Source organism: Stenotrophomonas sepilia (assembly GCF_003244875.1).
Classification (GTDB): domain Bacteria; phylum Pseudomonadota; class Gammaproteobacteria; order Xanthomonadales; family Xanthomonadaceae; genus Stenotrophomonas; species Stenotrophomonas sepilia.
The window spans coordinates 1-43,048 of the sequence record NZ_LXXZ01000067.1 but is presented as its reverse complement, the minus strand read 5'-3'; the positions used below and the strand labels follow the sequence as shown (position 1 = coordinate 43,048).

38 protein-coding genes are annotated in these 43,048 nt (G+C 65.4%); 16 read left to right on the top strand and 22 right to left on the bottom strand.

Annotated elements, in window-relative coordinates; all coding sequences use genetic code 11:
* Positions 1-252 precede the first annotated feature (252 nt).
* The gene (locus tag A7X97_RS14255) at positions 253-1,245 is read left to right on the top strand and encodes a patatin-like phospholipase family protein (RefSeq protein WP_088497219.1); all 993 of its coding nucleotides are present in this window, start codon (positions 253-255) and stop codon (positions 1,243-1,245) included.
* Positions 1,246-1,284: 39 nt separating this feature from the next.
* Here the strand turns inward: A7X97_RS14255 and A7X97_RS14250 are convergent, their stop codons facing one another.
* A complete protein-coding gene (locus A7X97_RS14250) occupies positions 1,285-1,770 on the bottom strand; it encodes an Lrp/AsnC family transcriptional regulator (RefSeq protein WP_005411782.1) in 486 nt (161 codons plus the stop codon).
* 125 nt (positions 1,771-1,895) lie between these two features.
* On the opposite strand from A7X97_RS14250, the gene phhA reads away from it, so the two are divergent.
* On the top strand, positions 1,896-2,789 hold the full coding sequence (gene phhA / locus A7X97_RS14245; protein ID WP_053496712.1) for a phenylalanine 4-monooxygenase: 894 nt from the start codon (positions 1,896-1,898) through the stop codon (positions 2,787-2,789).
* A gap of 105 nt (positions 2,790-2,894) precedes the next feature.
* On the opposite strand, the gene A7X97_RS14240 is transcribed toward phhA, so the two are convergent.
* On the bottom strand, positions 2,895-3,950 hold the full coding sequence (locus A7X97_RS14240; protein WP_072168783.1) for a LacI family DNA-binding transcriptional regulator: 1,056 nt from the start codon (positions 3,948-3,950) through the stop codon (positions 2,895-2,897).
* A gap of 239 nt (positions 3,951-4,189) precedes the next feature.
* Between A7X97_RS14240 and A7X97_RS14235 the strand changes: the two genes are divergently transcribed.
* The 4 genes from A7X97_RS14235 to A7X97_RS14220 all read left to right on the top strand — a co-directional run bounded on the left by A7X97_RS14235 (position 4,190) and on the right by A7X97_RS14220 (position 7,175).
* The gene (locus A7X97_RS14235) at positions 4,190-4,780 is read left to right on the top strand and encodes a cysteine dioxygenase family protein (protein ID WP_061480460.1); all 591 of its coding nucleotides are present in this window, start codon (positions 4,190-4,192) and stop codon (positions 4,778-4,780) included.
* Between the two features lie 111 nt (positions 4,781-4,891).
* On the top strand, positions 4,892-5,530 hold the full coding sequence (gene eda / locus A7X97_RS14230) for a bifunctional 4-hydroxy-2-oxoglutarate aldolase/2-dehydro-3-deoxy-phosphogluconate aldolase (protein ID WP_065186797.1): 639 nt from the start codon (positions 4,892-4,894) through the stop codon (positions 5,528-5,530).
* Between the two features lie 96 nt (positions 5,531-5,626).
* Positions 5,627-6,655, top strand: coding sequence for an alcohol dehydrogenase AdhP (gene adhP / locus A7X97_RS14225; RefSeq protein ID WP_072168782.1), 1,029 nt, complete (start codon positions 5,627-5,629; stop codon positions 6,653-6,655).
* Between the two features lie 127 nt (positions 6,656-6,782).
* On the top strand, positions 6,783-7,175 hold the full coding sequence (locus A7X97_RS14220; protein WP_072168781.1) for a hypothetical protein: 393 nt from the start codon (positions 6,783-6,785) through the stop codon (positions 7,173-7,175).
* Positions 7,176-7,250: 75 nt separating this feature from the next.
* Here the strand turns inward: A7X97_RS14220 and ligD are convergent, their stop codons facing one another.
* From ligD to A7X97_RS14205, 3 genes are all read right to left on the bottom strand, one after another.
* Complete coding sequence (gene ligD / locus A7X97_RS14215; RefSeq protein WP_072168780.1) at positions 7,251-9,737, bottom strand: DNA ligase D; 2,487 nt, start codon at positions 9,735-9,737, stop codon at positions 7,251-7,253.
* 3 nt (positions 9,738-9,740) lie between these two features.
* Positions 9,741-10,661 (bottom strand): non-homologous end joining protein Ku, encoded by a 921-nt coding sequence (gene ku, locus A7X97_RS14210; RefSeq protein WP_072168779.1) that lies wholly within the window; start codon positions 10,659-10,661, stop codon positions 9,741-9,743.
* A 163-nt stretch (positions 10,662-10,824) separates the two neighbouring features.
* Entirely contained in the window at positions 10,825-11,223 is a 399-nt protein-coding gene (locus tag A7X97_RS14205) for a hypothetical protein (RefSeq protein ID WP_032954739.1), read from the bottom strand.
* 146 nt (positions 11,224-11,369) lie between these two features.
* Between A7X97_RS14205 and A7X97_RS14200 the strand changes: the two genes are divergently transcribed.
* A complete protein-coding gene (locus A7X97_RS14200) occupies positions 11,370-11,714 on the top strand; it encodes a hypothetical protein (RefSeq protein WP_053496719.1) in 345 nt (114 codons plus the stop codon).
* Positions 11,715-11,869: 155 nt separating this feature from the next.
* Here the strand turns inward: A7X97_RS14200 and A7X97_RS14195 are convergent, their stop codons facing one another.
* Positions 11,870-13,963 (bottom strand): TonB-dependent receptor family protein, encoded by a 2,094-nt coding sequence (locus A7X97_RS14195; RefSeq protein ID WP_111008083.1) that lies wholly within the window; start codon positions 13,961-13,963, stop codon positions 11,870-11,872.
* A gap of 171 nt (positions 13,964-14,134) precedes the next feature.
* On the opposite strand from A7X97_RS14195, the gene A7X97_RS14190 reads away from it, so the two are divergent.
* The 3 genes from A7X97_RS14190 (at position 14,135) to A7X97_RS14180 (ending at position 17,515) form a co-directional block, all read left to right on the top strand.
* Positions 14,135-15,337: an amino acid aminotransferase gene (locus A7X97_RS14190; protein ID WP_053496721.1), complete on the top strand. Its 1,203-nt coding sequence runs from the start codon at positions 14,135-14,137 to the stop codon at positions 15,335-15,337.
* Between the two features lie 345 nt (positions 15,338-15,682).
* A complete protein-coding gene (locus A7X97_RS14185) occupies positions 15,683-16,699 on the top strand; it encodes a class 1 fructose-bisphosphatase (RefSeq protein WP_061480468.1) in 1,017 nt (338 codons plus the stop codon).
* A gap of 108 nt (positions 16,700-16,807) precedes the next feature.
* Positions 16,808-17,515 carry a 2OG-Fe(II) oxygenase gene (locus tag A7X97_RS14180; protein WP_032957940.1) on the top strand — a complete coding sequence of 236 codons (708 nt, stop codon included), beginning with the start codon at positions 16,808-16,810 and terminating at the stop codon, positions 17,513-17,515.
* A gap of 55 nt (positions 17,516-17,570) precedes the next feature.
* Here A7X97_RS14180 and A7X97_RS14175 read toward each other — a convergent pair whose 3' ends face one another.
* The 15 genes from A7X97_RS14175 to dnaA all read right to left on the bottom strand — a co-directional run bounded on the left by A7X97_RS14175 (position 17,571) and on the right by dnaA (position 34,423).
* Complete coding sequence (locus A7X97_RS14175; protein ID WP_072168776.1) at positions 17,571-18,662, bottom strand: PA0069 family radical SAM protein; 1,092 nt, start codon at positions 18,660-18,662, stop codon at positions 17,571-17,573.
* A gap of 122 nt (positions 18,663-18,784) precedes the next feature.
* Positions 18,785-19,528, bottom strand: coding sequence for a pyridoxine 5'-phosphate synthase (locus tag A7X97_RS14170; protein WP_111008082.1), 744 nt, complete (start codon positions 19,526-19,528; stop codon positions 18,785-18,787).
* A gap of 9 nt (positions 19,529-19,537) precedes the next feature.
* Complete coding sequence (locus tag A7X97_RS14165; RefSeq protein WP_049438866.1) at positions 19,538-19,807, bottom strand: hypothetical protein; 270 nt, start codon at positions 19,805-19,807, stop codon at positions 19,538-19,540.
* A gap of 40 nt (positions 19,808-19,847) precedes the next feature.
* The gene (gene cls / locus A7X97_RS14160; RefSeq protein WP_072168774.1) at positions 19,848-21,308 is read right to left on the bottom strand and encodes a cardiolipin synthase; all 1,461 of its coding nucleotides are present in this window, start codon (positions 21,306-21,308) and stop codon (positions 19,848-19,850) included.
* Between the two features lie 157 nt (positions 21,309-21,465).
* On the bottom strand, positions 21,466-21,879 hold the full coding sequence (locus tag A7X97_RS14155) for an ExbD/TolR family protein (RefSeq protein WP_005411740.1): 414 nt from the start codon (positions 21,877-21,879) through the stop codon (positions 21,466-21,468).
* 3 nt (positions 21,880-21,882) lie between these two features.
* Entirely contained in the window at positions 21,883-22,308 is a 426-nt protein-coding gene (locus A7X97_RS14150; RefSeq protein ID WP_111008081.1) for an ExbD/TolR family protein, read from the bottom strand.
* Between the two features lie 61 nt (positions 22,309-22,369).
* Positions 22,370-23,131: a TonB-system energizer ExbB gene (gene exbB / locus A7X97_RS14145; RefSeq protein WP_005411738.1), complete on the bottom strand. Its 762-nt coding sequence runs from the start codon at positions 23,129-23,131 to the stop codon at positions 22,370-22,372.
* Between the two features lie 94 nt (positions 23,132-23,225).
* The gene (locus A7X97_RS14140; protein WP_095378857.1) at positions 23,226-23,795 is read right to left on the bottom strand and encodes an energy transducer TonB; all 570 of its coding nucleotides are present in this window, start codon (positions 23,793-23,795) and stop codon (positions 23,226-23,228) included.
* 143 nt (positions 23,796-23,938) lie between these two features.
* Positions 23,939-25,132 carry a tetratricopeptide repeat protein gene (locus A7X97_RS14135; RefSeq protein WP_061480436.1) on the bottom strand — a complete coding sequence of 398 codons (1,194 nt, stop codon included), beginning with the start codon at positions 25,130-25,132 and terminating at the stop codon, positions 23,939-23,941.
* 132 nt (positions 25,133-25,264) lie between these two features.
* Positions 25,265-26,071 (bottom strand): M48 family metallopeptidase, encoded by an 807-nt coding sequence (locus A7X97_RS14130; protein ID WP_061480435.1) that lies wholly within the window; start codon positions 26,069-26,071, stop codon positions 25,265-25,267.
* Between the two features lie 71 nt (positions 26,072-26,142).
* A complete protein-coding gene (locus A7X97_RS14125) occupies positions 26,143-26,991 on the bottom strand; it encodes a CPBP family intramembrane glutamic endopeptidase (protein WP_049417132.1) in 849 nt (282 codons plus the stop codon).
* Positions 26,992-27,058: 67 nt separating this feature from the next.
* Complete coding sequence (gyrB, locus tag A7X97_RS14120) at positions 27,059-29,518, bottom strand: DNA topoisomerase (ATP-hydrolyzing) subunit B (RefSeq protein WP_061480434.1); 2,460 nt, start codon at positions 29,516-29,518, stop codon at positions 27,059-27,061.
* A gap of 112 nt (positions 29,519-29,630) precedes the next feature.
* Positions 29,631-30,725 carry a DNA replication/repair protein RecF gene (gene recF, locus A7X97_RS14115; RefSeq protein WP_072168771.1) on the bottom strand — a complete coding sequence of 365 codons (1,095 nt, stop codon included), beginning with the start codon at positions 30,723-30,725 and terminating at the stop codon, positions 29,631-29,633.
* A 990-nt stretch (positions 30,726-31,715) separates the two neighbouring features.
* Positions 31,716-32,816: a DNA polymerase III subunit beta gene (dnaN, locus tag A7X97_RS14110; protein ID WP_005411731.1), complete on the bottom strand. Its 1,101-nt coding sequence runs from the start codon at positions 32,814-32,816 to the stop codon at positions 31,716-31,718.
* A 275-nt stretch (positions 32,817-33,091) separates the two neighbouring features.
* Entirely contained in the window at positions 33,092-34,423 is a 1,332-nt protein-coding gene (gene dnaA, locus A7X97_RS14105) for a chromosomal replication initiator protein DnaA (RefSeq protein WP_049417185.1), read from the bottom strand.
* Positions 34,424-34,679: 256 nt separating this feature from the next.
* On the opposite strand from dnaA, the gene rpmH reads away from it, so the two are divergent.
* The 6 genes from rpmH to A7X97_RS14075 all read left to right on the top strand — a co-directional run bounded on the left by rpmH (position 34,680) and on the right by A7X97_RS14075 (position 41,865).
* Entirely contained in the window at positions 34,680-34,820 is a 141-nt protein-coding gene (gene rpmH, locus A7X97_RS14100) for a 50S ribosomal protein L34 (protein ID WP_005411729.1), read from the top strand.
* 5 nt (positions 34,821-34,825) lie between these two features.
* On the top strand, positions 34,826-35,320 hold the full coding sequence (gene rnpA / locus A7X97_RS14095) for a ribonuclease P protein component (RefSeq protein ID WP_072168770.1): 495 nt from the start codon (positions 34,826-34,828) through the stop codon (positions 35,318-35,320).
* Complete coding sequence (gene yidC, locus A7X97_RS14090; protein ID WP_072168769.1) at positions 35,320-37,035, top strand: membrane protein insertase YidC; 1,716 nt, start codon at positions 35,320-35,322, stop codon at positions 37,033-37,035. The genes rnpA and yidC overlap by 1 nt, the downstream gene beginning before the upstream one ends.
* 115 nt (positions 37,036-37,150) lie before the next feature.
* Complete coding sequence (locus A7X97_RS14085) at positions 37,151-39,820, top strand: polysaccharide deacetylase family protein (protein WP_072168768.1); 2,670 nt, start codon at positions 37,151-37,153, stop codon at positions 39,818-39,820.
* Between the two features lie 3 nt (positions 39,821-39,823).
* Positions 39,824-41,173, top strand: a complete 1,350-nt coding sequence (mnmE, locus tag A7X97_RS14080) for a tRNA uridine-5-carboxymethylaminomethyl(34) synthesis GTPase MnmE (RefSeq protein WP_072168767.1) — start codon at positions 39,824-39,826, stop codon at positions 41,171-41,173.
* Between the two features lie 104 nt (positions 41,174-41,277).
* Positions 41,278-41,865, top strand: coding sequence for a sce7726 family protein (locus A7X97_RS14075; protein ID WP_072168766.1), 588 nt, complete (start codon positions 41,278-41,280; stop codon positions 41,863-41,865).
* On the opposite strand, the gene A7X97_RS14070 is transcribed toward A7X97_RS14075, so the two are convergent.
* A complete protein-coding gene (locus A7X97_RS14070) occupies positions 41,813-42,895 on the bottom strand; it encodes a beta family protein (protein ID WP_072168765.1) in 1,083 nt (360 codons plus the stop codon). The two genes, A7X97_RS14075 and A7X97_RS14070, sit on opposite strands and share 53 nt — an antisense overlap.
* Positions 42,896-43,048: the final 153 nt, after the last annotated feature.

Genomic DNA, 43,048 nt, shown 5'->3' with positions numbered 1-43,048 from the left:
CTCATGGACCTTGGCGCGCATCCCGGTAGTGCCGGCCGCTGGCCGGCAGCCTCATGGACCTTGGCGCGCATCCCGGTAGTGCCGGCCGCGGGCCGGCAGCCCCATGGACCGTTGCCAGGTTTCCCCTATGGTTGCCGGCCAACGGCCGGCACTACCTTTATGAATGGGCGATATTTCCCACCCTGCCCGCCCCGCCGCAGCTTCGGTATGCTGGCGCCCTTTCCTGAATCCGGCGCCGTGCGCGCACTGCCGATGAGCCTGTTCCGCCCCCGCATGCTGCTGTCTGTCGCCCTGATCGGCCTGCTGGCCGGCTGCGGTGGCGACCCGGTCCGCCCCACGCCGCCGCCGGCGCCGACCGTGGTCCCACAGGCCAAGCCGGTGAAGATCGGCATCGCCCTGGGCGGCGGCGCGGCCAAAGGCTTTGCCCATATCGGCGTGATCAAGATGCTGGAGGCCAACGGCTTCGAGCCGGCCGTGGTCGCCGGCACCAGCGCCGGCAGCGTGGTCGGCGCCCTGTATGCCAGCGGCATGGATGCCTTCCAGATGCAGAGCAGGGCCGTGGCGCTTGATGAAGCCAGCATCCGCGACGTTCGCCTGTTCTCCGGTGGCCTGGTGCAGGGCCAGAAGCTGCAGGACTACGTCAACGAACAGGTTGCCAACCGTCCTGCCGAGCGCCTGAAAAAGCCGTTCGCCGCCGTCGCCACCCAGCTGGAAACCGGCGAGCGCGCAATCTTCGTGCGCGGCAATGTCGGCCAGGCCGTGCGCGCGTCGAGCAGCATTCCCGGTGTGTTCGAGCCGGTGAAGATCGGCGGCCGCAGCTACATCGACGGTGGCGTGGTCAGCCCGGTACCGGTGGACGCTGCCCGCCAGCTCGGCGCCGACTTCGTGATCGCCGTCGACATCTCCAGCAAGGCCAGCGGCAAGGCGCCGACCGACATGCTGGGCATCGTCAACCAGTCCATCTCGATCATGGGCCAGCGCCTGGGCGAGCAGGAACTGGCGCGCGCCGACATCGTCATCCGCCCGAAGGTGCTGGACATCGGTGCCGCCGATTTCAGCCAGCGTGGCACCGCGATCCTGGAAGGCGAAAAGGCCGCGATGGCAGCGATGCCGCAGATCCGCGCGAAGATCCAGCAGCTGCAGCGCGCGCGCGCCGCAGCAGCCGCACCGGCACCGGTGGCCGCGCCGAAGTGCGAGGAAGCCTCGCGCCTGGGCAAGCTGATGGGCCGCAAGGACAAGTGCTGATCCATTGAAGCCAGGCCACCGGGCCCGCCCGGTGGTCGCTCAGGACTCCAGCTGCGACAGCGGCAACGCCTGGAAGCCCTTCACCGTGCGCAGCACGAAGCTGGAATTGGCATCGGCCACGCCACCGGCATTGAGCAGCCGGTCCAGCAGGAAGCGCGAGAAGTGCTCCAGGTCGCGCACGTACACGTGCAGCAGGTAGTCCATGTCGCCGGTCAGCGCGTGGCAGGCCACCACCTCGTCCCACGCCTGCACGCTGTCCACGAAGTGGCCGATGGCGGCCTGGTCGTGCTTTTCCAGCTGCACGCGCACGAAGGCCTGCAGGCCCAGCCGCAGCTGCCGTGGCTCCAGCCGCGCGCCATAGCCGACGATTACGCCCTCGCTTTCCAGCCGCTGCAACCGCCGCAGGCAGGCCGAAGGCGAGAGATTCACCCGCGCCGCCAGTTCGGCGTTGGTGGCGCGCCCATCCCGCTGGATTTCGGCCAGCAGGCGTATATCCGTGCGATCGAACTGGACTTCTCCGGCCATTGTTGCCCCGCAACATGGTGAGTACGCAAGGATATTGCGCCAACAAGGCCAATCGGCGCAACTTTTGCAACCCTGTTGCGCGTCCCCTGCCCTAGCATCGTGGGTATCCCATCCAGGAGTGCCGCATGGACCTCGCCCAGCCCCGCCGCGTCGAACACCAGCAGACCGACAAGGGCTACGTGCCGGTGTATACCACCGCGCTCGTCGAGCAGCCATGGGACACCTACAGCGCCGACGACCACGCAACCTGGAGCACGCTGTACCAGCGCCAGCGCGAGCTGCTGGTCGGCCGTGCCTGCCAGGAGTTCCTGGATGCGCAGGACGAAATGGGCATGAGCGCACACATGATTCCGCGCTTCGACCAACTCAACGAAGTGCTCGGCGCGGCCACCGGCTGGACCCTGGTCGGGGTTGAAGGCCTGTTGCCGGAACTGGATTTCTTCGACCATCTGGCCAACCGCCGTTTTCCGGTGACCTGGTGGATCCGCCGCCCGGACCAGATCGACTACATCGCCGAACCGGACCTGTTCCACGATCTGTTCGGCCACGTGCCGCTGCTGATGAACCCGGTGTTCGCCGACTACATGGAGGCGTACGGCCGCGGCGGCGTCAAAGCGCATGCGATCGGTCCGGATGCGCTGCAGAACCTGACCCGCCTGTACTGGTACACCGTGGAGTTCGGCCTGATCGACACGCCCGAGGGCCTGCGCATCTACGGTGCCGGCATTGTGTCGTCGAAGGGCGAGTCGCTGTACTCGCTGGAATCGGCCGCGCCCAACCGCATCGGCTTCGACCTGCAGCGGATCATGCGCACGAAGTACCGCATCGACACCTTCCAGAAGACCTACTTCGTCATCGACAGCTTCGAACAGCTCATGCAGGCGACCTCGCCGGACTTCACCCCGATCTACGCGGCACTGGCCAACCAGGCGCATCTGCCGGCCGGTGAAGTGCAGGGCGACGACCGCGTGTTCCAGAAGGGCACCGGCGAAGGCTGGGCCGACGGCGGCGACGTGTAAGCACACAACGCGCACGGCTTTGCACTGAAAACGGCGCACCTGGGTGCGCCGCTTTCGTTGTTGCCTGCCTGCGCCACTGCAGCGGCGCAGGCGAGGGCAGGACACTCAGCCATCCACGGCCCGGCAGGAACCGCGCACCATCAACTGCGGATGCACGCTGGCCGCGGTCGGTGCGTCGGGCACGTCGGCCTGGACCAGCATGGCGGCGGCGGTGCGGCCGATGTCGGAAACGTGGCGCCGCACCGACGTCAGCGGCGGCCACAGCCGCGATGCCAACGGGCTGTCGTCGTAGCTGACGATCGACAACTGCTGCGGCACCGCGATGCCTGCACGCAATGCCACCTGGTACACGCCTGCGGCGATTTCGTCGTTGCCGGCGAAAATCGCACTGGGGCGTTGCTCGCCCATCAGCAGCCGTTCGGCGGCATGCACGCCGGACTCGAAGGTGTCGCCCGCTTCCAGCACGCGCTCGCCGGGCAGGGTCAGGCCGACCTGCGCCAGCCGATCAAGGAAACCATGCGTCCGTTCGCGCGCGGCACGCCGGTCACCCGGTCCGGCGATCACCGCAATGTCGCGGTGGCCAAGCGAAAGCAGGTAGCCCGCCGCAGCGGCAGCACCATCGCGGTCATGGGTGACCACGGCATGGTTCTCATCCTCCGAGGCATGCGCGTTGATGCGCACGTAGCGACAGTCGATGTCATCGAGCATCTGCGCCAGCGCAGCCGATTCGGACGCACGCGGCCCCAGGATCACGCCGTGCAGCTTCTGCTGCTGCACGAAACGGCGCACGCCCTGCGGGCATTCCGGATCCTGGCTGTCGCAGGGGTGCACCACCAGCTCATAGCCAGTGCCGCGCAGCGCGTCCAGCGCGCCGTGCTGCAGGTCGACAATGCATTGGGCACCCGGGTCGTCATACACCAGGCCGATCAGGAAGGAGCGGCGGAATGCCAGCCCGCGCGCGAGAGGATCGGGCACGTAACCGACCTCGCGCATCAACGCCTCGACCTTGTCGCGGGTGTCCTTGCGCACCAGCGGCGAGTTGTTGATGATTCTTGAAACCGTTTTCTTGGAAACTCCCGACAGTCGTGCGATGTCGTTGATCGTGGCAGCCTTGCCCTTCGATGCCGGCACCGCGGCATCGCTAATAGTTCGCACTGACATGTATAGAACCAGGTAAGTCGGAGAATTCTAGCCTTGCGCCCGTCGGGCGCGAAGTTGCGGAATGTCGCAGCGGATCTGAATCGTGTCGTGTTCGACAGGTTCTGCTGCGCAAGGTTCCATTGTGATCGCTCTACTGCGTCTGCATCTGAATCGTTCTTCCGCGCGTATTCACCTTGAATGCGGACGCGCCGCGCGCGAACGCCAACATTCCCTTAACCATGCTCCGCTACATTCGAGGCATGGACCTGCAGACTTCTCCGTTTCCGCCATTCCGCGGCCGCGACCGGTTGATCGCCGCAGTCGACGCGGCGATGAGCTCCGGTGATCCCGAGCGCATCACGACCGACCTGCAGCTGGCGCTGCAGGAAGCCATAACCGACAGCCGCATCGAGTTGCCCGAATGCGTGCATCGGCCGGTCAGCGATCACTACGCGCGACGTCCGCTGTACCACAGCCGCGAACACGGCTACAGCGTGATTGCCATGAGCTGGGGCCCAGGGCAGGGCACGCCGCTGCACGACCACGATGCCATGTGGTGTGTGGAGGGCGTGTGGTTGGGCGAGCTGGAGATCACCCGCTACGAGCTGCTGGAGTGCGCCGGCGAGCGCTGGCGCTTCCGCCGCCACGCCGCGCTGCGCGGGGGCTGCGGCAGTGCCGGCAGCCTGATCCCCCCGCATGAGTACCACACCCTGCGCAATGCCAGCGATGAGGCACTGGCGATCTCGGTACACGTGTACGAGGCGCAGATGGAGCGCTCGGCGGTGTTCGATCCGCTCGGTGGCGACTGGTACCAGCGCCGCATCCAGGCGCTGCAGGCCGACCCGGCCTGAATCCGGCGCGGTGCGGAGCAGGGCACCGTCGCGGTCCGCATGGCATCATGCGCCGCTGCGCTGCCGGCACCGGCAGCATCCGCGATGCCCTGGCGGGCAAGGAGCAAGACGATGTCCAGCGCTGATCCGCGCCTGCGCGCGCTGTTGAAGCTGGCACCGGTGATCCCGGTGTACACCCCCGAAGATGTGAATGAAGCGGTCGAAGTGGCCCAGGCGCTGTTCCGTGGCGGGCTGCCGGTGATCGAGGTGACCCTGCGCACGCCGCAGGCGCTGGATGCGATCAAGGCCATGGTCGAGGCCGTGCCGGACGCGGTGATCGGTGCCGGCACCGTACTCAACGCCGCGCAGATGCAGGCGGCGAAGCAGGCCGGTGCGCGTTTTGCCGTTTCCCCCGGTGCCACGCCGGCACTGTATGCGGCCGCGCGTGATGCCGACCTGCCGTACCTGCCCGGTGCTGCCACCGCTTCGGACCTGATCCAGGGCCTGGAGCACGGCGCGGACACCTTCAAGTTCTTCCCGGCCGTGCAGGCCGGCGGCGCCGCGCTGCTGGCCGCCTGGCACGGCCCGTTCGCCGATGTGCGCTTCTGCCCGACCGGCGGTATCAGCGCGCAGACCGCGCCGCAGTTCCTGCACCTGCCCAACGTGCTGTGCGTGGGCGGTTCGTGGCTGACCACCCCGGCGCTGCTGCAGACCCGCGACTGGGACGCCATCGAGCGCCTGGCCCGCGAGGCCTCGGTGCTGGCCAGCTGAACCTGCTTCGCGGATCTTCAAAGGTTTGATCGTGATCAAAGCGCCGGTCTCGCGCCGGCGTCATTCTGTGGGCAAGCGCACTACGGAGATCCGAACATGAATTCCACCATGAAGGCCGCTGTCGTGCGTGAGTTCGGCAAGCCACTGGTGATCGAGGAAGTCTCGGTACCGCGCCCGGGGGCGGGCGAGGTACTGGTCAAGATCGAGGCTTGTGGCGTCTGCCACACCGACCTGCACGCCGCCGAGGGCGACTGGCCGGTGAAACCGAACCCGCCGTTCATCCCCGGCCACGAGGGCGTGGGGCACGTCGTGGCCGTGGGAGGCGGGGTAGGGCACGTCAAGGAAGGCGACAGGGTCGGCATCCCCTGGTTGTACTCGGCGTGTGGTCATTGCGAACACTGCCTGGGTGGCTGGGAAACGCTGTGCGAGACGCAGCGCAACACCGGCTACTCGGTCAACGGCGGCTTCGCCGAGTACGCACTGGCCGATGCCAACTATGTCGGCCTGCTTCCGAAGGACGTGGGCTTCGTCGAGATCGCGCCAGTGCTGTGCGCCGGCGTGACCGTCTACAAGGGACTGAAGGTCACCGACACCAAGCCCGGTGACTGGGTGGCGATTTCCGGCATCGGTGGCCTGGGCCACATGGCCGTGCAGTACGCCCGCGCGATGGGCCTGAACGTGGCCGCGGTGGACGTGGACGACACCAAGCTGGCACTGGCCCGCCAGCTGGGCGCGCAGGTCACCGTCAACGCGCGCACCACCGACCCGGCCGCGTTCCTCAGGAAGGAAATCGGCGGCGCCCACGGTGCACTGGTCACCGCGGTATCGCCGAAGGCGTTCGAGCAGGCGCTGGGCATGGTGCGCCGTGGCGGCACTGTCTCGCTCAATGGCCTGCCGCCCGGCAACTTCCCGCTGGACATCTTCGGCATGGTGCTCAACGGCATCACCGTGCGCGGCTCGATCGTCGGTACCCGCCTGGACCTGCAGGAATCGCTGCAGTTCGCCGCCGACGGCAAGGTCGCGGCCACGGTCAGCACCGACCGCCTGGAAAACATCAACGACGTGTTCGCGCGCATGCATGCGGGCACCATCGAAGGCCGCGTGGTGCTCGACTTCGCTGCCTGACCGCCTGTGCATGGCCGCCGTCGCTCCGTCCCCCTCTCCCACGGACGCGGCGGCCATGCCGATTCATCGGTAGTGCCGGCCGCTGGCCGGCAACGCGGGCACTCTGTGGCCGCCGTACAATGCGCGCATGCCCGCCCTGCTCAAGACCCTGTTCCTGTCCATCGTCGCCCTGATCGGCGGCGTGCTGTCGCTTGCGCTGGTCAGCAGCGTCGCCAGCTGGCTGCCACCGTTGCTGGGCCTGTCGCCGGACAACAACAGCGTGCAGCTGGGCTGGGATCTCACCTTCAGCGTGCTCGGTGGCATCGCCGGGGTTTCCTTTGCCACCTATTACGCGCCCTGCTGGCCGCGATCGCACGGCTTCTCGATCTGGTCGCTGGTCGCGCTGGGCTGTGGCTACGCCATGTGGACGGCGGGTGCGGATTTCCCGTTCTGGTTCGTCATTTCACTGCTGGCGTCACTGCCGTTGCAACTGCTGGCCGGCTGGTGGTTCGGCCGTCGTCCCTCGCGCGATCCAAGGTGATGCCGCCCCTGTAGAGCCGAGCCCGTGCTCGGCTTTCATGCACATCGGCACAGGCAGCCGAGCATAGGCTCGGCTCTACAGGTCCATGCGCGGCAACGTCTGCTTCAGCCGCGCGATGCCGTGCCAAGGGTCCGCCTTCAGGCGCTTCGCGCGCGCCAGCGCCTTGCCCATGGAAAATGCGTCGGCGGCACTGATACGAGCCAGTTCATCCCAGCGCAGCGGTACTGCCACACCGGCGGAATCGCGCGCACGCAACGACCACGAACACACACTGGTGGCACCCCGCGTATTGCGCAGCCAGTCGATGAAAATGACGCCGCCACGCTTGGCCTTGCTCATTGTGGCCACGTAGCGGTCCGGCGCCCGCTCCGCCATCGCCCGGGCGAACGCCTCACAGAACGCCTTGGCCTGTTCCCAGTCGGCCTTGGGCCGCAGCGGCACCACCACGTGCACGCCCTTGCCACCGGACAGCCGCACGAAACTCTTCAGGCCGACTTCCTGCAGGTGGTCACGGACATCACGCGCAGCGGCTTTCACCTCCGCCCAGCCCACCCCTTCACCGGGATCGAGATCGAACACCAGGCGATCCGGGTGCTCGGGATCGGCCACGGTCGCGCCCCACGGATGCAGCTCCAGGGTGTTCATCTGCACCAGTTGCAGCAGGCCCCGCACATCGTCGATGTAGACGTAGTCCTCGCGGCCGCTCTTCTGCTGCAGGGGCACCGCGTGCACGGCATCCCCCAGGCCGGGGCCATGGTGCTTCTGGAAGAAGCAGTCCTTGCCCACGCCATCCGGGCAGCGCAGCAGTGACAAGGGCCGCCCGGCAATTTCGGGCAGAATCCAGCGCGCCATGCGCTGGTAGTAGTCCGCCACATCGCCCTTGCTGAGCTTCTGCCTTGGGAACACCACCCGCTCCGGATGGGTTATCTGGACCTCGCCCCCGGCTTCAGCACTCGATATGGCCACTCCCAGGTCCTCCTTCTGCTTGTCGATGCGCAGCCGCTTGAAACTGGCCTGGCGCAGCAGGCCTTCCTTGCCCCAGCCACGGAAGGCCACTTCCGCCACCGTCACCGGCTTCACCCAGCGAACGCTGGCGGCGCGGAACGGCACATGCGCCGGCAGCTGCAGCACAGGCGTCTTCACCGCCAACGGCTGCAGCGCCTTGTGCAGCGCGCGCAAGCTCTCGTCGTCGAAGCCGGTGCCGACCCGCCCCACATAGCGCAATCCGCCGTTGTCCGGCGTGGCGAGAAGCAGCGAGCCGAACCCTACCCGGGAGCCCTTCGGTGCCGTGTAGCCGACAATCGCGAACTCGTCGGTGTCTTCATGCTTCACCTTCACCCAGCTGCGTGCACGGGTGTTCACGTAGAGCGCATCCACCTGCTTGCTGACGATGCCTTCGAATCCCGCCTTCCCGCTGGCATCGAATACCTGCGGGCCATGGTCGATCACGTGCTCGCTGAAGGCCAGGGTTCCGGGCGTGGGTCCGATGAGATCCTTCAGCAGCGCCTTGCGCTCCAGCAGCGGTGAACGACTGATGTCCACGCCGGCCACACCCGGCAGATCGAACACGATGTAGCGCAACGGTTGCTTCGAACTCCCGTCGATCACACGCTGCAGCGCGGCGAAGTCGCTGCGCCCCTGCTTGTCCAGCACCACCAGCTCGCCGTCCAGGCGCGCATCCCGCACCGGCAGTGCCTGCACGGCCTGTACCACCTCGGGGAAATCACCGGTCCAATCCAGGCCGTTGCGGGAGCGCAGCGTCACCTTGCCTTCGTGCAGATCGGCCAGCAGGCGATAGCCATCCCACTTGATCTCATGCAACCAGCGCTCGCCGTCCGGTGCATTGTCGCGATGATCGGTCAACTGTGGCTTGAAGGCGCGCGGGTAGGGCGTGTCACGCGCGCCATCCAGGTTCAGCGCTCGCGCATGCCAACGCGCATCGGCCTTGCGGGTCGCCGATCGTGCAGCCGGTGCGGCGCGCGTTGACTTGCCCACCGTGCGCTTGCTCACTGCGGATGTGCGTTTCGGCATGGGGGATTGGAGCAGATCATCTGCTTCGGCATCGCGCGCTTCCTCGTCGTCGCGTTTGATCAACAGCCACTGCACCTGGCGTCCCTTCATCGCTGTGCGCACCAGCTTCCAGCCGCCGGCCAGGCGTTGCCCATGCAGCACGAAGTCGATCTTTCCCGCTGCCAGTGCCTGCAGTGGATCGCCTTCGCAGGCCCATGTGCCGTGATCGAAGACCTCGACGTGGCCAGCGCCATAGTGGCCTTCGGGAATATCTCCTTCGAAGCCGGCGTAGGACAGCGGATGGTCTTCCACTTCCACGGCCAGCCGCTTGTCACCAACGCGAAGCGAAGGACCCTTCGGCACCGCCCAGCTTTTCAGCACACCGTCCATCTCAAGGCGGAAGTCATAGTGCCGCGAAGTGGCATGGTGCAGCTGTATGACAAAGATCGGCCGCCGCTTCGGGTTGCCGTGTGCGGGCGTGTCGTCAGGTTCCGGTGTCTGCCCGGCGCCACCGCCGAGCCGGCGCTTGCGCCGGTACTGGTGCAGCGACATGGCTCAGCCTGCCTTGCGCCGGGGTGCGGACTTCTTTGCAGCCTTCTTCGTTGTCTTCTTTGCGGCTTTCTTTACCGTCGGCTTTGCGGCTGCCTTGCGCGCCGCGGCCTTCTTTGCCGGCGTCCGCTTGTTCGCATCCAGGCTCTTCTGCAGCAGTGCCATGAAATCGACCACGTTGGTGCTGGCGTCCTCACGCGGTGCAGGTTCATCCTCCACCCGTGTGGTACCGCCCTTGGACTTGATGCGCTTGTTCAGCACCTGCTGCAGGCGCTCGCGGAATTCGTCGTGGTACTGCGACGGATCCCAATCACCGGACATCGACTCGATCAACTGCTCGGCCATCGCCGTTTCCCTGCTGCTGATGCGGTAATCGGCGAGCTTTCCGGTGGGCAGTTTGTAATCTTCGGGATCCACCAGTTCCTGCGGATAGCGCAGGATCATCAGCACCAGCGCGTCCGCATGCGGCATCACCGCGCACAGGTATTCGCGGGTACGCACCACCACCCGGGCGATGCCCACCTTGCCGGTACTGCGCAATGTCTCGCGCAGCAGTACGTAGCCCTTTTCGGCCTTCTTGCCGGGCACCAGCAGGTAGGGTTTCTCGTAGTAGCGCGGGTCGATCTGCGCGGCATCCACGAACGATTCCACCTCCACCGCTTCGTGGCTTTCCGGTGCCGCAGACCGGATATCGCCTTCCTCCAGCACGACATAGCTGCCCTTGTCGTACTCATAGGCTTTGACGATGTCCTTCCATGGCACTTCCTCGCCGGTATCGGCGTTGACCCGCTCGAAGCGGATCGGCTTGCGGTCGCGGGAGTCGAGCATGCGGAACTGCAGATCGACCTTGCGTTCGCCTGACATCAGCGACACCGGCACGTTGAGCAGGCCAAACGACAGCGTGCCGGTCCAGATCGGGCGGGCCATGGGCGTACCTTTGGCGGGGCAGGGCATCCAGCTTCGGATGGGCGGTGTAAACCACCCGTGTCGATACCGTGCACGTGGGTTCTACGGAGAACGGCAGTGCCGGCTGCGGGCCGGCAGAGCTCGCGGCCTGAAGTTTCCTGAGGTTACCGGCCAGCGGCCGGCACTACTGCAGCAACGGCCTCACCGCCGCCGCAGGAATATGATCCAGCGCGCGCCAAGCGTCTTCCACCACCGGCCGTGCCTGCGACCAGCTCAACCGCGACTGCCCGCGCATCTGTTCCCAGTGTTCGGCCAGTTCCTCACAGGTATCCGCGGCGTCACCGCGCGGCCAGTCCGCAGCGTGGGTGGTCAATGCGAAGGCATAGACCGGGCATAGATCGCGCCAGTTGCGGTGGTTCTGCCCGCGACGCTCTTCGTAGTCGCTGAGCATGTACTGCAGGTAGTCCTGCGCCACCGCCTGCGGATCTTCATGGCGGCGCGTGCGGCGTTGTGCGGTGCGCTGGCCGAGCGGATCGAGCAGGGCGTTGAACACGGACGGTGCGGGTCGTTCAAGACGGGGCATGACCGGCTCCTGCAGCGGGGGCGGGTGGGCAGGAATACGCGCGGTGCCGTTACCGGGGGGTGAGCGAGATGTTCATGACGCCGGGTTCGCGGCGGCTTTACCTGTGGCGCGGTGTAGTGGGAGCCCCGAGCGCAGGTAGCCAGACCATGAGCCGAGAGAATTCCCGAGACCCGTTGCGGGAAAACCACCCGCCCATTCCCGGTGAACAGCGCGGCAAGCGCGATGCCGACAATGCCGACTACCGCGGCACCGGCGCACCTTTCTACGACGCCGAGCACGGTGGCGACCATCTGCCGGTGAAGCACGAGGCTGAACAGGCCGCCCAGGACCGCAAGGATGGCGGCGACCGCCATCGCGGCGGCCAGGAAAGCCCGCTCAAGCGTCGCGAACGCAAGCAGCGCGCCAGCGACAACCAGGACGAGGCGCTGGAGGAGACCTTCCCGGCCAGCGACCCGACCTCGCCGTTCGTACCAGCCAAGGCGCCCGACTGACGGGTAGTGCCGGCCCCTGGCCGGCAACCCCCTGACGCCCTGCGCGGCGCGATGCCGGCCAGGGCCCCCGATTTACGGGTAGTGCCGGCCGCTGGCCGGCAACCTCCTGACGTCGTGCACGGCGCGATGCCGGCCAGCGGCCGGCACTACCCCTTTCAGCGCCACGACCATTGCAGGCCGACGTTGGCTCGCCGTCCCGGTCCCGGTTCGTAGAAGCGCCCGTTGCCGTCGTTGACGATCACCGAGCCGATGTAGGCCTGGTCCAGCACGTTCTCCAGCCGGGCGAAGGCGCGCAGCTCGCCACCTGGCAGTGTCCAGAAACGACCGGCCTCCAGGTTCAGCAACGCGTAGCCCGGCGCCCGCTCCGTGGCCACGTCGTTGACCAGGGTATCGGTGCTGGCGGCGGCCTCCAGCGCCCACTGCCAGTCGGCCGGGGTCCACTGCAGCCGGGCAAACGCCTGCTGGCGCGGTACCCCGGGCAGGCGGCTGCCGGCGGAAACCCAGGTGTTCGAGGTCAGGTACGGCGCACGCACCTGCGCCTGCAGCCAGGTCCAGGCCACCTGCAGTTCCAACTGCTCTGCCAACGGCTGCCGGTAGCGCAGTTCCACGCCCTGGCGGCGGGTGCGGCCGATGTTGCGATAGGTGCTGCGTCCGCCGATGTTGCTGGCAACTGTCAACTCATCGTCGGTATCTGCGCGGAACAGGCTGATATCGAGCTGGGTTCCGTCCTGTGCATGCCATTTGCTGCCCACCTCCAGGCTGCGGCTGCGCGCCGCCGCCAGATCCAGCGCCAGTCCCGCCTGGCCGTCGGCGCGATACCCCAGCTCGTTGAAGGTGGGCGTCTCGAAGCCACGGCCCACCGCCGCGTGCAGTCGCCACTGCGGGCTGGCCTCGAAGCTGATCCCGGCCACCGGCGTGGTGGCCTGGTAGCGGCGGTGGCCGCTGTCGTCCGGGTTGCGGGCGGTGATGTAACGATCGTCGGATTCGAAGCGCACGGCGCTGCGACGCACGCCAGCCAGCAATGACCAGCGTGGACTCCACTGCCACCACGCCTGGGCGAACTGATCGACGTTCTGCACGGTGTCGATCTGGTCTCTGCGCAGCCGCCCACGCACGCCGAGAGCGCTGCCGATGAAGTTCTCGTAGCCGGTGCGATGCTGGCGCTGGCGGTCGGCGCTGAGCCCGGCCACCAGATCCAGCGGTCGGCCGGCGAGGTCGCCGTGCCAGCCCCAGCGCGCGTCCAGCCCGCCATAGCCGCCCTCCAGGTCGATCACCCCGCCGGCATGCAACGGGCTGTTGGTCTGAGCTGCCGGCGGGATCGGCAGGTACTGGCGTACCGCGCGCTGGCCGGCATAGCCCATCAGCTGCCAGCGCTGCGCCCCGGTTTCACGGGTCCAGCGCAGGCCGGCCTGCTGCTGGCGCACCGATTTGCGGGTGTTGTACTGGTGCGCCACGGCGGTGGCCTGGCGCGGATCGGCCGCCACCTGGGTAGGGCTCAGGCCCAGCGGGTCCTGCGCATCGGGGGCATCGAAGGCATTGAGCAGCAGCTCCAGCCGCCCCCCGCCGAGATCGCCACCGATACGCGCAGCGAGCGATTCGCGGCGGGCACGGCTGTGGTCGCGCCAGCCCTCAGTGCGGAAGTGATTGGCGGCGATGTTGTAATCCAGAACACGGCCGGCACCCTTCAGTTGCGCGCCGACGCTGAGCGTGTTGTCGGCACCCGCGTTCACGCGCAACCGCCACGGGTCGCCGGCCTGGCCCTGTGCGCTCCAGACCTGCAGCACGCCGCCGGAGGAATTGCCGTACAGCGCCGAGAACGGTCCGCGCAGCACGTCGATCCGTTCGGCACCGAGCAGGCTGGCATGCGACAGCTGGCCCTGTCCGTCGGGCATGGTCGCCGGCACCCCGTCGATCAACACCCGCACCCCACGCACACCGAAGGTCGAGCGCGCACCAAAGCCACGGATCGACAGCTGGGTGTCCTGCGCGAAGTTCTGGCGGTCACGGGCGACCAGGCCCGGGACCCCGGCCAGCGCCTCGGACAGCTGTGCGCCGGCGCCGGCGCGGCCGGCGTCGATCCAGACCGTGTCCAGGCTGGCCGGCAACGCGAGCGGGTCGATGCCCGGCACCCGCGCTGCCTGCACCTGCACGCTCGGCAGGGCGGTCGGTGCGGGCCCGGCCACGGCCGCCCAGGGCGACAGCAGCAGGATGGACAACGGCAGGCAATGGCGGCGTGCGGCGGGATTCATGATTCAGGTTGATGGATCAGGCGGCAACGCACGCCATGGTACGGGGCTACGGATGACGGCGGCGGCGGCCAGCCCCGGCAGGCTTTGTTACGATGGGCTGTTTCCGGCTGCAAGGCCGCAGACCGCGTAGCGCACTTCCTCCCCCTTTCCGTCTACCGAACGAGTACCGCCGTGTCCTTCTTTGCAAACGTGGAACTGGTCCCAGGCGACCCGATCCTGGGCCTGACCGAGGCATACAACGCCGACAGCCGCCCGACCAAGGTCAACCTGGGTGTGGGCATCTACTACGACGAGAGCGGCCGCATCCCGCTGCTGCGCGCCGTCAAGCAGATCGAGCAGCAGCTTGCCGCTGACGCCAAACCGCGCGGCTACCTGCCGATCGATGGCCTGCCGGCATACACGCAGGCCACGCGAGAGCTGGTGTTCGGCAAAGACTCGCCGCTGCTGGCCGCCGGCCGCGTCACCACCGCACAGACCGTCGGTGGCAGCGGTGCGCTGCGCGTCGGCGCCGACGTGCTGAAGAAGCTGCTGCCGCACGCCACCGTGGCGCTGAGCAACCCGAGCTGGGAGAACCACCGTGCGGTATTCAGCGCGGCCGGTTTCGAGGTGCTGGATTACACCTATTTCGACCCGGCCAGCCATGGCGTCGACTTCAACGGCATGCTGGCCGACCTCGGCAAGCTGGAAGCCGGCACCGTAGTGCTGCTGCACGCCTGCTGCCACAACCCCACCGGTGCCGACCTCACGGTCAGCCAGTGGAAGCAGGTCGCGCAGCTGCTGAAGGACAAGCAGCTGTTCCCCTTCATCGACATGGCCTACCAGGGCTTCGACAAGGGCATCGAGCAGGATGGCGCCGCCGTGCGCATCATCGCCGAAGCCGGCATCGACAGCTTCATCGTCGCCAACTCGTACTCCAAGTCGTTCTCGCTGTATGGCGAGCGCGTGGGTGCGTTGTCGATGGTGGCGCCGACCGCTGCTGACGCCAAGGCCGTGCAGTCGCAGGTCAAGCGCGTGATCCGCACCATCTACTCCAGCCCGTCCACCCACGGCGCTGCGCTGGTGGCCGGCGTGCTGACCAATCCGGAACTGCGCGCGATGTGGGAGCAGGAGCTGACCGAGATGCGCGAGCGCATCCACGCCCTGCGCCAGGGCCTGGTCGAAAAGCTGGCCGCTGCCGGTGCGCCGCAGTTCGGCTTCATCAACGAACAGGCCGGCATGTTCTCCTACTCGGGCCTGAGCCGTGAGCAGGTCGAACGCCTGCGCGACGAGTTCGGCATTTACGCCGTCGGCACCGGCCGCATCTGCGTGGCCGCGCTGAACCAGAACAACCTGGAATACGTCGCCAAGGCCGTGGCCACCGTCGCCAAGGGCTGAAACAAGGCTGCAGTGGTTTGACAACAAAGGCGCCGAAAGGCGCCTTTGTTTTTGCTTCTGCTTTGCCTCTGCCTTTGCCACACCCTCCGCGCTCGCGGCGAACCCTGAAGCGCAGGGCGAGGTACACCGTGGCCAGGACCGTGAGGCGCATGGATGCGCCGACCGAGCCCCCATGGATGGGTTTACGGCGTGTCCTGGCCACGGTGTACCTCGCCCTGTGCCTCCATGAAGGAAGGCGCCACGAGCACAACGCATCTGGAAACGATTACGCCTTCCCGCGCTCACGCACGCCCCCGCCAGACGGGCGACAATAGGCGTTTTCCCGCTGCCGAGACCTGCCCGCCCATGTCCCGTACTTCGTTGACCCGCTTCCTGATCCAGGAACAGCACGCCGGCCGCATCAACGCCGACCTGCGCCAGCTGATCGCGGTCGTCGCCCGCGCCTGCACCAGCATCTCCATCGCCGTCAGCAAGGGCGCCCTCGGTGGCGTGCTCGGCGACGCCGGCACCGGCAACGTGCAGGGCGAAGCGCAGAAGAAGCTGGACGTCATCAGCAACGAGATCCTGCTCGAAGCCAATGCCTGGGGTGGCCACCTTGCCGCCTGCGCCTCGGAGGAAATGGACCACAGCCAGCCGGTGCCGGACATCTATCCGCGCGGTGATTTCCTGCTGCTGTTCGACCCCCTCGATGGCAGCTCCAACATCGACGTCAACGTCTCCGTCGGCACCATCTTCTCGGTGCTGCGCTGCCCGACCAACGTCGAGCTGCCGGGCGATGACGCCTTCCTGCAGCCGGGCAGCAAGCAGATCGCCGCTGGCTACTGCATCTACGGGCCCAGCACCCAGCTGGTGCTGACCGTCGGCCACGGCACGCACGCCTTCACTCTGGACCGCGAGAAGGGCGAGTTCGTGCTGACCACCGAGAACATGCAGATTCCGGCGGCCACCCAGGAATTCGCCATCAACATGTCCAACCAGCGTCACTGGGAAGCGCCGATGCAGGCCTACGTCAGTGATCTGCTGGCCGGCAAGGAAGGCGCGCGCGGCAAGAACTTCAACATGCGCTGGATCGCCAGCATGGTGGCCGACGTGCATCGCATCCTGACCCGCGGCGGCATCTTCATCTACCCGTGGGACAAGAAGGATCCGTCCAAGGCCGGCAAGCTGCGCCTGATGTACGAAGCCAACCCGATGGGCCTGCTGGTCGAACAGGCCGGCGGCGCCGCCTGGACCGGCCGCGAGCGCATCCTCGACATCCAGCCTGATCAGCTGCACCAGCGCGTGCCGGTGTTCCTGGGTTCGCGCGAGGAAGTGGCCGAAGCGGTGCGTTACCACCACGCGCACGACGAAGCGAAGGGCTGACGGCTCGACGCCTGACGGCGGTCATGACAGTTCGATGACATGACCGCAGGGTGACACCGCGGGCGGCAAACGGCACCATCAAGCCGTTGCCGCCGAAGGAATGCACGCATGCACGAGCAGGGCCCGGTCGATTTCATCGAGGTCATCCACAACGCCGTCCCCAGTGAGGTCTGCGCGGCCATCGTCGAGCGCATGCGTGCCACGCGTGGCCTGCTGCCCGGTGCGGTGGGCAGTGGCGTGTTCCCGGAACTCAAGCACAGCAAGGATCTGCGCATCAGTGGCCTGGACGGCTGGCAGGATGTTGATCAGCAGCTGCAGATTGCGGTGTTCAACGGCCTGCTGACTTATCTACGCCGTTATCCACAGGCGTTGATTGCCCCGCTGATGTTGCAGATCCAGGACAGCAATGGCCAACCGCGACGCCTGTCTGCCGAGGACTTCCCCGACATGCCGCAACAGCAGCTGGCCGACCTGGCCCGCACCTGCCTGCGTCCGGGCGCGATCAACCTGCAGTGGTATGCCGCGGGCGAGGGTGGCTACCCGTACTGGCACTGCGAGCTGTACCCGAAGGATGCGCAGGCCGAGACCCTGCACCGGCACGTGCTGTGGACGCTGTACCTCAATGACGACTTCGACGAAGGCGAAACCGAGTTCCTGTTCCAGGGGCGGAAGATCGCGCCGCGCACCGGTAGCCTGCTGATTGCGCCGACGGCGTTCACCCACACCCATCGCGGCAATCGGCCACAGGGTGGCGACAAGTTCATCGCCACCAGCTGGATCCTGTTCCAGAGTGCGCAGAAGTTGTTTGGCGGGTGATCCCGAGCTGCTCGTCGGCCTTGATGTAGAGTCGAGCCATGCTCGACTGATGGCCTCAGAACAACGACCCCTGCGGCGAATCCTTCTTCGGCGGCAGCGGCTTCTGGAACCGGCTGCAATCCAGCTTCGGCCAATGGCTGTTCTGCGCATTGAATCCCAACCGCTTGCGCGCCAGCTTGAAGCGGTTGTTCAGCAGATCGGCATACACACCCTGGCCGCGCATGCGGGTGCCGAACTGGCTGTCGTAGTCCTTGCCACCACGCAGCTGCTGGATGGTACTCATCACGTGCGCGGCGCGATCGGGATGATGGGTATCGAGCCAGTCGCGGAACAGTGGCGCCACTTCCAGCGGCAGGCGCAGCAGCACGTAGCCTGCGGTACTGGCGCCGGCATCGTGCGCAGCCTCCAGCACCGCTTCAAGTTCGCTGTCGTTGATCCACGGAATCACCGGCGCCAGCATGACTCCCACCGGGATACCCGCGTCATGCAGGCGCTTCATCGCGCGCAACCGTGCATGGGGTGCTGATGCGCGCGGTTCCAGCTTCGCGGAAAGATGCGGGTCCAGCGAGGTCACCGAGAAGTGCACACTGACCAGGTTCTCCGCCGCCAGCGGCGCGAGCAGATCGATGTCGCGCTCGACCAGTGCGTTCTTGGTGATCAGCGAGAAAGGATGCCTGGTTTCCAGCATCACTTCGATCAGCTGGCGGGTCAGCTTGAACTTGCGCTCGATCGGCTGATACGCATCGGTGTTGATGCCCAGCGCGATCGGCTGCGGCACGTAACCGGGTTTCGACAGTTCCTTGCGCAGCAGCTGAGGCGCATTGGTCTTGGCGAACAGCTTGGTCTCGAAGTCCAGCCCCGGCGACAGGTTCAGATAGGCATGGGAAGGGCGCGCGAAGCAGTACGAGCAGCCATGCTCGCAGCCGCGATACGGATTCACCGACTGGCTGAAGCCGACGTCTGGCGAAGTGTTGCGGGTGATGATGCTGCGCGCGGTCTCGGCGCGCACCTCGGTGCGCAGGCGCGGCGCGAGGAACTCCTCGCTCTCATCGACCGCCCAGCCGTCGTCCACCGCCTCGCTGACGGTGCTTTCGAAGCGCCCAGCAAGGTGGGACGTGGAACCTCGGCCCTTGATCGCAATACCCATTGCGGCAGGGTACGTCGCCGCCGTCTCAATGGCTGCGACGGCTGTCTGAAGGGTTCAGGGCAAGTCTGAGCCGAGCGTGGGTTCGGCGCTGTAGAGCCGAGCCTACGCTCGGCTGCAATGCATCAAAGCAGCGCCAAGTACCCGCGCACGGTGGCATCCAGCCCGTCATACAGTGCCTCGCCGATCAGCGCGTGGCCGATCGACACCTCCAGCACGTCCGGCACCTGGGTCAGGAAGTCGCGGAGGTTGTCCTGTGACAGGTCATGGCCGGCATTCACTCCCAGCCCCACTGCATGCGCCCGCCGCGCCGCAGTGGCGAACAGTTCGAGCATTGCCGCAGCGTCGCCCGCCGCATGCGCCTCTGCGTAGGGGCCGGTGTACAGCTCGATGCGGTCGGCACCGACCTCGGCGGCCTGCTCCAGCAACGGGTTGCCCGCATCAACGAACAGGCTGACCCGGCAGCCCATCGCCTTCAGTTCGGCAATCAACGGGCGCAAGCGCTCGGCGTCGCGTTCGAAGTCGAAACCGTGGTCGGAGGTGATCTGGCCATCGCCGTCGGGCACCAGGGTGGCCTGCGCCGGACGGGTCTGTTCGCACAGCGGCAGCAGCCCCGGGTACCCCTCGCGCGGCGGCGCAAATGGATTGCCCTCGATGTTGAATTCCACGCCACGCGCGCGGGTCAACGTGGACAGGGCCAGCACGTCCTCGGCGGTGATGTGGCGGCGGTCCGGCCGCGGATGCACGGTGATGCCATGCGCGCCGGCATCCAGGCAGGCCTGGGCGGCGCGCACCACGTCCGGTTCGGCACCGCCGCGCGAATTGCGCAGGACGGCGATCTTGTTGACGTTGACGCTGAGCTGGGTCATGGAACGGAACTACTTGGAAAGAGGGGACGGATCGTTGTCGTTGGCGTCATCGTTGCGGCGCGCCTGGGCCTGCTCGCGCAGGCGGCGCAGTTCCTCGGCATCGATCAGGGTGGCCGGGTCGCGCTGCAGGTCGCCGAAACGGGCCACGTAACGACCGCGTACCCAGGCCAGCAGGAAGGCGAGCGCAGCCAGCAGGCACAGGGTCATCAACCCTGCGCTTGGGGTCTTCAGCGCGAAGGCAAAGCAGCCCAGCGCCAGCAGCAGGTACAACCAGTACATAGTCGGGCTCCCCGGATGATCGCCGCAGTGTAGCGCTGCGTCAGAGAAGCGGCGAGGCCAGCCGGGCGAAGGCCTCGGGCAGGCGGTGCAGCCACAGCGAGCGCCCGGCCTGGTCATGCACCCGCGTGGCGCGATCGAATTCACCCTGCAGCAGCTCGGCCAGGGCTGCCACGCGGTCCCGGTCGCTGATCATCATCGACAGCTCGAAGTTCAGGCGGAAGCTGCGGTGGTCGAAGTTGGCACTGCCGACAATGCAGACGTCGTCGTCGGCGATGAACGCCTTGGTGTGCAGCATGCGCGGGCCGTACTCGTAGATCTTCACGCCGGCATGCAACAGCTCATCGAAGTACGAGCGCGCGGCCTGGGTGACGAACCACGAATCGCTCATTTTCGGTACCAGCAGGCGCACGTCCAGGCCGCCCAGCGCGGCCGAAGTCAGCGCCATCCGCGCCGCTTCACCCGGCACGAAATAGGGCGTCACCAGCCACACCCGCTCGTGCGCTTCCTGGATGGCGGCGACGTGCAGCCGGTGGATCGTCTCCCAGCCCGAATCCGGGCCGGAGACCAGTACCTGCGCGTTGATCGCGCCATCCCCGCGCAGCGGCATATCGGCCGGCCACAAGCGGGCGATATCCATCCGCGAGGGTTCCTGGCCACTGGCGTAGAGCCAGTCCTCGGCGAACACCAGCTGCAGACTGCGCACCACATGACCGCGAATGCGCATGTGCAGGTCGCGATAGGCGTCGGGCCTGCGGCTTTCGTCTTCCTCGTCGGTGATGTTGATGCCGCCAGTGAAGGCCAGGCGGCCATCGACAATCACCAGCTTGCGGTGCGTGCGCAGGTTCAGCCACGGGCGCTTGAACGGTTTCAGCAGCTGACGTGGGTGGAACCAGATCGCTTCACCGCCAGCCTCGAGCAGGGGCTGCAGGAAACGGCGGGGCAGGGCGGAGGAGCCCACCGCATCCAGCAGCAGGCGCACCTGCACACCGGCACGTGCGCGCTCGACCAGGGCATCGCGCAGGGCGGTGCCTGCGTGATCCGGATTGAAGATGTAGTACTCCAGATGGATGTGATCGTGCGCCTGTGCAACGGCCTCCAGCAAGGCCGCGTAGGTCGCCGCACCGTCCACCAGCCAGGTCACTTCGGTGGCACTGCTTGGGGCCAGTCCGGTCGTGGCCTGGGCCACCTTGGCCAGTTCGGTGCAGTCCGAATCGGGCGGGCAGACATCGCTGTAGTGCTCCATGCCCGAGCGTGCACGGCCACGACGCAGCCGTTGCCGCTTCACCTTCTGCGGGCCCAGCAGGTAGTAGATGAAGAGCCCGAGATAGGGGAGCAGTGCCAACGAAAGGATCCAGCTCAGCGTGGCCACCGGCTCGCGCTTCTGCAGCATGATCCAGCCCGCCAGCGCGAACAGGTACAGCAGGTAAGCCACCGCCATGATCGTGCCGAGGTGGGCGATACCGTCGAGCCAATGGCGCAGGGAATCGAAGAGGGCAAGCATGCGCCGATCATAGCGGGCGCGTGCTCCCTGATGGGGTCAGATCCCTTTTCCTGCCAAAAAGGGATCTGACCCCGACTGCATCCCACAAACAAAAAAACGCCCCTGTCTCCAGGGGCGTCTGCAGTCGCGTCATGACTGTTGTGTTGCGGTGTCGCGTTTACTGCTGCACAAAACCGATCTTCTTCATCTGAGCGTTCTTCGCGGCGGCCAGAACCTTGGCCATCACGTCGTACTCGGAATCCGGGCTGGCGTCGATGCGCAGTTCCGGCTGGTTGGTCGGGTCACGCTGGACCTCCTGCTCCATCCGCTGCTGCAGCTCGCTGGTATTGATCGGGCTGTTGTTCCACGAGACCTGGTTGCTGGCGTCGATCTTCAGTTCGATCGGCGGCGGCGGTTCGACCAGCTGCGGCGGTGGGTTGAGCACGCGCTGCGGCAGGTCCACGGCGATCGGGTACGTCATGATCGGCGCGGTCACGATGAAGATGATCAGCAGAACCAGCATCACGTCCACGAGGGGCGTGACGTTGATGTCTGCCATGGGGCCCTTGCCACCACCACTACTGAATGCCATGGCTTATTGCCCCTTTTCTTTGGTCGCAACGAAGCCGACGTCCAGCATGCCCTGTTCCTGCGCGACCTTGGTCAGGTCGTTGATGACGCGCATCTTGATGGTGCGGTCACCACGCAGGTTCAGCGGCGGCTGCGGGGTCTGCTGTGCGGCGGTCGCCAAGCGGGACTCGAGAGTCTGCTTGTTGATTTCTTCGTCGTTCCAGTAGATCGAGCCGTCTTCCTTGACTGCCAGCGTGATCGGGTTGGGACGCTTTTCAGCATCTTCCGGCTTCTGGATCAGGTTGGCTTCCGGCAGATCCACCTTGACCTTGTGGGACATCAGGGGCGCCGTGATGATGAAGATGATCAGCAGCACCAGCATCACGTCCACGAGGGGCGTAACGTTGATGTCGGCCATGGGGCCGCCGCTGTTACCACTACTGAAAGCCATAACGGGCTCCGTCTAGATCTTGGTGACTACTTACTTCGTCGCTGGGTGACGCGCGCCGCAATTAGCGGACGCGCGAACCGGTGGCGAAGAAGTCGTGCAGGTCGTGCGCGAAGGTATCGAACTTGCTGATGGTCGCGCTGTTGATCTTGCTGAAGAAGTTGAAGGCGAACACGGCCGGGATTGCGACGAACAGACCGATCGCGGTCATGATCAGCGCTTCACCCACCGGGCCGGCAACGGCGTCGATCGAAGCGGAGCCGGTGGCACCGATCTTGATCAGCGCGCCGTAGATGCCCCACACGGTACCCAGCAGACCGACGAACGGAGCGGTCGCGCCGACGGTGGCCAGCAGGGTCATGCCCGACTGCAGCTTGTTGCTTTCGCGGGTGACGGCCTGACGCAGAGCGCGGTCGACGAACTCCGAACGGCTCAGGTTCTCACCGACGCCGCCGGTAGCACCGCCTTCAGCGCGCTGGTGGTGGGCAGCTGCCTGGGCAGCGTCCAGGGCGATCTTCGAGAACGGCTCCGAAGCCGGCTGCTCTTCCATCGCACGGATGGCGTCCTGCGCGTTCGGGGTGTCCCAGAACAGGCTGACGACGCGATCAGCGGCGCTCTTCAGGCGGGTGGCACGGAAGATGTTGATGACGGTCCAGTACCAGGACATGGCCGACATGGCGATCAGGGTCAGCAGCACGACCCAGGAAACCGCGAAATCACCCGGCTTGGTGGTCATTTCGTGGATCAGGTGCTCGAAGCCCATCTGCGACAGGGCGTTGGACGGATTGCCCCCGGCAGCAGCGGCGATGAAAATTTCCTGCAGCATGACGCTTACCTTTGTTGTGTGTGGTGATAAAGGGTGTAGCTAAGCTAAACAATCGAACCGGGAGCGGGGGTGGCCAGGCGGCCACCCGGGCGCATCAGTTCAGCGCAAAGTTGACCGGGACGCGAACGCGACCTGCCGTCTTCTTACCGCCTGCTTCAGCGGCGTTGAAGCGCCACTTGCGAGCCGCTTCCATCGCAGCACGGTCCAGGTCGCGGTTACGGCTGGACTTTTCCACCGTGACATTGGTGACGTTGCCGCTGGCATCGACATCAATGATCAGGATCACTTCGCCCTGGATACCTGCGCGGAAGGCTGCCGGCGGGTAGCGCGGCGGATTCATGGCCTTCGACGAGATGTCCACGCTGGCCTCGATCGAGGTCGGCGGTGCCGGCGGCGCCGGAGGCGACGGCGGGGTGACGATATCGTTCGGACGCGGCTCCGGCACGTCGACAACCGGCGCCTGCGGCGGCGGCGCGTCGACGATGGTCACCATGACGTTGCGCTCCTTCTCCGCGACGGCCTTGGGAGCCACGGCGGGAATCAGGAGCATCATGAAGGCGGCCAGATGCAGGGCAATTACAAACGCGATGCCGACGATGCGAGGCCAGCTCAGCCCCTTGTCATCGGGTTGTTCGTACCGGTGAACGACTAGTTGTTCCGTCATGCGCCAAGAGCTCAATAGTGGGGCCGGAATCCCGGGGGCGGGATCCCTGATCAGCGGTGCATGACACCGCAGGAACCTCCAAGCTTATACCAATCCTGAGCGCCTGCGCATCAACTGAGCAGGCATTCAGGCGTTATTCCTACTTACTTCAGGTTGATGATTTTTTTGGCATCAGCCTGGTTCTTCACGCCCTTCGCCAGCGCCTGCTGGGCGGCCTGCTTGGCCTCGGGGACGCGACCTTCGGCATGCAGGACGCGTGCCAGGTTCAGGTAGGTCTCACCGTCCTTGGAGAGCGGGGCGGCCTTCTGCCACGCATCGATCGCCTGCGGCACCTGGTCGGAGTAGTAGTAGGACTGGGCCAGCGCCAGGTAGACCTGGTAATCCGGCTTCAGGATGCCCTTCTGCAACCCTTCGTTGATGACCGCGATGACGTCCTTTTCCTTGTTCTCGGTGTTGGCATAGATCGAGTACAGCTGCTTGTACTCGCGCTCTTCGGTGAGCTGGCCGCTGCTGCGCAGCTTGTCCATCACCGCGGCGGCCTTCGGCATCTGGTCAGCCTGCATGTACATGTTGGCCAGATTCAGCTGGGCCTTCTTGTCCGACGGGTTCTTGGCCGCCAGCGCTTCTGCGGCCTGCACGGCCTCACCGGTCTGGCCGGCTTCGGAAAGGGCCGCCATCAGCAGCTGGTTCCAGTTGTCCTTCGGCTCGGCAGCGCCCGCGATGGCCTGCTTCAGCACCGGGATCGCTTCCTGGTAGCGCTCTAGCTGGTACAGCGCCTGGCCCTTGGCAATCAGCTCTTCCGGCTTGGTCGACTTGCTCTCGGCGAAGTACTTGTCCAGGGTGGCCAGGCCTTCGGCAGTCTGGTCTTCCTGCAGCTGCAGCTGGCCCAGCATCAGCATCGACTGGAAGTGGCCGTTGTTGTCCAGGCCGTTGAACTGGATGACCTGCTTCAGGTAGGCGATGGCGGCCGGGGTATCGTCGGTCTGGTAGGCGGCCTGCGAGGCCAGCTGCGCGGCCAGCGACTTGTCGTACTCGTTGGAGGCGCTGTCAGCCAGGATCGCGTCAGCCTGCGTGCGCGTCTCCGGGAACTTTTCCTTGTTGTAGCTGTCGATCATTTTCTGCAGCTTGCTGCCCATCTTGGCCGAGGCCTTGACGGTCGGCTCCTGGCGGGTCGCATTCGGGTACAGCGGTTCGGCCTTGGCCTGCTTGCTGCTGCCGCCGCGGCTGCCACGGTCGGAGGAACGCGAGGACTGCGCGAAGGCATCGGTGACCACGGCGCCGGTCAGGGCGGTCGCGACGAGGACGGAAAGCACAGCTTTGTGGTTACGGAAAATCATCGTTCACCTCGATCGAACCGCCGGATAGCGGCAAAGTCGGACTGTCAGAAAAATCTGAGCCGCCAAACGTATCAGAAACAGATGGCGTGAGAAATCGTTTTATGTGCTGCAATACAGCATAGAACTGCGCACTCATCCGCACTTTGGCCGCAGCCCGGCCGCCTGCGCCTGCTGATAGACCGGCGCCAGGCCCGGTGCGTCACGTCGCAGCTCCTGGATCCGGTTGGCCGGATCGGGGTGGGTGGACAGCCATTGCGGGCTTCGACCGCCGCTGGCGGCCATCATGTTCTGCCACAGATCCACCGCCTGGGCCGGGTTGAAACCGGCTTGGGCCATCAGTCGCTGGCCGATCACATCCGCCTCGCTTTCCTGGGTCCGCGAGCCGGGCAACAGGAAGGCCGCCTGCGCGCCCATGCCGCCCAACTGGTTGACCGTACTGGCGGCACCATCGCCATAGGCGGCACCGGCCAGCGCGCCCAGCACGGCCAGGCCGGTCTGCGCGCCCATCTGCCGGGTAATGCGTTCCTCGTGGTGACGCGCGATCACGTGGCCGATCTCATGACCGATCACGGCAGCCAACTGGTCCTGATTCCTGGCAACGGTGAAGATGCCGGTGTTCACGCCCACTTTGCCGCCGGGCAGGGCAAAGGCGTTGGGTTCCTTGTCGACGAATACGGCAGTCTCCCACCGTACGCCACGGTACTGAGGCGGCAGCTGTGCGACCAGCGCATTGACCACGCACTGCACGTAGCCGTTCTGGCGGCCATCGGTGCTGATCTTCTCTTTCTGCTTGGTCTCGGCAAACGCCTGCGCACCGAGCTGGTCAAGCTGTGCCTGCGACACGCCGCCCACCATCTGCCGTCGTCCGGTTGGCGAGGTGGTGGTCGCACAGGCACTGACCACGGTGGTGATGACTAGAGCCAGCAGCAGTTGTTTCATGGGTCCGCCCCCGTGTTCATGTGCGCAGTGTGTAGCGTACCTGCTTAATCTTTCGTCAAGCGGGCACGGCGTTACGTTGACCCCAGGAACACCATTGCGGCGAGCGCGACCGCGTTGTTCAGCGCATGCGCGGCAATCGCCGCCCACAGGGTGCCGGTGCGGCGGTACAGCCAGCAGAAGGCGGCGCCCATGCCACCGTACACCAGCCACAGCTGCGCCATGCCCAGCAGCGAGTTCTTGCTGACACCGGGCACTTCATGGACCAGGGCGAACGCCAGGCTGCTGAGGATCAGGCCCAGCCAGGGGCGGCCGGCCTGCCACAGGCGCCCGAACAGGACGCGGCGGAACAGCAGCTCTTCGTAGGCGGGGGCGAGGACGACCGCAAACAGCACCAGGAACAGCGGGAAGCGAGCGATTGCGCTCTGCATCAGTTCCACGTTGGTGGGCACCGGCTCGATGCCGAACTGCTTGGAAAGGAAGGCGATGCCGTTGCTGCCGAGCACGATCAGCGTGGCCACCAGCAGGGTCCAGCCCCAGGTGGACGGCCGCAGCAACGCCTGTCGCGACGCCATGCGTTCGCCGGCGTTTGCCGGGCGTCGCCAGAAGTACAGCAGCAGCGCGGCGCCACCGGTGGCGATCAGGGCCATCAGGATCTGCGCCAGGGCACCGGGCTGGCCCACTGCCGCGCCGACGGCGTCAGGTGTCAGTCCGCCGCCATTGGCCTCGGCGTTGGCGCGGCTGACCACGATTGCACGGTAGAAGCCCCAGAACAGGCCGGTGACCATGCTCAGGCCGACCAGGGTAACGGCGGCGATGCCCAGGTCGATGAAGAAGCCTGCCAACGGTGCCACGGCGCGCGGTGGGGCAGACACCGGCGGAACCGGGGGCGGGGCGGCGGAGACCGGGGTGGATGCGGACATCAGGTACCTGTGTTCAAGGGACGAAGGCCGGTGCAGCTCCCCGCGCACCGGCCAGGTCCCGATTGTGTCAGATATCCAGGTTGGCGACCTTCAGCGCATTGTCTTCGATGAAGTCGCGACGCGGCTCGACGACATCGCCCATCAGGGTGCTGAAGATCTGGTCGGCAGCGACCGCATCCTCGATGCGCACCTGCAGCAGGCGACGGGTCTCCGGGTTCACCGTGGTATCCCACAACTGCTCCGGATTCATTTCACCCAGACCCTTGAATCGCTGGATCTGGCGGCCGCGCTTGGCCTCCTCGAGCAGCCAGTTCTGCGCCTTCGCGAAGCTGTCGACTTCGATCGACTTGGCGCCGCGGGAAATCGTTGCACCTTCGCGCACCAGGCCGTGCAGCAGCTTGGAGGCCTGGTGGATCGCACGCAGTTCGCCACTCTCGAACGCCGACATCGGCAGCACCTGGATGTGCTCCTCGCCCATGTGGCGACGGGTCACCAGCACGGCGGCCGGGCGCTCGTCGTTGGCCTCCTGCAGTTCCAGGCTGAAACGCGGGCTGCCCAGGCTGCCCTGGTTGAGGCGCTTGGCCAGCGCATCCAGGCCTTCGCCTTCGCCCGCATTGCGCAGGCTGTCCATGTCCATCGGCACGAAATCAACCAGCGCTTCAAGCAGGTTGCGGTCATAACGGTGCGCGTTGCGTTCGATGGAATCGAGCGCGGCGGCGTAGGCCAGCAGCAGCTTCTCCAGCGCCAGGCCTTCGATGCCGGGCTCGCCGGTGGCCGGCACCAGTGAAGCGTTTTCCACTGCGCTGCTGGCCAGGTAGCTGTCCAGCGCCGGGTCATCCTTCAGGTACAGCTCCTGCTTGCCCTGCTTGATCTTGTACAGCGGCGGCAGGCCGATGTAGACGTAACCGCGCTCGATCAGCTCCGGCATCTGACGGTAGAAGAACGTCAGCAGCAGGGTGCGGATGTGGGCGCCGTCGACGTCGGCGTCGGTCATGATGATGATCTTGTGGTAACGCAGCTTGTCCGGGTTGTACTCGTCGCGGCCGATGCCGGTACCCAGTGCGGTGATCAGCGTACCGACCTGGTCGGAGGACAGCATGCGGTCGAAGCGCGCGCGTTCCACGTTGAGAATCTTGCCGCGCAGCGGCAGCACCGCCTGGTTCTTGCGGTTGCGGCCCTGCTTGGCCGAGCCACCTGCCGAGTCACCCTCGACGATGAACAGTTCGGACAGCGCCGGGTCCTTTTCCTGGCAGTCGGCCAGCTTGCCCGGCAGGCCGGCGATGTCCAGCGCGCCCTTGCGGCGGGTCAGGTCGCGGGCCTTGCGCGCAGCTTCACGCGCACGCGCGGCATCGACGATCTTGCCGGCGATCGCCTTGGCTTCGTTCGGGTTTTCCTGCAGGAACTCTTCCAGGCGCGCACCGAAGGCGTTTTCCACCGCCGGACGCACGTCGGAGCTGACCAGCTTCTCCTTGGTCTGGCTGGAGAAGCTCGGGTCCGGCACCTTCACCGACAGCACCGCGATCATGCCTTCGCGCATGTCGTCGCCGGTCAGGTTGATCTTGGCCTGCTTGGCGATGCCGTTCTGCTCGATGTAGTTGTTGAGCACGCGGGTCAACGCACCGCGGAAACCGGCGAGGTGAGTACCGCCGTCCTTCTGCGGGATGTTGTTGGTGAAGCAGTACATCGTCTCCTGGTAGGAGTCGGTCCACTGCAGCGCCACCTCCACGACGATGCCGTTGTGCTCGCCGGTGACGGAGATGACATTCGGGTGCAGCGGGGTCTTCAGCTGGGCCAGATGCTCCACGAAGCTGCGGATGCCGCCTTCGTAGTGGAAGTCATCGCGACGGCCGTCGCCGCGCTCGTCGGCAAGGACGATCTTGACGCCGGAGTTCAGGAACGACAACTCGCGCAGACGGCGGGCCAGGATGTCGTAGTGGAATTCCACGTTGTCGTGGAAGGCGACGGTGGACGGCCAGAAGCGCACGGTGGTGCCGCGCTTGGTGGTGGCTTCCAGCTTGGCGAGCGGGGTCACGGCTGCGCCGTTGCTGAATTCCTGCTGGTAGTGGGAGCCGTTCTGGAACACGTCCACCAGCAGCTTCTGCGACAGCGCGTTGACCACGCTGACGCCGACGCCGTGCAGGCCGCCGGAAACCTTGTAGCTGTTGTCGTCGAACTTGCCGCCTGCGTGCAGGACGGTCATCACCACTTCGGCGGCGGAGACCTCGCGACCGAGCTTGGCGCTCATCTGCTCGTGCTTGCCGGTGGGGATGCCGCGACCGTTATCGGACACCGAGACCGAGCCGTCAGCGTGGATCGTCACCGCGACATGGTCGGCGTGGCCGGCCAGCGCTTCGTCGATCGAGTTGTCGACAACCTCGAACACCATGTGGTGCAGACCGGTGCCGTCATGCACGTCACCGATGTACATGCCGGGTCGCTTGCGGACAGCCTCCAGGCCTTCCAGGGCGGTAATGCTGTTGGCGTCGTAATTGCCGTTGTTTGCCGGGGTGTTCTGTTCGTCGCTCATTGCGCTTGCCGTAGGCTCCGCAGGTCGGACACCGCTTGGGGCGATGTGCCGAGAATGAAAGGATTCCAACCCGAATTATACCAGCCGGGGTCGAGTGGCCCTGATGTGCCCACTATGGCACAGCCACGATCTGTGCATGTTCCACGTGGAACCGGGCGATCTGGGTCAGGCCCTGCAGGGCCACCGGAGGTTCAGTAGCAGTGACGAAGATCTGCGCCGGGCCGGTGAGCAGACGCTCCAATACCCGCGCCTGGTGGGTACGATCCAGTTCGGAGGCCAGATCGTCCAGTGCGATCACCGGCCATTCGCCGCGCTGTTCTGCATAGTCCTCAGCCTGCGCCATCAGGCACGCCAATGCGGTGAGCTTGGCCTGACCGCGTGACAGTGCATCGCGACCAGGAATGCTGTGGAAATCCACGCTCCAGTCCGCCCGGTGCGGCCCAACCGAGGTGTAGCCGGCCTGGCGGTCACGATCCCGGGCCAGAAGCAGAGCATCTGCCAGGGGAAGCTCATGCCGACGCCAGCCCGGACTGAGTTGCAGTGCCTGGATACCGAGTTGCGGTGCCAAACTGGCCGCCAGCGCCACGGCACGCTGCTGCAGCCGCTCAAGGTAGTGCTGGCGACGACTGGTAAGGGGCTCTCCGGCCTCAGCCAACTCGTGATCCCAGGTGTCCAGCATCCGCGACGGGCCGCCCTGCTTGAGCAGGGCGTTGCGCTGCTTCAGCGCCCTTGAATAGCGGCGCCACAAGGACAGGAAATCAGGTTCCACGTGGAACAAGCCCCAATCCAGGAAGCGACGGCGGGGCTCGCCACCGCCGCTGACCAGCGCATGGCTGCCGGGCTCGAACGTCACCACCGCCAGCGCTGCGCAGAGGTTGCCGAGCTGAGCCACGTCTTCACCGTCCAATCGCCCCTTCCAGTCCTGGCCACTGTGGCGCAGGCCGGCCTTTCGGCGATGCGGCGCGTGATCGGCACGCTGCTCGTCCCATTCCACGAAGATCTCCAGCGCCTCCTGGCCCTGGCGTACCAGTCCATCGCGGACCCGGCCGCGGAAGCTGCGGCCATAGGCCATCAGATGCAGGGCCTCCAGCACGCTGGTCTTGCCGGCACCGTTGTCGCCAGTGAGCAGGTTCAGCCCCGGCTGGGGCAAGAGATCCACCGCACTGAAGCGACGCAGTTGGTGCAAGGCGAGGCGGCGGATAAGCATGGGGCGCGAACGACCATCCGCTCGAGGCGGTAGAGGGACAGGGAATCCATCAGCTTACTGCATCGGTCAAGCCGGACGTGCTGCACCCGCATCGACGCGGAGCAGAAGCTCCCGCGCACCAACTGATCGCGGGTTCCACGTGGCGCCGGTTCACCGGCATGCCCGTTTCCAGCTCCGAACGCAGCTGAAATTCCTTCAATTCTGCACAGGGTTGCGGGGCGTGGCCCGCCAGATTTCAACGATTTCAGGACCACTGCCGCAGGTGTTTGATGAGCGCTTGCCCGGCCGGGTGAGCGGGCGGGGGCCCGGATTCCTCCAAATCTGAGATCCGATGCCCTGGGAGGTTCCACAGATTTCAAAGAATCCGGCCCATTCGTTTCACGCTGTCCACAGCGGGTCGGTATGACTTATACACAAGGTATGGGCAATCTGTGGATAAAAAAGCCCTTTTGCTTGGGTCTGGAAACTATCCACAGGTTCCCCCCCAGCCTGAGGCGCCTCTATACAGGGGGTTTCACCCGCATAAATTCCTTTTAAATCATGTAGATAACACATTTCTCCACGAAATCTGGCTCTACCATCACCACCATGCTTTAGATTTATACCCAGATTTAGAAGCTAGGCTTGGCTCGATCTGCCCCGAATGAGTCCTGTGGACAGAGAGGATTTCAGAAACAGCGAGCACTGTCGCCGCAGCGTGGATGCGCTTCGGCATCCGACCAGGCCAGGCCCATAGCAACCGCGTTGAGACTCCAGGTACCGGCCCCGATCAAACTTGATTCGGAAGCAGTCCCTGGCATCGACTCAACGTCCCGTCGGTAGTTGGGCCTGGGCAGCAAAGCGCACGCAACCGGGTCCATCAAGGAAGATGCGTTCCGTCCGAAATACACGCTGGAAAGGGTCGGCCCGATGATCCACGTGGAACGTGCAAAAAAAAACGCCCGGGAGCTTCCCGGGCGTCGTTATGTTCCACGTGGAACCGGGCTGATGTCAGAGACGCAGCGGCATGACCACGTGGCGCGACTTCTCGCTGCTTGACTCACGCACCAGCGCCGAGGAGTTGGAGTCGCGCAGCTGGATGATGACTTCCTCATCGCGCAGGGCGGAGAGGGCATCCAGCAGGTAGTTCACGTTGAAGCCGATGGCGAGATCGCTGACCGTGGTATCGGCTTCGATCTCTTCCTGGGCTTCCTCCTGCTCCGGGTTGTGCGCGCTGATCTTCAGGTTGCCCGGCGACACTTCCACGCGGATGCCGCGGTACTTCTCGTTGGACAGGATCGCAGCGCGCTGCAGCGAGGCGCGCAGCGCTTCACGATCAACCTTCACTTCACGGTCGGCACCGATCGGAATCACCGCTTCGTAATCCGGGAAGCGGCCGTCGATCAGCTTGGAGGTGAAGGTGACATCGTCGCGCTTGACGCGGACGTGGCTGCGGCCGACTTCCAGCTCGATCTCGCGATCACCGCTTTCCAGCAGGCGCTGCAGCTCGGTCACGCCCTTGCGCGGCACGATGATCTGGCGCTTGGAACCGCTAGGCTTGGCCAGGTCGGTTTCACACAGCGCCAGGCGGTGTCCGTCGGTGGCAACGGTACGTAGGGCGTCACCGCGCAGATCGAACAGCAGGCCATTGAGGTAATAGCGCACGTCCTGCTGCGCCATCGCGAACGCGGTGCGCTCGATGAGCTCCTTCAGGGTCGCTTCGCCGATGGCCACTCGCTCAGTGGCTTCCACTTCGTCAACCGACGGGAAGTCATTGGAGGGCAGGGTTGCCAAGGTGAAGCGGCTACGACCGGCCTGCACGGTGATCTTGTCTCCGGTCTGCGAGACGGTGATCCGGCTGCCATCGGGCAGGGCGCGGATGATCTCGAACAGCTTGCGGGCGGGAATGGTGGTTTCACCGTCCTGGGCATCTTCAACCGCGATCCGCGACACCATCTCCACTTCCAGGTCGGTACCGGTCAGCGACAGCTGGCCGTTCTGCACCTGGACCAGGAAATTGGCCAGAACCGGAAGGGTCTGGCGGCGTTCGACCACGTTGACGACCTGTGCCAACGGCTTGAGAAAGGCTTCGCGCTGCAGTGTGAAACGCATGTGGTTCCGTGCCCCTATGCTTTAAAAAATGTGGAATAAATCAAAAGCTTGGTGGTGCTGGTAGAGACAGAATCGCTGGAAAACAATGCTAAGTCTTTGTAAATAAAGGAGTTTCAGACATCGAAACCCTCTGTATTACCGACCCCCAAGGGGTGGGGAAAGCTGTGGATAAATTCGACGGGATTTCAGACGCCATTTTTATCCACAACGTGTCCCGCGCTTGCTACCGGATTCTGCACCGTTTTGTGCGATGACGCCTCATCGGCATCCGTGCATCATTCGCTCAGCTTCCGGATCAGCTTGTCCCAGTCTTCGCGGAGCTTGCCGTCGGTTTCCATCAGGGTCCGGATCTGGCGGCAGGCATGCAGCACCGTGGTGTGATCGCGACCGGCAAAGGCGTCGCCGATCTCGGGCAGGCTGTGCTCGGTCAGTTCCTTGGTCAGGGCCATGGCGACCTGACGGGGGCGAGCGAGCGAGCGGGTCCGACGCTTCGACAGCAGATCCTTGATCTGCAGGCCGTAGTAGTCGGCAACGGTTTTCTGGATGTTGGGAATGCTGATCGCCTGTTGCTGGGCGCGCAGCAGGTCGCGCAGGGTTTCCTGGGCGAATTCGGTGGTGATCGCGCGGCCGGTGAAGTTGGCGCGGGCGGTCAGGGTATTGAGCGCGCCCTCGAGGTCGCGCACGTTGGAGCGCATCTTCTTGGCGATCAGGAACGCAACATCATCGGGAATCTCGGCACCGCGTTCGCGCGCCTTGGCCAGCACGATCGCGGCGCGGGTCTCAAAGTCCGGCGGTTCGATCGCGACCGACAGGCCCCAGGCAAGCCGCGACTTCAGGCGCGCTTCCAGGCCTTCGACCTCGCGCGGATAGCGGTCGCAGGTCAGGATGATCTGCTGCTTGCCATCGAACAACGCGTTGAAGGTGTGGAAGAACTCTTCCTGCGTGCGGTCCTTGCCGGCGAAGAACTGGATGTCATCGATCAACAGCGCGTCCACCTGCTGGAACTGGCGCTTGAACTGATCCATGGTCTTTTCCTGCAGGGCCCGGATCATGGCGCTGAAGAACTGTTCCGAACGCAGGTACAGCACCTTCGCGCCTGGATTGGCCTGGCGCATCGCGTTGCCGGCGGCGAACATCAGGTGGGTCTTGCCCAGGCCGGTGCCTCCGTACAGCAGCAGCGGGTTGTGGGCCCGGTCGCCCGGCTTCTGCGCTGCCTGGAAGGCAGCGGCCAGGCCCAGCTGGTTGCTGCGCCCTTCGACGAAGTTGGCGAAGGTGTAGTGATTGTCCAGATTGCCGGCAAACGGCACCTGCGGTTCGCTGGACACAGGCGCCGACGACGTGGAAACCGGCGCGTTCTGCGCCTCCACGGGGCGCGGGCGCGAGCCGATTTCAAGAAAAACGTCGCTGAAACCGGCGAAGTGAGCCAGCAGTTCGCGGATCCGGGCCAGGTACAGCTCGCGGACCTGGTCGACGATGAAGGCATTCGGTGCATACAGCACCAGGCTGTCCACGCGCAGATCGGCCTGCAGCGGCTTCAACCAGGTATGAACGTCTTCCGGCGGGAACTCCGCTTCGAGGCGCTCGAGACTACGGGACCAGGCATCCATCAGCAATAATCGTCCGGTGGCCGGGGCATGGACGCGACAAGGCGCCCAAACACAGGCCGGAAAGGGGGGGAAATGGATGGCTCAGACTACCACCGAGCGCCCGCCTTCGGAATGCTTGTCCCCTACTTATTCACAAAAACATCCACAGCTATTGCACAGCCCGGTGAATTCGCGTAGTCCCCAGGGGTTGACGTGAGGGGGGAGACCTCTCTAGAATTTCCGGTTCTTTCCGTCCCATTCATACGAGAGGCCCCCAATGGCCACGAAGCGCACCTACCAGCCCAGCAACCTCAAGCGTAAGCGCGACCACGGCTTCCGTGCCCGTATGAAGACCGCTGACGGCCGCAAGATCCTGTCGCGTCGCCGCGCCAAGGGCCGCAAAGTCCTGAGCGCCTGATTGCCATGCCGCACCCTGCGGCAGACGCAATCCCTTCGACAGTGAATACTGCAGACCCGCGCAAGCGATTCCCTCGCTCTGCGCGGGTTCGCACGCGTGCCGAATACTCAACGGTCTTCAACGGCGCCCGCCGTGTGTCCGATCCGCTGATGACCCTGCACTGGCTGCCGGCTGACCGGCCGGCCAGGCTGGGTCTGGCGGTTTCCCGCAAGGTCGATCCGAACGCCGTTGGGCGTAACCGGATCAAGCGCGTCCTGCGCGACATCCTGCGTCAGACACGTACCGATATCCAGCCAGGCGACTTCGTCGTCGTGGCCCGTAGTGCTGCGCGTTCCGCCAGCAACGACGAGATCCGCCAGGCCTTCCTGCGCCTGCTGCGTCGCCTGCGTGCATTGCCCGCGCCGGGCGTGGACGGCACAATGCCGCCGCCTGATGGCATCGCAACTCCTTCTTTGACCGAGCCGGCATCGCGTCCCGGCCCCGCCGAGCCTGTCCGCTGATGAACCAGACCCGCGTATTCCTCATTTTTGCCTGGCTGATGGTGGCCGTGCTGCTGTGGATGGAGTGGAGCCGTGAAAAGGCTGCTCCGACCCCGCCACCGACGACCACGTCGGCCCCGGCTGCCGCACAGAGTGTTCCGGGCGCTGCCTCGGGCAGCATTCCCAGTGCACAGGTCCCGGGCGCCCCGGGCCAGGCCGCTGTGCAGGCGCAGGCCAGTGCCACCCCGGCCAGCCAGCGCGTGACCGTCACCACCGACGTGCTGCGCCTGGTGCTTGATGGTGGCCGCGTGCTCGACGCCGAGCTGCTGCAGTTCCCGCAGACCAAGGACGAAGGCAGCCCGCCGGTTCGCCTGCTGACCGAAGACCCCGCGCATCCGTACAGCGCGATCAGTGGCTGGGCCAGCGAAGACAAGAACACCCCGGTTCCCGGCGCCGACGGCTTCAAGCTGGTCGGTGACACCAAGGACTTCGTGCTGGCCAAGGGCCAGAACGAGCTGCAGATCCCGTTCGTGTGGACCGCCGACAACGGCGTGACCATCAAGCGCACCCTGACCGTCTCGCGCAACGAGTATGCCGTGCGCTTCAAGGACGAAGTCAGCAATGCCGGCGCCGCGCCGTGGAACGGCTACGTCTACCGCACCCTGGACCGCACCCCGACCATCCTGTCGCGGAGCATGACCAACCCGGACTCCTTCAGCTTCAACGGTGCCACTTGGTACGACAACGACAAGAAGTACCAGCGTCGTGCGTTCAAGGACTACCTGGAAGACGGCACGCTCAACCAGAACATCACCGGCGGCTGGCTGGCGATGCTGCAGCACCACTTCTTCACCGCCTGGATCCCGCAGAAGGACCAGACCGCACACTACGTACTGTCGCAGGTGGCCGGTCGTGACCTGATCGAAGCGCGTGGCCCGGCCTTCACCGTGGCCCCGGGCCAGTCCACCAGCACCGAAGCCCGCCTGTGGGTCGGCCCGAAGCTGGTCAACCTGATTGCCAAGGAAGACGTGCCGGGCCTGGACCGCGTGGTCGACTACAGCCGCTTCTCGATGATGGCGGTGATCGGCCAGGGCCTGTTCTGGGTGCTGAACCAGGTGCACAAGCTGGTCGGCAACTGGGGCTGGGCGATCGTCGGCCTGGTGGTGCTGCTGAAGCTGGTGCTGTACCCGCTGTCGGCGACCCAGTACAAGAGCGGTGCCAAGATGCGTCGCTTCCAGCCGCGCATCGCGCAGCTGAAGGAACGCTATGGCGATGACCGCCAGAAGTTCCAGACCGCGATGATGGAGCTGTACAAGAAGGAAAAGATCAATCCGATGGGCGGCTGCCTGCCGATCCTCATCCAGATGCCGATCTTCTTCGCTCTGTACTGGGTGCTGGTGGAATCGGTCGAACTGCGCCAGGCGCCCTGGTTCGGCTGGATCCAGGACCTCACTGCACGCGACCCGTACTTCATCCTGCCGGTGATCAACGTGGCGGTGATGTGGTTCACCCAGAAGCTGACCCCGGCACCGGGCATGGACCCGATGCAGCAGAAGATGATGCAGTTCATGCCGCTGGTGTTCGGCGTCATGATGGCCTTCATGCCGTCCGGCCTGGTCCTGTACTGGGTGGTCAACGGCGGCCTGGGCCTGCTGCAGCAGTGGTGGATGACCAAGCGCCATGGCGGCGAGCCGGTCCCGGCCACCACCGCTCCGGCCCCGGTCAAGAAGAAGTAATCGGCAGAGCCGGCCACTGGCCGGCCGACCCCAGTAGAAGCCCGCCGCAAGGCGGGCTTTTCGCATGCGGCGTTAGAATCGCCTGCATACCGTTCCTCCCATCTTCGAGTCCGCCATGCGTGCGTCGTCGTTCCGCCTGTTCCTGCCCTCGCTGCTGTTGACCCTGGCCGTAGCGGGCTGTGGCGACAAGGACGCGAAGGTGCCGGCGAGCACGGTCACCCAGCCCAGCGCGCAGGCCGCCGCCGCTGCCGATCCGGCCGCCGCGCCGTTGATGGCCGCGCTGCAGAAGCAACTCGATGGCTACCGCCGGATCATCGTGCTGCTGGCCGACGAGGAGCAGCAGTCGACCGCCGACCGCGGCACCTCCACGCGTGTGGGCCAGCAGCTGTTCCATGATGGCCTGGAACAGCGCACGACCATCGCCGCGCTGTTCGACACCCTGCTGCGCGATTCCAGCCCGCAGCGCTTTGCCACCCTCGGCACGGTGCTGGACTACATCGAGTCTGCGCCCGAACTGTTCGACGCCGATCGCCTGGCCTTCCGTGAAGTGCTGCGTGACCTGCATGAGCGGGTCGGCACCGATTCCTCGCTCCCGGCGGTGAAGCTGCACCAGCGCATCGGTGAGGATCTGGAAGCGCTCGATGAGATCGAGCGCAACTACAACCAGGAACTGACCCGCATCTTCAGCCGCTTCGAGCGCACCCGCGCCATCGAACTGAAGCGCGAGAAGTGGGACGACTACATCGCCCACCTGCACAAGGACTACAGCCGTGAAGCGATCCTGCGCGACTACGGGGTGATCGAGCCGTATCCGATGTCGATGAAGGACAGCGACCGTGAGATCTTCGGCCGCGACCTGCCGGCCAAGACGGTGGTGCTGACCTTCGACGATGGCCCGCACAAGGCCTACACCGATGAAGTGGTGGCCATCCTCAAGCGCTACGACGTGCCGGGCGTGTTCTTCGAGGTGGGCCGCAACCTGGGCAAGGTCGAGGCCGATGGCAAGGTCAGCCTCGGCCCGATGGCGAAGATCAGCCGCAACCTGATGGAAGAAGGCTATGCGGTGGGCAACCACAGCCTGACCCACGCCCAGCTGTCGCGCACCACCGGCGACGCCCTGCGCCAGCAGGTGCTGGACACCGACACGCTGCTGAAGGATGTCGACAGCAAGCGCGCGCCGCTGTTCCGCTTCCCGTATGGTGCGCGCAATGCCGAAGGCCTGCAGCTGCTCAACGAGGCCGGGCTGAAGTCGATCATGTGGAACATCGACTCGATGGACTGGGCCGACCCGGTGCCAGAGTCGATCGTGCAGCGCGTGCTGGACCAGGTGAACAAGGAACAGCGCGGCATCATCCTGTTCCACGATATCCACGATCGTGCAGTGAAGGCACTGCCGCAGATCCTCGACCGGCTGATCGCCGATGGCTACCAGTTCGCCGGCTGGAACGGCCGCGACTTCACTGTCGCCCGTGTGCGCAAGGGCGATACCGGTGCCGCGACCGTCACCACCGGCTACGAGAAGTCGTGGGCGATCGTGGTCGGCATCGACAACTACGCCAAATGGCCGAAGCTGGAATACGCCAGCCATGACGCGCAGGCGGTGGCCGATACCCTCACCGGGCAGTTCGGCTTCCCGTCCTCGCAGGTGATCGTGCTGAAGAACGAGCAGGCCACCCGCAACAACATCCTGGCCGCGTTCCACGACCGCCTGGCCGATGACCGCACCGGGAAGAACGACCGCGTGTTCGTATTCTTCGCTGGCCATGGCGCGACCCGCCAGCTCGCCTCCGGGCGCGACCTCGGCTACATCATCCCGGTCGATTCGGATCCGAAGGAATTCGCCACCGACGCGATTGCGATGACCGACATCCAGAACATTGCAGAAAGCATGCAGGCCAAGCATGTGATGTTCGTGATGGATGCCTGCTACAGCGGCCTGGGCCTGACCCGTGGCGGCCCGTCGTCGTCGTCGTTCCTGCGCGAGAACGCGCGTCGCAGCGCGCGGCAGATGCTGACCGCCGGTGGTGCCGACCAGCAGGTGGCCGATGCCGGCCCGAATGGCCACTCGGTATTCACCTGGGTGCTGCTGCAGGCGCTGGCTGGCAAGGGCGATCTCAACGGCGATGGCCTGATCACCGGTACCGAGCTGGCCGCCTACGTGGCGCCGGCCGTCTCAGCCGTTTCGCACCAGACCCCGGCCTTCGGCAGCCTGCCGGGTTCGCAGGGCGGCGAGTTCGTGTTCCAGGTGCCGGACAGCCAGGAATTCCTCAATGCCGATACGCGCCAGCTGACCGCCGATGCGATCGCGCTGAACAACAAGGTGGATGCCGCCAGCGAGGCCAAGGGCAGCCAGGCACCGGTGACGGTGGCTGACCTGCAGGGCGGCAAGGCCAAGCTGGTAGTGCCCTCCGCCGGCCCGGCGTCCGACCGCCAGCGCGCGCAGCAGGCCAACGACCGCGGCCTGCAGCTGTACCGCGAGAAGCAGTACGACGAAGCGGTAGCCCAGTTCACCGAGGCACTGAAGCTGCGTCCGGACTTCGCCCAGGCCGCCAACAACCTCGGCTTCGTCTACTACCGCCAGCAGCGCTACGTCGAAGCGGCGCGCTGGCTGGAGAACACGCTGAAGATCGATCCGTCGCGTGCGGTGGCCTATCTCAACCTGGGCGATGCCTACTTCAACGCCGGCGACAAGGCCAAGGCGAAGCGGGCCTACACGACCTACCTGGCGCTGCAGCCGCAGGGCAGTGGTGCCGCGCAGGCACGCGCGCAGCTGGAGAAACTCTGAACCATGAACGACACGATCCGCACCGACACCATCGTGGCCATTGCCAGCGCTCCGGGCGCTGGCGGTGTCGGCCTGCTGCGCCTGTCCGGTCCGCGCGCCGCGGCCATCGCCAACGCGTTGGGTGCGCCTGAACTGCGCCCGCGCCATGCGCACTACGCACGCCTGCGCGACGCCGATGGCGAGGTCATCGACGATGGCATCGTGCTGTGGTTCCCGGCACCGAACAGCTTCACCGGCGAAGAGGTGGTGGAACTGCAGGGCCACGGCAGTCCGGTCCTGCTGCAGCAACTGGTCGCGCGCTGCATCGCGCTCGGTGCGCGCCAGGCGCGGCCGGGCGAGTTCAGCGAACGCGCGTTCCTCAACGGCAAGCTCGACCTGGCCCAGGCCGAGGCCATCGCCGACCTGATCGCGGCCGGCGACAACCGCGCCGCACGCGCCGCGCGACGTTCGCTGGATGGTGTGTTCTCGCGGCGCATCGACGCCGTGATCGAGCAACTGGTGCTGCTGCGCATCCACGTGGAAGCGGCCATCGACTTCGCCGACGAACCGCTGGATACCCTCGGTGGCGCGCAGGTGCGGCGTGGCCTGGAACAGGCGCGCAGTGATCTCGCCCTGCTGCGCCGCGACGCCGAACGTGGCCGCCGCCTGCGCGATGGCCTGCATGCCGTGCTGATCGGTCCGCCGAATGCCGGCAAGAGCTCACTGCTGAACGCCCTGGCCGGCAGCGAACGCGCCATCGTTACCGACATCGCCGGCACCACCCGCGACACGCTGCGCGAGACCATCCGCCTGGATGGCCTGGAGCTGACCCTGGTCGACACCGCCGGCCTGCGCGACGGCGGCGATGCCATCGAACGCGAAGGCATGCGCCGCGCGCACGTGGAAATCGAGCGCACCGACCTGGCGCTGATCGTGCTGGATGCGCGCGATCCGGCGGCCGGGCAGGCGGCGCTGGGTGATGCCGTGGCAGCGGTGCCGCACAAGATCTACATCCACAACAAGTCGGACCTGCTCGGTGTGCTGCCGGCGCTGGACGACCCGGACCGCGTGTTCGTTTCGGCAGCCACCGGCGCCGGGCTGGACGACCTGCATGCGCGCCTGCGTTCGATTGCCTCGGGCGGGGCAGGGGAGCAGGTGGACGGCGAGTTCTCCGCGCGCACGCGCCATGTGCATGCCATCGAGCGAGCGCAGGAACACGCGCAGCGCGCCGATGGCGAGCTGGCGAATGAGCACCTGGAACTGGCCGCCGAGGAACTGCGGCTGGCCCATGACGCACTGGGCGAGATCACCGGGCAGATGAGTGCCGATGATCTGCTGGGAAGGATCTTCTCCAGTTTCTGCATCGGCAAGTAACACGGGGTCACATCCCCGAAGACGCTCTGATCGTCTAGCTTGCCCATGACTGGCGGCAATGGGTTTCAAACCTGTGCGCGACACCTCCTTGATATCATCCCGCCATGAACCCGATTACCGACAGTGACGTGCGATCAGCTCTGCTGGGCAAGGTCATTGCTGAGCATGTCGCAAATCCAAACACGCTTGTGGTGGAGGAAATGGGGCTTGCGCGCGGCGCCTGCCGTGTCGATGTATGTGTCATCAATGGCCACCTGCACGGCTACGAGATCAAGAGTGATGTCGACACGCTGCGGAGACTCCCGTTGCAGCAGCAGTTCTACTCCGATGTCCTCGACAAGGCGACGATCGTGGTGGGTCAGCGCCACCTGGACCATGCATTGGAGACGTTGCCTGCTTGGTGGGGGATCAGGCTGGCATCACGTGGAGCGCGCAACGCAGTGAGGCTAGAACTAGTGCGGCCTGCAAAACTCAATCCATCAGTGAGCGCGACGGCCGTCGCAGCACTGCTCTGGCGCGATGAAATTTCTGCTCTGATCGGCAGGCGGACGCCGGAAAGATCAGCGCTGCGCGGCAACCGCGCAGCGCTATGTGAACGTCTGTCGGAGCTCTACAGTCTTGCGGAAATCCGTGCGCTGGTCAGGGAACAGTTGAAGCGCCGGTCAGACTGGCGAGGTCGCGAACAACCTTAGTCATATGGTGGTTGGTCGCCACCGTTGGCCAGGTCGAGCTTCCCCCGGTACTGGTGACACTGTTTGCGCAGTCTTCGATGTACGCATCGCCCCAGCTGTAGCCGCGCCCCATGAAGACCACCGGCAGATCGGAGACCAGGTGCCTGCACAGATCACGGTACTGGTCGCGGCCATTGCGCTTGATCTGGGTACCCACAACAATCCGCCACTGATCATCGATCGTGTACTTGATCTTGGCGTTGGGGTCGAACAGGCGCGGATCCATCAGTTCCGTCTGCGGGGAAGCGCAGCCATAGTCACCAAACCACGGCATCCGTCCAGAATGCATGCCGGCTAGCCGCGTGTACGCGCGCCATTCCCGGCGATTCACATCGCCATGTGGGCGATAGCTCGAAGAGGGGCTCAGACTGGCAGGAAAACTGCCTCCTACGATGGTGATTGATCTCCAGTCGGCCAGATCCGGAACCGCCGCAATCCATGCCTGCCAAGTCGATGCCTGCAGCGTGGGTGAGTCGGCGACGTCGGCCGAGCTGTCGAGGATCAGATCCACCTGACCAGATACCACTCCCAACAGTCTCAGCAGCCCGGAGATCCGAGCAAGGCGTCCTCCTTCAAGATCATCCGGTACGAGCCGCAATCCGCAGCCACGATCATCGCGTGCGACAATGCGTGCCACCGCCTGTTGGTAATCGACGTGCCGGTCAATGCCGGTAACGGGAATGGCCTGGCATCCCGCGGTGCGAATGAGGTCGAAGATCCGCTCCAGATGATGCTGGCCGTCCGCCATGGTGTCGTCCCCAGCAAGATAGGGCGAATCAAACAGGCAGCGGCGCGACTTCCAGTTACTGCTCAGACGTCTGCCCACATTCTTCAGGTGGTCATCGAGTGACTTGGCCGGCGCATCGTTCTCGAAGTCCCACTGCTCGATAGGGATCTCGAACAGAGGATAGATCCCATCCTTGATTCCTTCGTTGGTACGACCCACCGCGAGATACTCACCCTGTCGCCATTTGAGGATCGGCATGTACATCGGTTGTTCCATGATCTGCCCCTGACAACCCGCTTTTGGTCATTCGAGGCTAGTCGCGGGCCTTACAGCGCTTCAATCAGAATTGTTTGAAGAGTGGCGGCGGTCAGATCGGAGCCCCTGCCGGCATCCGCTCCCCCCCCCTTCCCCCACCTG

Bases quoted from the DNA above. Each gene is read 5' to 3' on its own strand.
- A7X97_RS14255 (WP_088497219.1), top strand. From the start codon at position 253: ATGAGCCTGTTCCGCCCCCGCATGCTGCTGTCTGTCGCCCTGATCGGC.
- A7X97_RS14250 (WP_005411782.1), bottom strand. From the start codon at position 1,770: ATGGCCGGAGAAGTCCAGTTCGATCGCACGGATATACGCCTGCTGGCC.
- phhA (WP_053496712.1), top strand. From the start codon at position 1,896: ATGGACCTCGCCCAGCCCCGCCGCGTCGAACACCAGCAGACCGACAAG.
- A7X97_RS14240 (WP_072168783.1), bottom strand. From the start codon at position 3,950: ATGTCAGTGCGAACTATTAGCGATGCCGCGGTGCCGGCATCGAAGGGC.
- A7X97_RS14235 (WP_061480460.1), top strand. From the start codon at position 4,190: ATGGACCTGCAGACTTCTCCGTTTCCGCCATTCCGCGGCCGCGACCGG.
- eda (WP_065186797.1), top strand. From the start codon at position 4,892: ATGTCCAGCGCTGATCCGCGCCTGCGCGCGCTGTTGAAGCTGGCACCG.
- adhP (WP_072168782.1), top strand. From the start codon at position 5,627: ATGAATTCCACCATGAAGGCCGCTGTCGTGCGTGAGTTCGGCAAGCCA.
- A7X97_RS14220 (WP_072168781.1), top strand. From the start codon at position 6,783: ATGCCCGCCCTGCTCAAGACCCTGTTCCTGTCCATCGTCGCCCTGATC.
- ligD (WP_072168780.1), bottom strand. From the start codon at position 9,737: ATGTCGCTGCACCAGTACCGGCGCAAGCGCCGGCTCGGCGGTGGCGCC.
- ku (WP_072168779.1), bottom strand. From the start codon at position 10,661: ATGGCCCGCCCGATCTGGACCGGCACGCTGTCGTTTGGCCTGCTCAAC.
- A7X97_RS14205 (WP_032954739.1), bottom strand. From the start codon at position 11,223: ATGCCCCGTCTTGAACGACCCGCACCGTCCGTGTTCAACGCCCTGCTC.
- A7X97_RS14200 (WP_053496719.1), top strand. From the start codon at position 11,370: ATGAGCCGAGAGAATTCCCGAGACCCGTTGCGGGAAAACCACCCGCCC.
- A7X97_RS14195 (WP_111008083.1), bottom strand. From the start codon at position 13,963: ATGAATCCCGCCGCACGCCGCCATTGCCTGCCGTTGTCCATCCTGCTG.
- A7X97_RS14185 (WP_061480468.1), top strand. From the start codon at position 15,683: ATGTCCCGTACTTCGTTGACCCGCTTCCTGATCCAGGAACAGCACGCC.
- A7X97_RS14180 (WP_032957940.1), top strand. From the start codon at position 16,808: ATGCACGAGCAGGGCCCGGTCGATTTCATCGAGGTCATCCACAACGCC.
- A7X97_RS14175 (WP_072168776.1), bottom strand. From the start codon at position 18,662: ATGGGTATTGCGATCAAGGGCCGAGGTTCCACGTCCCACCTTGCTGGG.
- A7X97_RS14170 (WP_111008082.1), bottom strand. From the start codon at position 19,528: ATGACCCAGCTCAGCGTCAACGTCAACAAGATCGCCGTCCTGCGCAAT.
- A7X97_RS14165 (WP_049438866.1), bottom strand. From the start codon at position 19,807: ATGTACTGGTTGTACCTGCTGCTGGCGCTGGGCTGCTTTGCCTTCGCG.
- cls (WP_072168774.1), bottom strand. From the start codon at position 21,308: ATGCTTGCCCTCTTCGATTCCCTGCGCCATTGGCTCGACGGTATCGCC.
- A7X97_RS14155 (WP_005411740.1), bottom strand. From the start codon at position 21,879: ATGGCATTCAGTAGTGGTGGTGGCAAGGGCCCCATGGCAGACATCAAC.
- A7X97_RS14150 (WP_111008081.1), bottom strand. From the start codon at position 22,308: ATGGCTTTCAGTAGTGGTAACAGCGGCGGCCCCATGGCCGACATCAAC.
- exbB (WP_005411738.1), bottom strand. From the start codon at position 23,131: ATGCTGCAGGAAATTTTCATCGCCGCTGCTGCCGGGGGCAATCCGTCC.
- A7X97_RS14140 (WP_095378857.1), bottom strand. From the start codon at position 23,795: ATGACGGAACAACTAGTCGTTCACCGGTACGAACAACCCGATGACAAG.
- A7X97_RS14135 (WP_061480436.1), bottom strand. From the start codon at position 25,132: ATGATTTTCCGTAACCACAAAGCTGTGCTTTCCGTCCTCGTCGCGACC.
- A7X97_RS14130 (WP_061480435.1), bottom strand. From the start codon at position 26,071: ATGAAACAACTGCTGCTGGCTCTAGTCATCACCACCGTGGTCAGTGCC.
- A7X97_RS14125 (WP_049417132.1), bottom strand. From the start codon at position 26,991: ATGTCCGCATCCACCCCGGTCTCCGCCGCCCCGCCCCCGGTTCCGCCG.
- gyrB (WP_061480434.1), bottom strand. From the start codon at position 29,518: ATGAGCGACGAACAGAACACCCCGGCAAACAACGGCAATTACGACGCC.
- recF (WP_072168771.1), bottom strand. From the start codon at position 30,725: ATGCTTATCCGCCGCCTCGCCTTGCACCAACTGCGTCGCTTCAGTGCG.
- dnaN (WP_005411731.1), bottom strand. From the start codon at position 32,816: ATGCGTTTCACACTGCAGCGCGAAGCCTTTCTCAAGCCGTTGGCACAG.
- dnaA (WP_049417185.1), bottom strand. From the start codon at position 34,423: ATGGATGCCTGGTCCCGTAGTCTCGAGCGCCTCGAAGCGGAGTTCCCG.
- rpmH (WP_005411729.1), top strand. From the start codon at position 34,680: ATGGCCACGAAGCGCACCTACCAGCCCAGCAACCTCAAGCGTAAGCGC.
- rnpA (WP_072168770.1), top strand. From the start codon at position 34,826: ATGCCGCACCCTGCGGCAGACGCAATCCCTTCGACAGTGAATACTGCA.
- yidC (WP_072168769.1), top strand. From the start codon at position 35,320: ATGAACCAGACCCGCGTATTCCTCATTTTTGCCTGGCTGATGGTGGCC.
- A7X97_RS14085 (WP_072168768.1), top strand. From the start codon at position 37,151: ATGCGTGCGTCGTCGTTCCGCCTGTTCCTGCCCTCGCTGCTGTTGACC.
- mnmE (WP_072168767.1), top strand. From the start codon at position 39,824: ATGAACGACACGATCCGCACCGACACCATCGTGGCCATTGCCAGCGCT.
- A7X97_RS14075 (WP_072168766.1), top strand. From the start codon at position 41,278: ATGAACCCGATTACCGACAGTGACGTGCGATCAGCTCTGCTGGGCAAG.
- A7X97_RS14070 (WP_072168765.1), bottom strand. From the start codon at position 42,895: ATGTACATGCCGATCCTCAAATGGCGACAGGGTGAGTATCTCGCGGTG.